Below are 55903 nucleotides of genomic sequence, written 5' to 3' on the forward strand. Positions count from 1 at the left end.
CTGGCTGGCGGTGGCCTTCGTCGACGGCCGCGACCTGAGCGAGGCGGCCGGCGCGGCGGTCTTCGGCGTCTTCGTCGTCGGCATGACCCTCGGGCGCACCGCCGGCACTGTCGCGCTGGACCGGTGGGGTCGCGTGCCGGTGCTCACCGGCACAGTCCTGCTCGCCGCGTTCGGCGCGGGCCTGGCCGTGCTGGCCGGCTCGGGGCCGGTCGCCATCGTCGGCGTCGCGCTCTGGGGGCTCGGCGCCTCACTGGGCTTCCCGGTCGGGATGAGCGCGGCGGCCGACGAGGAGGCGCACGCCCCCGTCCGGGTCAGCGTGGTCGCGGTGATCGGCTACACCGCGTTCCTGGGCGGGCCGCCGCTGCTGGGGTTGCTCGGCGACCGGGTCGGCATCCTGCACGCGCTGCTGGTGGTGCCGCTGCTGCTGGTGCCGACGCTGGCGCTGGTGCCGGTGCTGCGCCCGCCGGGCGCCGCCGGACCGACCCCGCCAGCACAGTAAAACTAACAAGGAACGCCGTCGAGCGGTATCGGGCGCGCGACCGACTGCGCCGCGCGCCCCGGCTGGCTACGGTCACCCGATGCCAACCGACTCGATCACCGCCGCCGCGGCGGGCAGCTGGACCCTGGGCGACCGCACCGTGCACCGGATGGGCTTCGGCTCGATGCGGATCACCGCGAACCCGGACCGCGACCGTGCGATCGCGCTGCTGCGCCGCGCCGTGGAGCTGGGCGTCAACCACATCGACACCGCCGCCTTCTACGTCTCGCCCGGCGGGGCCCTGGGGGTCGGCACCGGCCCGGCGCGCTACGCCACCGAGCTGATCCGGGCCGCGCTCGCCCCGTACCCCGACGATCTGGTGATCAGCACCAAGGTCGGCTTCGGGTACGACCCGGTGAACGGCTTCACCGAAGCGCTCACCCCGGCGCGGCTGCGCGCCCAGGTGGAGGAGAACCTGCGCCGGCTCGGCCTGGACCACCTCGACGTGGTGAACCTGCGGCTCGGCCGGGGGCCCGGCCCGGTGCCGCTGGCCGATCGGTTCGGCGCCCTGGCCGAGCTGCGCGCCGCCGGGCTGATCCGCCACCTCGGGCTCTCCAACGTCCGGCCGGTGCGACTGGACGAGGTGGCGGACATCGCGCCGGTGGTCTGCGTGCAGAACAACTACGGGGTGGACGCCTACCGGGAGCAGGACGAGTTCGTCCGGGTCTGCGGCGAGCGGGGGATCGCGTACGTGCCGTTCTTCGCGCTGGCCGGCACCGGCCGGGAGGCGGGCGCGGGCGCCGAGCAGGGCGAGGCCGTGGAGGCCGTCGCCCGGGCCCACGGCGTCACCCCGCACCAGGTACGCCTGGCCTGGACCCTGCACCAGGGGCCGCACGTGCTGGCCATCCCCGGCACCGGCGACCCGGCGCACCTCACGGCGAACGTAGCCGCCGCCGCTCTCCGCCTGACCCCCGAAGACCTGACCCTCCTCGGCTGACCGCCCTCGGTTGGTCGTGGAGCCAGATCCGGAGGGGGCCCTGTTGGGTGAAGCCCACGGCCAGGGCGGGGGCCAGGTCGGGGCCGGATTCGTAGCCGACAAGTGGTACCCGGGGCATGGTGGCGAGGACGCCGTGCCAGATCTCGCGGGGGTCCACCGTGTGGGCGAACAGGTTGGAGACTCCGTATCCGCTGTCGCCGCTGACCACCGCGCCACCCAGGATCTTGCGCCTGTCGTCGTACCGGGCCAGTACCCGTACCCGGGGGTCGGCCAGCAGGGCCGGCCGGAACAGCGGCCCGCCGCCGTGCGCCGCCGCCCAGGCGGCGAGTTCCGCCGGCGTGGTGACCGGGGTCAGCGGGGCGCCGGCGGGCGGATCCAGCGCTGGTCGGTGGATCCACTGTGCGTCGAAGAGCACCCGGAAGCCGTACCGGGACAGATCGAGTTCGGCGAAGCTGTCCTTCACCGAGGCCCCGGGCCCGGCGTCGATCCGGGCCAGCAGGGCGTCGGCGTCGACGCCGGGGCGCAACGTGACCGCGTCCGGGTACCAGGTTGGGGAGCGGCGGGGGACCGACCAGGCGTCCGCGTCGGTGCGGCCGGCCAGCCCGTGGCTGCCGCACACCACGTCGCACCATTCGGCGTTGTTCCGGGCCGCCGCCTCCCGTACGTCCTTGGGCACGCCCCGCAGCCTAGGGGCGACGTGTCTGGGGCAGCCGGTCGAGGTAGACCAGATCCATCGTGTCGGTGTGCCCGGACCAGCGGAGTTCGAGGTGCCAGCAACCCGCGCGCGGCATGTCGATGATCGACGGCCCCGGACCGCCGGCGACCTCCCGGATCACCCTGGTGTCGGTGCCGTCCAGCGTCGCGGTGATCTCCAGGGGCTTCGGCGACGTCGCCTCGGACAATGTCGGGGCGCGGCGGGAGACCCAGAGGATCTTGTTGTTCGACTTGTCCTGTCTGACCTGCGCGAGGGGGTGCGCGAACAGCACCGCCACGATGTCGCCCTGCGCGCCGAAGACGTGCGGGATCCGGGTGTCCCCTCTGAAACCCGCGTCCGCCCAGTCGGGCAGGGACCCCGTCTCGATCCGCGCGCCGCAACCTGCCGCGGCGGTCGCGGAGGCCGTGCTCGTCGGCGCGTCGACCGGCGTGGCCGCCCCGCCGGCCGTGGTGCACGCCGTCAGCAGGAGCACCGACCCCATAAGCAACCTGCCCCATGCGCCCATCTCGCCCCTTCCGGATACCTGTCGATGCGTCAGAACGTGCGTCGCACAATGAAGACACCGGACGCGGCCGGCAGGTTCCCTCGTCCGAGCTTCCCCGGGAGCCCTAGTCCAGCGATTCGGCGATTTCGATCGCCTCGGCCCTGGTGAGGTCGCCCTCCAGCCGGTAGCTCGCGTCGGCCCCCTGCCAGATCAGGGTCGAGGCGGCGAGCCGGGCGGTCTCCTTGCGTACCTGTCCGGTCCGATCCACATAGGAAAGAATGTGCGGGCCACCGACCCAGACGGCGAAGTCGCCGTCGACCTGGACCCACTCCGCTCCCGGCCGGCTGATCTGCTTGTGGAACGCCAGGTCGAGACGACCATCGAAGGCGTCGACGCGCAACGCGCCCCCACGGTAGAGCAGCGTGGCCACCCGGTAGGCGCCCGTGTCGTCGGGATCGGCGAGCAGCACCTGCTCGGGCGGACCGAGCTTCGCCGGTAGGCGGATCGGGAAGCGCACCGCCCGTTGTGCCTCGTCCAGGGCCGCGGTTCGCTGCGCGGGCAACGGCGACGGGGTGCCGGTGGGCAGCGCCGGTGCGGACGAGGTGACAACTGTGACTCCGGCGAAGCGCAGCAGCCCCGCGACGGCGTCGGCGAGGGCCGCCCGCCCCGGTGGCAGCACCGCCACGAGCAGGGCGACGAGCGCCGCGGCGGCACCGGCTCGCCACCCACGCCACCAGCGCCGCCGGGACGCGGGCTCGGTGAGCCGAGCGCGTACGCGCGCGGTCACGTCGGGCGCGTCGGGTGTCTCCAGCCAGGTGGTGAGGTCGCGCAGTTCCCTCTCGAGGTCATCCACGCCGGACCTCCTCGCGGTCGAGCATGCCGCGGAGCTTCGCCAGCGCCCGGGACGTGCGCGACTTCACAGTGCCCCTGGGCCAGCCCAACGCCGCCACCGTCTCCTCCTCGCTGAGATCGAGGAAGAACCGGCAGACGATCACCTCACGGTCGCGTACCGGCAGTTGGCGGAGCGCCTCCACCAGCGCGGCGCGGCGTTCACCGGCGAGGACCGCGCCGACCGCGTCGTCCTCGGTGATCTCCGACGTCGGGTCCGCCGCCGCGGCACGCAGGACGAGGCCGTCGCGGCGGATGCGCGACCGGTGCAGGTTGCGGGTCTCGTTGGCGACGATCGCCAGCAGCCAGGAGCGGAACGACGACTCCCCCCGATAGCGGGAGAGCTTGCGGTACCCCTTCACGAAGGCCTCCTGGATGACGTCCTCGGAGTCCGAGCCCGCGCCGAGGAGCACCGCCGTCCGGTACGCGGATGCGGTGTGCCGGGCGACCAGGAGGTCGTACGCCTCCAGGTCACCTGCCCGAGCGCGGGTGACGAGCACGTCGTCGTCCAGGGGTACCTCCGTTGGATCACCTTCATGACACCGCTCACCCGCCGCGGGTTCCAGCCGCGGCTCGGTCAGCCCACTCTCACCCGGCGCGCAGCGTATTGCCAGGAATCGGTGGTGCACTGGATGGGCGTCGAGGAGAGGAGTCGGGCATGGGCTGGTTCAGTCGGCGGGCCCGGGGCGCCGAGGCGACCCCGACGAAGCTTGACCGGGAGGCGACCCGGGACGACCTCGCCGCGCTCGAGGCGTTCATCGCGAGCCGGCGGGGGGTGGAGTTCTACCTGGAGCCGGAGACCACCGCCACCGACACCACTGTGGTGGCGATCGCCCACGACGGCGAGTGGATCCGTCGCCGGACCGGCACTCCCCGTGCGGCGGGCGCGATCGCCCGCAAGCACGCGGTGCCGCTGTACGAGGCGGCGCGCACCGGCTACCCGGAACGGATGCGCACCTGGAGCCGGGCCCACCCGGAACGCCACGCCCGCTGATCCTGGCTGACGGGCCGCCAGCCGCCACGCTGCCGGGCGATCGGGGCAGGCCAGGGTGCGTGTGGGCATCCTTTGCTCTGCTTACCCGGGCGCGACGAAAAGGCGCCGTCACTGGTGCGCTGGATGAAGCAGAGCGAAGGGCGCATCGCATTGACCCGGGGCATTCCGATGCCGGCGTCCGAGCCCATCTGCCGCCAGTTGTCGATGCTGAGCATTCGCTCGACGGTGCCGAGGCCGGCGTTGACCGGCGACGGACGGGTGTGGCAGCATTCGCGGCCTGACGGCAGTGAAGGAAGTCGGTGTGATTCCGACGCGGTCCCGCCACTGTCACCGGGGAGCGATCCCCCCTCGTGAGTCACGGCCGTGTGTCTGCGGTTGGAAGGCCGGGGGAGAGCGTCGATCCGGAAGCCAGGATACTTCGGCCGTCGGGACGTACCCCAGGGCGTGGACACCCGAGGAGGACCCGATGACGCACGGCATCTTTTTCATCGACGGACATCGTCATGATCCGCACGGCGGGCGCTCCGCCGCACCCACCGCCGCAGCCGGCCGTACCGCCTGATGCCGCAGGGAACGCCGAGCACGGTGCCCGCGGACGGTCTCACCACCCGACAGCGACGTCACCGGCCGCTGCTGATGGTGCACACCGGGCAGATGAAGGGCAAGTCCACCGCCGCCTTCGGAATGGCGCTGCGGGCGTGGGCGTCCGGCCTGCCGGTCGGGGTGTTCCAGTTCGTCAAGAGCGCCAAGTGGCGGGTGGGGGAGGAGAGCGCCTTCCGGGCCCTCGGCGAGGTGCACGAGCGCACCGGTCAGGGCGCACCCGTGGCGTGGCACAGGATGGGCGCGGGCTGGTCCTGGATCCAGCGCGGCGGCGACGCCGACCACGCCGCCGATGCCCTGGAGGGTTGGCGGCAGATCCAACGCGACCTGGCCGCCGAGCGCTACGGGCTGTACGTGCTGGACGAGTTCACCTACCCGATGACGTGGGGTTGGGTGGACGTCGACGAGGTGGTGGCGACCCTGGCCGATCGTCCCGGCTTCCAGCACGTCGTCATCACCGGCCGGGACGCCGACCCGCGCCTGGTGGCCGCCGCCGACCTGGTGGCCGAGCTGACCAAGGTCAGGCACCCGATGGACGCCGGTCAGAAGGGCCAGAAGGGCATCGAGTGGTGAGCGTCGCCGCCGAGCCGTGGCCGTTGCCCCGGCCGATGGGCGACGACCGCGCCGGCCCGGATGGCCGCGGCGGCCTCGGCTGGCCGGCGGCGGGTCAGCCGGTCAGGGCCCGGGCCAGGGCGTAACCGGCGGCCGCGGCGGCGAGTCCGGCGGTCACGCTGGCCAGCACGTTGGCCAGCGCGAAGAGCCGGTGGCCGGTCCTGGCCAGTCGCAGCGTCTCGTAGCTGAAGGTGGAGTAGGTGGTCAGCGCGCCGCAGAAGCCGGTGCTCAGCAGCGCGCTGACTGCCGGGCCGGCCGGCAGCCCGACGAGTACGCCGAGCAGCAGCGAGCCGAACACGTTGACGGTCAACGTGCCCCACGGGAATGCCGAGTCGTGCCGGGCCTGCACGGCCCGGTCGGTGAGGTAGCGCAGCGGCGCGCCGACGGCCGCCCCGAGCGCGATGAGCAGCACGGTCACCGGGCGGCCCGTCCGCCGTCGCGGCCGAACCGATCGAGCAGTCGAGCGGCGACGGCGTCACCCAGCCACACGGCGACCAGCGCACCGAGCAGCGTCGCGGCCAGGTACGCCAGCGCGGTGGCCGGAGTACCCGCGACCACCGCCTGCTGCACGTCCACGGCGTAGGTGGAGAAGGTGGTGAACCCGCCGAGCACACCGACGCCGAGGAACGGGCGGACCAGTGGACGCCCGCCGCCGACGTGCCCGAGCACCGCCATGAGAACGCCGATCAGCAGGCACCCGTTCAGGTTGATGCCGAAGGTCGCCCACGGGAAACCGGTCGGCTGGTGCGGGACGGCGTGTTGCAGGCCGGCCCGGGCCAGCGCGCCCAGCACCCCGCCGGCCGCGATCGTGGTGAGCACCGCGCCGGGGTGGGCGGTCAGCTCGCCCCGGTCGGCGGGGACGCGCAGATCGACGTCGGGGTCGGTGCGAGGGTCAAGTGGTCCGGACACGATGCCTCCCTACCAGCACGGGTGTCACTGGCAGGGACCGTTGGCGAGTGGCGTCGCGGTTCTCCCGGTGCTTCCCCGGGACGGCGGGCCCCACCGCCGGAAGCCCGACGGCTCCGGCGTCAGCATATCGCCCACGCCGCCGAGCGCCGGGCGGACCGGGTGCTGGCGGACGCGCTGGCCGAGGCGGAGGCCACCACGGAGCTGGCCCCGCTGGTGGCCGCGCTGCACCGGTTGCCGACGCCCGGCTGACCAGGCACGCCCCGGTGGGCGACACGCCCGTGCATCGTTTCGAGGCCGCTGAGCTGGGGCAAGCCCAGACAGAGGTTCGTCGAGAGGGGGTGCGTGATGGCCGAGGCCACCACGTCACATGGCCGGCGCTCGGCCGGCGGCACAACGGCCCACCGCGGCACCGGGCGGGCCGACCGGCCGCCGTTCCGCAAGCCCCGCTGGCCCAAGGCGTACGCCTTCGCCCTGGTCACCGGGGCGCTGTTCGTGTTCTCCTGGCTCGGCCAGTTCGTCTTCCAGTTGGTGGTCGAGAGCGACGAGGCGAGCCAGCACGGGCAGTCCTTCGCCTGGAGCGAGTTCCTACCCCAGTTCTTCGCCTCGACCTTCGAGAACTGGCAGTCGGAGTTCCTCCAGTTGGTCTGGCAGGCGGCCGGGTTGGCCCTGTTCTACTACTGGGGCTCGTCGCAGTCCCGCGAGTCCGACGAGCGGATCGAGGCCAAGCTCGACGCGCTGCTGCGGGAGCGGAACCTGGACCCGGAGAACCCCTGATCAACGGGGGCGTACGTTACCCGGGTCGGCCGGTACGGAACCGGCCGCGCCCGGTGGACAGGAGGCACCCCCCGATGCAGGACCGCACCCCCCGCCCGGAGGAGCTGGAGCCGATCGAGCGAGCCGGCGTCGACGAGCTACGCGACCTGCAACGCGAGCGGCTGCGCTGGTCGTTGCGGCACGCGTACGACAAGGTGCCGCACTACCGTCGGGCGTTCGACGCGGCGGGGGTGCATCCCGACGACTGCCACGACCTCGACGACCTGGCCCGTTTCCCGTTCACCGGCAAGGCGGACCTGCGGGAGAACTACCCGTTCGGCATGTTCGCCGTGCCCCGCGAGCGGGTCGCCCGGCTGCACGCCTCCTCGGGCACCACCGGCCGACCGACAGTGGTCGGCTACACCCGTGACGACCTGCGGACCTGGGCCCGGCTGATGGCCCGGTCGATCCGCGCGTCCGGCGGTCGTCCGGGCGACCGGGTGCACGTGGCGTACGGCTACGGGCTGTTCACCGGCGGGCTCGGCGCGCACTACGGCGCCGAGGAACTGGGCTGCACAGTCATCCCGGTCTCCGGCGGCATGACCGAACGCCAGGTCATGCTGATCCGCGACTTCGAACCCGAGGTCATCATGGTCACACCCAGCTACATGCTGGCCATCGTGGACGAGATGCAGCGCCAGGGCCTCGACCCCCGGGCGACCTCGCTGCGGGTGGGCATCTTCGGCGCGGAACCGTGGACCGAGGACATGCGCCGGGAGATGGAGCACCGGCTGGACATCCACGCGGTCGACATCTACGGACTCTCCGAGGTGATGGGCCCGGGCGTGGCCACCGAGTGCGTCGAGACCAAGGACGGGCTGCACCTCTGGGAGGACCACTTCTATCCGGAGATCATCGACCCGCTCACCGGCGCCGTGCTGCCCGACGGCGAGCAGGGCGAGCTGGTGCTCACCTCGCTGACCAAGGAGGCGATGCCGGTCGTGCGCTACCGGACCCGGGACCTGACCCGGCTGCTGCCCGGCACCGCCCGCCCGATGCGCCGGATCGAGAAGATCACCGGCCGGACGGACGACATGATGATCGTGCGCGGGGTGAACATCTTCCCGACCCAGATCGAGGAGCTGATCCTGCGGACCCCGCAGCTGTCGCCGCACTTCCAGTGCGTCCTCGACCGGCAGGGCCGGCTGGACACCCTGACGGTGCGGGTGGAGCGGCGGGCCGAGGTCGCCGTGGACACCGCCGAGCGCGCCGGCGCGACCCTGGTGGAGCTGGTGAAGAACACAATCGGGGTGAGCGTGGCGGTCGAGGTGCTCGCCCCGGACGGGGTGGAGCGGTCGGTGGGCAAGATGCGGCGCATCGTCGACCAGCGGCGGGCCGGCTGACGTGGCCGAACAGCGCAATCCGGCGTACGACATGTTCGCCGCCGACATGGCCTCGCGCGGCCTCGGCATCGAGCTGGTCGAGGCCGGCGACGGCGCGGCGGTGGCCCGGATGCCGGTGACCGAGGCGATGCTCAACGGCCACGCCATCGCCCACGGCGGCTTCGTCTTCCTGCTCGCCGACACCGCCTTCGCGCTGGCCTGCAACAGCCGGGGCCCGGTCACCGTCGCGGCGGGCGGCGAGATCACCTTCGTCCGGCCGGCCCGCGCCGGTGACCTGCTCACCGCCCGCGCCACCGAACGCACCCGCTACGGCCGCAGCGGCATCTACGACGTCACGGTCACCCGGGACGACGGCGAGGTGGTCGCCGAGTTCCGGGGCCGCAGCCGGACACCGGCGTCACCACCGTCGACATAGGATCCGCCCATGCGTGTCCTGGTGGTCTCCGCGCCGCTCGTCGGCCACGTCTTCCCGCTGGTGCCACTCGCCGTCGCGCTGCGCGACGCCGGCCACGACGTACTGCTGGCGACCGGTGGCGGCGGCCTGGCCGCCGCCGACGCCGGCCTGCCGGTGCACGACGTCGCGCCGGGCTTCGACTTCGGCAGGATCGCGCTGCGCGTGCTGCCGCGCCACCCGCTCGTCGCCCGCGCCGAGCTGTCCGGCACGGCCGGCACCCGGGGCGCCGGTCTGCTCTTCGGTGCGCTCAACGACCAGCTCACCGACCCGGTCGTCGCGCTGGCCACCCGATGGCGTCCGGATCTGGTGCTGCACGAGCCGTTCGCGGTGGCCGGCGCGGTGGCCGCCGCCCGGCTGGGCGTGCCGGCGGTCCGGCAGGAGAACGCCCTCTTCGACGGACGGGACCTGGTCCGCGCCACCACCGCACGGCTCGGCGCCGCGCTGCGCCGGCACGGCCTGACCGAGCTGCCGCCGCCCGCCGCGGCCCTGGCCGTCGCTCCGCCCAGCGTGACCACCCAGGACGGCTGGCCGATGCGGTACACCTCCTACGTCGGCGGCGGCGCGTTGCCGGCCTGGCTGCGGGAGCCGGGTGACCGGCCCCGGATCCTGGTCACCCGCAGCACCCTCACCGGGCCCGGCGACCGGGGGCCGATGCCCGCCGTGGTCGCGGCCGCCGCCCGGGTGGACGCCGAAATCGTGCTGGTCCGGCCGGACCCTCGCTCGGCCCGTGCGCTGCCCGGCAACGTCCGGGTGGTGGACTGGATCCCGCTCGACGAGGCGCTGCCGGCGAGCGCGGCGCTGGTCCACCACGGCGGGGCGGGCAGCGCGTTCGGCGCCCTCGCCGCCGGCCTGCCGCAGCTGGCCACCGTCGGCCCGGGGGACCGGCGGCACAACGCCGAGCTGGTGGCCCGTCGAGGCGCCGGCCTGGCACTACGCCCCCGCGACATCACCCCGTGTTCGCTGACCCGGCTGCTCACCGACGACGGCCTGCGGGCCGCGGCCGCGCAGGTCGGCCGGGAGATCGCCGCGATGCCGCCGCCGTCCGAGCTGGTGGCCCGGCTGGCCGCGCTCGTCTGACGGCCGCCCCGCGTGCCCACATCGCACGGCTCGGCGGCTGGGGCAGGATTACCGGATGCGACACGTCGTGCTGTTCCACTCCGTGTACGGGCTGCGGCCCGCCGTGCGCGCCGCCGCGGACCGACTGCGCGCCGCCGGGCACCGGGTCGTCACGCCCGACCTCTACGGCGTCCAGGCCACCGACACCGTCGAGGAGGGCTTCGCGCTGCTCGACAAGATCGGCCAGGAGGTGGTGCTCGACCGGGCCCGGGCGGCGTTGCGGGACCTGCCCGGGGAGACAGTGCTCGCCGGTTTCTCGATGGGCGCCGGCGTGGCCGGGGCGCTGCTGGCCGAGCGCCCCGACACCGCCGGTCTGCTCCTGCTGCACGGCACCGGTGGCGCGCCGGAAGCCGTCCGCGCCGGTCTGCCGGTGCAGCTGCACCTCGCCGACCCGGACCCGTACGACACGCCGGACGAGGTCGCCGGGTGGGAGCGGGAGATGAGCGACGCCGGCGCCGACCTGACGGTGTTCCGCTACCCGGGCGCGGGGCACCTGTTCACCGACCCGGACCTCGCCGAGTACGCCCCGGACGCCGCCGCGGCGACCTGGCCTCGGGTGCTGGCCTTCCTCGCCACTCCCTGAGCGTGGAAGCCGCCCGGGAGCGGCACCACGGACAGGTCACCGGTCGGGGTTGCCGGCTCAGTGAGCGTCCGCACCGGTCCGCAGGGGCGTGGCGGTGCCGTGGATCCGCGCATCGGTCGTCGGAGGATCACGCGGACGCCGCAAGGCCGTCCAGCGGGTGGATCAACGGCGGGCGGGGTATGGCGCGCCCCACGCCGGGCGCCCCACCGACGACGGTCAGCGCGCCGCGCCGGGGAGTGGGCCGCAGCCCGGACAAGCCTGGTGCGGCGGGCGCCGCACGGACCGGTGCCATCGCGGGGGTGCCGGGATGCCGGCGCGGCCCCGCCGGGTGGGTCGAGGCGGCCGGCCGCGCGGCCAGCGCCGCGAAGACGGCGTCGAGGCGGCGGGCCCGGGACCGGGCGGAGTCAAGCGGCACGATCTCCGCCCGAGCGGTGACCGGGCCGGCGAGTTCCCTGCGGCGGGTGACCGGGCCGGCGGCATCCGTGCGGCGCGTGGCCGAGCCGTCGGCATCCGTACGGTGTGTGTCGCGGCCGGGAGTCCCCGTTCGATGCACGGCGGCGACGGCCAGGGCGGCGACGACGATGGCGGCCCGGTCGATGGCGGCCCGGTCAGTGGCGGAACCGGCGGTCCGCGCGATCGTGTCCGGGTGAGCGACGTCGAGCTGGGCGGCGTCGGCCAGCCGGTTGGCGAAGACGGCCCGCAGTGCGCGGGGCAGCCGCTCGGCGGCGACCCGGTGCAGCGCCGGCGCGGCGAACGCGTACCCGCCGGCGCGGCGGGGGATCAGCAGCCCGACGGCGACGAGCCCGCGCAGCGCCGGCCCGGACCGCCCGGGCGTCCAACCGAGCGCCCGGTCCACCGCCGCGCCGGTGGCCACGCCGCCCAGGGTGGCAGCGGCCATCAGCACCGCTCGTCGCTCGCCGTCGAGCCGGTCCAGCTCCGCGCCGACCGCCCGGCGCACGTCGTCGGGCAGTGGGAGCGCCGCCGGGTCCGCGCCGCCGACGATGGAACGCACGTACGCCGCCGCGTGCCCGGGACGGCCGCCCACCAACGGCAGCAGCCGGTCGACCAGAGCCACCGGTTGCCCGGCCCGGGCCAGCAGGAGGCGCAGCAGTCGCCCGCTCTGGACCGTGGCCAGCGGCCGGATCGACACCCGCCGGGCCGTGCCGGGTCGGGTGTCGGCCCAGTGCGGCTGGTGCAGGGTGATCACGGCGAGCGGCAGCCCGCGCGCCGTTGCGGCGGTGAACAGCGCGTGCAGGAACCGGCTCACCGCGGGTGCGGCCCGGTCCAGGTCGTCCACGGCGACGATCAGCGGCCGCTCGGCGGCCAGGCGCAGCAGGGCGTCCCGGCAGGACGCGGCGCCGGCCAGCGAGGCCGCCGAGCCGTCCGGGGTGGCCAGCAACCGTTCCAGCGCCGGGACCGCCGCGGCGACCCGGGCCGGCGGGAGCAGCGGTGTCAGGGTCGCCGTCAACCGGTCGCGGATCACCGCCGGGCCGTCGCCGTGGCGGATCCCGGTGAGGCCGCGCAGCAGGTCCGCGACCGGCGCGAGCACCTGGTCCGGGTACGGCTGGCAGGTCGCCACGCACCAGCGCACCGCCACCCCGTCCACCGTGGTCAGCGACGTGGTCAGCTCGTGCAGCAGCCGGCTACGACCGCTGCCGGTCGGACCGACCAGGGACACCCAGCGCGGGTTGTGCTCGCGGACCGCCCGGCTCAGCTGGTCCCGCACGGTCGCCAGTTCGCGACGGCGGCCGATCAGCGGGCCGTCGTGCGTGTCGGCACTCGGGCGCACGGGACCGACGGCGTGCCAGACCGGGCCCGGCGGCACCCGCCCGGCGACCGGCACCGGCGCCAGTTGGCGCTGGGCGATCAGGCCGGCCGTGGCCCGGGCGGTGGCCGCGCAGAGCGCGACGGCGCCGGGTGGCGCGTACTCCTGCAGGCGGGCCGCCGTGGTGATCACCGCGCCGCTGGCCACGCCGTGACCGCCGTCGACCGCGCTGTCCAGGTCGACCACCACCTCGCCGGTGGCCACGCCGACGCGCACCCGCAGCGCGATGTCACCGATCATCGGGCGGCGGTCCAGCGCGGCCTGGATCTCCAGCCCGGCGCGGACCGCCCGGTACGCGTCGAAGCCGTCGGAGTGCCGCGCGCCGAACAGGGCCATCACCGCGTCGCCGACGTACTTCTCGACCACCCCGTGCCAGCGGCGCAGCACGCCGGCGACAGTGTCGAAGTAGGCCCGTTGCAGCGCCCGGACGTCCTCCGGGTCCAGCCGGTCCACCAGTGCGGTGGAGCCGACGATGTCGACGAAGAGCACGGTCACCGTGCGTCTCTCCTCCGGCACCGGCCAGTGCGGGGCGATGGTCCGCTGCGTGATGATGGTGGTCATGGGTATCGCACCGGCCTTTCTCCCGTTGCTGGCTGACGACCCTCGGAGATTGGCATTCCTGGGCTGAGTGGGGATCGGCAGAACGACGTATGTCGGCCACCCGCAACCTTTAGTCGCAATGTCGACGCGAGGAGTACCACAAGCGGCAGATGGCCGTAGAACGGTACGGGGCCGTGTGATTAGGCTGCGTGCCATGGCCAGCGATGTGGACACCGCACCGCTCGTGGGCCGGGCCGAGCTGGTGCAGACGGTTCGGTCCGCGCTGCTGGGTGACGTCGCGCACGGGCAGACCGCCGCCGTCTTCCTGACCGGTGAGAGCGGTGTGGGCAAGACGCGGTTGCTCGGCGAGATCGGCGCCCGGTTGCGCGAGCAGGGCGCGCTGGTGCTCACCGGCAGCTGCCTGGACATCGGCGACGCCTCCCCGCTGCACCCGTTGTTGCAGGCGCTCCGACGCTTCGACGCTGACCTGTCCACCTCGCACGCGCGGACCTCCTCGGCGGTGCGCGGGCTGTTGCAGATGTTCGCCGACGAGACCGCCGGCCCGGACGGCGCGGGCGCGCTGCTGGAACGGGTCTCCCGAGGGTTGCACCTGATCGCCGAGGGCCGTCCGCTGGTGCTGATCCTGGACGACCTGCAGTGGGTCGACCGGAGCACCCGCCAGCTGCTGCTCTACCTGCTGGCCGGGCTCGGTGACCTGCAGCTCTCGGTGCTCGCCGCGGTCCGCGCCGAGTCGCTGCAGGGCGCACACCCGTTGCGTCGGGTGCTCACCGAGCTGCGTCGACTGCGCACGGTGCGGGTGCTCGACCTGGCCCCGCTGGACCGGGCCGACACCGAGCGGCTCGCCGCCGCGGTGGTCGGCCGGGAGCTCACCGCCGACGCGGCCGAGCAGGTGTGGCAGCGCAGTGGTGGCAACCCGTTCGTCATCGAGGAGCTGGCCCGCGACGTGCGCGACGGCCGCGACGGGCTGTCCGAGACGCTGCGGGAGATCTTCCTCGCCCGCGTGGACGCGCTGCCCCAGCACGCGCACGCGGTGGTGCACGCGGTGTCCGCCGGCGTCGAGCCGGTGGAGCACTGGCTGCTGGCCGAGGTGCTCCGGCTGCCGGAGGAGGAGCTGATCGAGGCGGCCCGCGCCGCGGTGGCGCACCGGCTGCTGGTCGGCGCCGACGACGGCTACCGGCTGCGGCACCGCCTCGTCGCCGAGGTCCTGGCGCACGAGCTGCTGCCGGCCGAGCGCTCCGGGTTGCACCGGCGCTACGCCGAGGCGCTGACCGCCGCGCCGGCCGAGCTGCACCAGGCCCGACTCGCGCACCACTGGCGGCTGGCCGGCGAGCCGGCGCGGGCGTTGCCGGCGGCGGTGGCCGCCGCGCAGGAGGCCGAGCGGCTGCACGGCTACGCCGAGGCGCACCGGCACTGGTCCGCGGCGTTGCAACTGGCCGGCGACCCCGGCACGCCGGGTGTGGACCGGGTCGAACTGCTCGGGCACGCCGCGGAGGCGGCCCACCACTGTGGGGAGCACGCCCGGGCGCTGGCCCTGCTGGAGGAGTTGGCAGTGGTGCGGGGCGGCGAGCCGAGCTGCGCGCTGCACATCCGCCGGGCCCGCTACCTGGCCGCCGCCGGGCGCTCGGCGCTGGCCGAGGAGGAGTACCAGCGGGCGTTGGACGCGGCCGACTGCTCCCCCGGTGAGCGGGCCACCGCCGCCGCGCACCTGGCCGAGCTGCTGCTGCACCTTGGCCGGTACGCCGACGCCGGCCGGCGGGCCCGGGAGGCGCTGGCGCTGGCCGCCACGGTGGAGGGCTCCACCACCGAGGTGGTGCTGGCCAGCTCGGCGCTCGGCTTCAGCGACGCCTACCTGGAGGACCCGGACGCCGGGCTGGCGGTGATGCGCCAGGCGCTCGACACCGCCGAGCGCGCCGGCCGGCCGGAGGACGTGGCCTGCGCGTACCTGCACCTGGCCGAGCTTCTGACCGGTCCGCTGAACATCCTCGAGGAGGGGGTGGTGGTGGCCCGCCGGGGCGCCGAACGGGTGGCCGAGTTGGGGCTGGGCCGCACCTGGGAGACCCGGCTGCTGGCCATCGCCACCAACGGGCTGTTCCGGGTCGGCCAGTGGGCCGAGGCGGAGAAGGTCGTCGCCGCGGCGCTCCGGCACCGCCCGTCCGGCGCGGACGCCGTCGAGCTGCTGCTGGCCCGGTGCCGGCTCTCGGTGGGCTACGGCGACATCGACGCCGCCGACCGGGACCTCGACGCGGTGGCCACGGTGCTCGCCGGGGGCGGCGCCCGGCACGTCATTCCCCTGCTCACCCTGCGCGCCGGGCTGGCGATGTGGGAGGGCCGGCACGACGTGGCCCGGCAGGCGGTGCAGCGCGGCCTGACCGAGAGCCGCTCGGACGACGTCACCATCCTCTCGGCGCTGGTCTGGCACGGCCTGCGCGCCGAGGCGGAGGCGCACGCCAGCCGCACCGTGGCGGTCGACCCGACGGCGGTGCGCCGGCTGCGGGAGGTCGCCGAGCGGGTGGCGCGCAAGAGCGCCTCCGCGGCCCGTCCGGTGCGATCGGTGGTGGACGGCTTCCTGGCGCTCTGCGCCGCCGAGGTGAGCCGACTCGACGGCAGCGACCCGGAGCTGTGGGCCAATTCGGTCGCCGAGTGGGACCGGCGCAACCACCCCTACCCGGCGGCGTACTCCCGGCTGCGGCAGGCCGAGGCGTTGCTGGCGCGGCGCAGCCGGGTGGCCACCGCGGCCAAGCTGCTGCGCGAGGCGTACCGGGTGGCGCAGGGGTTGGGCGCGGTGCCGCTGACCTCGGAGATCCGCGAGCTGGCCGGGCGGGCCCGGGTGTCCCTGGAGGAGCACGAGGCCACCGACCGCGCGCGGGGCGCGGCCGTGCCCGTCGACGACGAGCTGGCGGCGCTCACCGCGCGGGAGCGGGAGGTGCTCGCCCTGGTCGCCGAGGGACTGACAAACAAGGAGATCGGGCAGCGGCTGTTCATCAGCGAGCGGACCATCGGCGTGCACGTGTCGCACATCTTCGACAAGCTCCAGGTCCGTACCCGTGTCCAGGCCACCGCCATCCAGTTGCGCGGCCGGCGCGGCTGACCGACCGGTCGGTCAGGCGGCGCCCGTGCGCGCCGGGATACGTCGTTCTACTGATCCCGCCGTCGGTGTCGGCTGAAAGGCTGAGCACCGTCGACGGCGGCACGGGGGTGCCGCGGACCACCATGGAGGAGAGATGACCGAACCGGTCTGGGGGCCCGTGCACCGGGACATCGTCGACCTGCTCGCCGACCATCCGGCGGACGTGCCGGCCGTTGTCGATCACCTCACCAAGCTCCAGGATCTGCTGGTGCGGCTGCCCCCGTTGGAGGAGAGCTGCCCGTTGGCCGACTTCAACAAGCTCTACCTGACCATCACCAGCAGCGTCCTCGACGGGCTGTACGACGACCGCTTCGTCGACCCGGTGTTCCTCTCCCGGCTGGACGTCGAGTTCGCGGCGCGGTATTTCGACGCGATGCGACTGTGGACCGACTCCAGCCCGGGCACCCCGAAGGCGTGGTCGTGCCTGTTCGAGCGGATGCGCGGGCCGGACGCCCGGCCGCTGCCGTCGGCGGCGGCCGGGGTGAACGCGCACATCAACTTCGATCTGCCGTTCGCCCTGGTCACCACGTTCGACCACCTGGAATCGGAGCCGGTCGACGGCAGCGACCAGCACCACGACTACCTCGAGATCAACAACATCTTCGCGGACAAGATCCCCGGCCTGCGTCGGGGTTACCTGGAGCGGTGGCAGCTGCTCATCGACATGCTCAACGGCGACATCGACGACTGGTACCAGGGGGAACTGGTCGAGTACACCCGCGATGTCGCCTGGCGCAACGCGCAGAAGATCTGGCGGTGCCGGCACGATCCGGACGCCCGCGAGTGTGAGCGCACGCGGTTGGACGACAACGCCGCGGCGCTCGGCCGGCTGCTGCTCTCGCCCCTGGGGGCGTTCCTGCAGTAGCCGGGACGGGGGGTCCCCGCGCTCCGCCCGATGGGGGGCGGCGGAGCGCGGGGACGCGTCCCGCCCCGCCGTCGGCCGGCCCGGGGGGTGTCGGCCGGCGGTGGGGGGAGCCGGCGGGGAGGGGCCGCGTCGCCGGTGGCGCGAGATCCGACCGGACGGGGGGTGTCGCCGCGCCTGTACGGGGTACGCCCGCGCCATGACCGTCCTGGACCGGCGCCGGCCCGCCGCCCGACCCCGGCCCGCGCGGCCCGGCCCACTGCGGCCGGGTGGCCCGGTGCCGCGACCCACCGTCCGGCCCGGTGCGCCATGACCGGCCCCGCGACCTGTTTCCCGTTCCGCTTCGACCCGGTGTTCCGGCCGGCGTTGGCGCTGCTGGGCGTCCGGCCGGCTACGGCCTGGGTCACCGTCACCGACCGGGACCTTCTGATCCGGTACGGGCCGTGGCGGTTGCACACCGACCGGGACAACGTGACAGGCGTCGAGGTGAGCGGCCCGTACCGCTGGTGGCGGGCGATCGGCCCGCACGTGTCGCTGGCCGATCGTGGCGTGAGCTTCGGCAGCAGCACCGCCGGCGGGGTCTGTCTCCGGTTCGGCGTACCGGTGCCGGCCATCGCGCCCGGGGGACGGCCCCGGCACCCGGCGGTCACCGTGACCATCACCGATCCGCCCGCCCTGGCTCGGCTGATCGCCGGCCCGGACCAGCCCTGAGCAGGCCATCGGCCTGCCCGGTTCCGCCGGCCGCGCCGGGCGGTACCGCCTACCGTCTGAGCAGGACCTGCGAGCGTGGGACGGGCGATGGCTGACGAGCACCGGGGGAAACCGCGACGCGGGAGCGGACGCCGTCATCCGGCCACCGGCCCGGACCCGGCGCTGCGTGCGGCCCGCGACCCGGCCCGTCCGCACCGGGGCGGACAGCAGGGTGTCGTGGTGCCCGAACGGGTGGCCAGCCCGGTCCGGCCGATGCCGCCGGCCAGTCCGCTGCGCCGGTGGCTCTTTCAGCACCGGGTGCAGCCGCCCGGCCCGGAGGCGACCGAGGGGCAGAGCCGGGCGCACGCCTGGTGGCAGGTGATGTGCCTGACCGGCGTGGACTACTTCTCCACCCTGTCGTACCTGCCGGGCATCGCGGCGGTGGCGGCCGGTGCGCTCTCCCCGCTGGCGACGCTGCTGATCGTCGTGCTCACCCTCTTCGGCATGCTCCCGATGTACCGGCGCGTCGCGCGCGAGAGCCCGCACGGGCAGGGCTCGGTGGCGATGCTCGAGCGCCTGCTGCCGTTCTGGCGGGGCAAGATCTTCGTGCTCGTGCTGCTCGGTTTCGTGGCCACCTCCTGGATCATCACGATCACCCTCTCCTCGGCCGACGCCACCGTGCACCTGCTGCAGAACCCGTACCTGCCGGACGCCCTGCACGGCCGCTTCGTCCCGGTGGTGGTCACCGTGGCGCTGCTGCTCATCCTCGGCGGGGTGTTCCTGCTCGGCTTCCGTGAGGCGGTGGTGGTGGCCATCCCGCTGGTTGCGATCTTCCTGCTGCTCAACGCGGTGATCGTGCTGGTCGCGCTGACCCGGATCGCGACCGACCCGGGCGTCCTGTCGGACTGGACCACCGCGGTGACCACGGACGGCGGCGGGCCGGGCGGCGTGCTGCTCACCGCCGCGTTGGCGTTCCCGCTGCTGGTGCTGGGGCTGTCCGGGTTCGAGACCGGGGTCAGCATGATGCCGCTGGTGGCGGCCCGGGGACCGGACCGGCAGGCCCGGCTGGCGGCGCGGATCCGCAACACCCGGCGGCTGCTCACCACCGCCGCGCTGATCATGTCGGTGTACCTGATCTCGACGACCTTCGTGACCACGGCGCTCATTCCGGCCGAGGAGTTCCGGCCGGGTGGCGCCGCGAACGGCCGCGCTCTGGCCTTCCTGGCGCACGCCTACCTGGGTGAGCTCTTCGGCACCGTCTACGACGTGAGCAGCGTGCTCATCCTCTGGTTCGCCGGCGCCTCGGCGATGGCCGGCCTGATAAACATCGTGCCCCGCTACCTGCCCTCGTACGGCATGGCCCCGGAGTGGGCGCGGGCGGTCCGGCCGGTGGTGATCGTCTACACCCTGGTCAGCGTCGTCATCACCATCGCGTTCCGGGCCGACGTCAACGCCCAGGCCGGGGCGTACGCCACCGGCATCCTGGCGATGATGGTCTCCGGCGCGGTGGCGGTGACCATCTCCGCGGCACGCCACCACCAGCGCGCCGCCGCCGTCGGCTTCACCGTGCTGACCCTCGTGCTGCTGTACGCGCTGCTGGAGAACGTCATCGAGCAGCCGGACGGGATCACCATCTCGGCGCTGTTCATCCTCGGCATCATCGGGGTCTCGCTGGTCTCCCGGGTCACCCGGACCACCGAGTTGCGCGCCGAGCGGATCGAGTTCGACGAGCCGGCCCGCCGGTTCATCACCGAGTCGCTGGCCCACGACGGTCAGCTGCACCTGATCGCGAACAAGCGGCAGAGCGGCTCGGTGAAGGAGTACACCGTCAAGGAACGGGCGCAGCGCGGGATGAATCCGGTGCCCGGCGCGGCCGACGTGCTGTTCCTGGAGATCGACGTGGTCGACCCGTCGGAGTTCAGTCAGGTGTTGCGGGTGCACGGGGTCGAGGTGGGTGGCTTCCGGGTGCTGCGTGCCAGCAGTCCGGCCGCGCCCAACGCGATCGCCGCCATCCTGCTGGCCCTGCGCGACGCCACCCGGGTCCGGCCGCACGCGCACTTCGAGTGGTCGGAGGGGAGCCCGATCGCGCACCTGCTGCGGTATCTGATCCTCGGCCGGGGAGACACCCCGCCGGTGGTACGGGAGATCATCCGGCGTACCGAGCCGGATCCGCTGCGCCGGCCCGGCATCCACGTCGGCGGCTGATCGAGGGCGCGCTGTCCGCGCCTTTTGAAGATGAATAGCAGCGTTATTCACGTTCACACCTGACTGTCCGTATTGCGGCTTTATCGTGACCTTTGGTGGTCGGCGGCACGTCGATACCCCCACGCCCGGATCGGCGTGCGGTCACGTTCACGCAGTCAGGAAGGCAGGCATCGTGATGTCCACATACCGAGGAGGAGATCGCCCGGCACGACCCAGACGGCGGTCCCGATGGGTCTTAGCCGGCGGGCTCCTGGCCGGGAGCCTGGTGGTGGGGGCGGCCGGTGTGGCCGGCGTCGCCGCCGCCGCCGACCGCGACATCTCCCTCCCGGGCCTGGGCCGGCTGACCGCCGCCGCCGACGACCGGACCGCGCCGGAGGGCGACGAGGGCCGCGACAGCGCCGAGCGCGCCCGGCCGGACACCCCCGGGACCGGCAAACGGGGCGTGGTGTCGGTGCCCTGCGACGCGGCGAAGCTGGTGGCGGCGCTGGTGGCGGCCAACGCCGAGGGCGGAGCCGAGCTGCGGCTCGCGCCGAAGTGCCGGTACACCCTCACCGAGGCGTTCCACGAGACCGACCAGTACGACGGCGGGATCCGCGACGCCCGGGAGGCGGCGGACGCCGCGGAGACCCCCGGCGACGCCGACGCGCCGCCGCACAACCCGGCCGACGACACCGCGGGCCTGCCGGTGATCTACCAGCCCATCACCATCGACGGTGCCGGTGCCACCATCGCCCGCGACGCCCAGGCCGCAGCGTTCCGCTTCTTCACCGTCCGCGACGGCGGCGAGCTGACCCTGCGCGACCTCGAGCTGCACAACGGCCGCTCGGCCATCGAGGGCGGCAGCGTGCACGTGGTGCACGGCGCCACCGCCGTGGTGGAACGGGTCACCGTCACCCAGAGCACGTCGCTGTCTCCCGAGGGGGGCGGCGGCGGGATCTTCAACGACGGCAACATGGTGGTCACCGACTCCACGTTCATCGGCAACAGCGCGTCCGGCGCCGCGGGCAAGGGCGGGGGCCTGCTCAACGGCGGTGTGCTGACGCTGAAGCGCTCCGAGTTCCACAGCAACAGCGCCAACGGCTACGGCGGCGGGCTCGGCAACTACCGGGGCGCGGCCGAGGTGGAGAGCACCACCTTCGCGCAGAACAGCGCCGGCCAGGGCGGCGGCCTGGCCAGCTTCTCGGCCCGGACCAAGGTCTCCGACACGGAGCTGCTGCACAACACCGCGCAGATCGGCGGTGGCGCCGCGAACTCCGACGCGGTGCTGGTGATGCGCGGAATGACCATCCGCGGCAACACCTCCACCGTCAACGGCGGCGGCATCTCGACGGTGCAGGGCCTGCTGCCGCTCGACGACAGCGTGGTCGACGGCAACACCACCCACGGCCTCGGCGCCGGCATCTACGCCGCCAAGTCGAACCTCCTGGTGCGCGGCAGTGACGTGACCGCCAACGAGGCGGTCGGCGCGACGTCCAAGGGCGGCGGCATCTACGCCACCCAGGGCTCGGCGGCGATCTACACCAGCAAGGTCACCCGGAACGCGGCCACGGTGAAGCCGGGCGGCATCTTCGGTGAGCACGCCCAGGTCAAGATCGACGACGAGAGCGTTGTCGTCGAGAACGAGCCGACCAACTGCGAGGGCAGCGCGGTACCGATCGCGCACTGCTTCCGCTGAGCGGGACCGCGCAGCACCCCGAGCGCGGCCGGCCGCCCGGACGATCGCGATGATCGTCCGGGCGGACGCCTCGGACGTGCAAACCAGCCTCCTAGGACACCGTACGGGGTGTGCCCCGTCCAACGCGATCGACCAGCCGGGGGATCACCGCCGAGGGACACCTCAGCGGTCCGGACAGCGAACGGCCCGCGCCCTGTCGGGGCGCGGGCCGGCGTATTCGTCCTACTTGGACGGCTCGGGCAACTCACAGTCGACCTTGGGGTTCGCGCCGATGTAGTTCAGGGGGCCGGCCACGATGGTGACCAGGATCGTGCCCGCCTCAGCGCAGTTGGTGTCGTCGTTGCCGTAGTAGCCCCGCTGGCCAGCGGCGATCGCGCCGATCACCAACCAGATCACGACGATGACTCCGAGTATCGAGGTGCCGCGCATCGCTGCCTCCTGAGGGAATGTGGTGGATATCGAGGTGCAGGCGTTGTACCCAATCGGGTCGACCGGCTAACTGCTGCCCGCGACGCCCGTGGGGATCGTCCGTCCGGTCGGAACCGACCGCCGTCGGTACGGCCCTGACATCGGCCACCCGCACCGGCTAGGGCGGGTCGGCTATCGGATCGACGACGGACCGGCCGTCGTGCCGGTCGCCCGACGTAGAACTGCCTCACGGCCCCCGCCGAGGAGGACTCATGGACGCCCCGACACCGCCGCTGTACCTGGACCGCCCCGAGGACGTCGCGGTCGCTGCTCGCGCGCTCGCCGGTGGCGCGGTCGTCGCGGCGGCCTTCGCCAACTTCTACGTCATCGTCACCCGTCCGGACGCGGCCACCGTACGACGGGTCAACCTGGCCAAGGGCCGCCCGATCCATCAGGTCGGCAGCATCACCACCGCGGTCGGCCGGATCCCGGCGATGTTCGACTGGTCCCGGATCTCGCCCCGGTTGCCGGTCGGCCGGGTGCGCGCGCTGATGGACGCCCTCTACGGCGCCGGGCCGTTCGGCTTCCGTGGCCCGGCGGCGGACCGGCTGCCGGAGCACCTCACCCAGACCGACCAGGGGCTGCGCACCACACAGGTGATCGCGCCCGGCCTGACCTGCCCGTCGAACGCCTTCTTCGAGCGGGCACTCGCCGAGACCGGCTCGGACCACCTCTACATCACCTCGGCGAACCGGTCCCGGCACCTCACCGGCGCTGTCGAGGAGCCCGCGCACTGGAAGGCCGGCGGCCTCGCCGCCGATTTCGCCCACCTCGACGACCTGGTGGTGCTCGCCCACCGGGACGAGGCGGCGGCCCGTGCCGCCTACCCGGGGTACCTCACCACGTCGGTCACCCTGCTCTCCTTCCACGCCCCCGAGGGCGAGCTGGAGGAACCGCCGGTGCTCACCGTGGACCGGCACGGCTCGCTGCACCTGGACGAGGTGCGCCGGGCCGCCGCGCCGCTCGGCCTCCAGGTGCGTCTCGGTGACGGCGCCCGGCACCGGTTGCAGGTCCGGGGGTACGCCGGGGCGCTGGTGTGAGCGGCTACCGGATCGGCCTCGTGGTGCCCAGCTCGAACACCACAATGGAGACCGAGATCCCGGCGATGCTCCGCCGGCGCGAGACGGTCGACCCGACGGTCCACTTCACCACCCACGCCAGCCGGGTACGGCTGCACCAGGTGACCCCCGACGAGCTGGCCCGGATGAACCGCGCCGCGGTCCGCTGCGTCGCCGAGTTGGCCGACGCCCGTTGCGACGTGCTCGCGTACGCCTGCCTGGTGGCGGTGATGTGCGAGGGTCCCGGCGCGCACGAGCGTGCCGAGCGGCGGTTGGGCCGGGCGGCCGGCCGCGCCGGGCACGGCATGCCGGTGGTGACCAGTGCGGGCGCGCTGGTCAGCGGGCTGCAGGCGCTGGGTGCCCGTCGGGTGGCGTTGATCGCGCCGTACCTGCCGCCGCTGACCGCGACCGTCGCCGGCTACCTCGCCGGGCACGGTGTGCGGGTGACCGAGGCGGTGAGCCTCAGCGAGCCGGACAACGTCGCGGTGGGCCGCATCCCCACCCAGCGACTGGTGGAGCTGGCCGACCGGCTGGACGTGACCGACGTGGACGCCGTGGTCCTCTCCGCCTGTGTGCAGCTGCCGTCGCTGGCCGCGGTACCGCAGGTCGAGGCCCGCGTCGGCCGCCCGGTGCTCACCGCTGCCACCGCCACCGTCCACCAACTGCTCACCGGCCTGGGCGTCGAGCCGTACGTGCCGAACGCCGGCCGGCTGCTGGCCGGGGCGATGCCGCGCTGACCGGAGGCGCCACCATTCGCCCACCGGTTCAGTGCGGCGGGACGGGGGCCTCCGGCGGTTTGCCGCGGCTGCGCCGGAAATCCGCGTACGCCACGCCGGCCAGCACCAGCATGGCGCCCAGGGAGGCGAAGACCGGCGCGAGGAACAACGCCGCTGGCGCGATCGTCAGCAGTGCCAGCAGGCCGCCCGGGCGGGACAGCGACACCCGGCTGAACACCTCGTACTCGAAGGAGGCCCGGCCGGCCAGGAACAGCGCCGGACCGCCGATGATCACCGCCAGCCAGGCCGGCGGCGTGCGCCCGGTCGGCTCGTGCAGCACCAGGTGGAACCCGGAGGCGGTGGTCACCACCCCGGCGACCATCAGCAGGTGGGTGTAGGGGGCGGTGAACAGGAACTTGCTCGGCTCCCTGGACGCCTGGATGGCCACCGGCAGCAGCTCGCCGGACTTGTGCACGTAGATCCGCCAGAGCAGCAGGGTGGTCAGGAACGCCACCCCGAACGCCCCGAGGTTCTCCGCCTCGGAGTGCGCCAGGCTGAACATGGTGCCGATGGTCAGGATGGCGTCGCCGAGAGCGATGATGAAGAACTGCTGGTAACGCTCGGAGAGGTGCTCCGCCGTGACGTTGCGCTGCTGCGTCGGCACGACTCCCAGGCCGGGCACCGGGTACGCGAGCCGGAAACCGCTGTAGTCGATGGCGAGCGCGACGGCCCAGCAGATGATCCGGGCGTTGTCGCTGACGTACCCGCCGATGATCCACGGGATCGCCGACACGGCGAACCAGACGAAGATCCGCGCGGCGCGACGCTGGGTCTGCGGTTCGTGGCGCACGATCGGCATCAGGAACAGTCCACGGCCGAGGTGGATCGCCACGTAGGTGACGGCGAAGACCAGCCCCCGGGCGCCGAACGCCTCCGGGACCGAGGTGGTCATCAGCAGCGCGCCGAACATCACAGCGATGATCAGCAACTTGATCTCGTTGCGTTCCGGGTCGTACATGTCGGTGACCAGGGTGGTGATCGCCCAGGTCCACCAGACGGCGGACAGCAGGATCAGCGCCTCCGCCGCCCGGTGCCAGTCGAGACCGACAACCAGGGCCCGGGAGATGAGCGCGAGCGCGACCACGTACACCAGGTCGAAGAAGAGTTCGAGCAGCGTCACCCGGCGGGGGGCCTCCGGGTCGCGCACCGGGGGGCGGGACCCCGGCTCCGGCGCGGCGAAGTGCACGGGTTGCTCCTGCGGTGCCGTCGACGTGGCGGGCCGTCCGGCCCATCGTGACCGACGGTAGCGAGCAGCCGACGACGCTACCTTCCGGTTGCGCGGTCTTCCCCCGACCGGGGTGATCGACCCGGTGCAGGCCAAACGGCCGGGCCCCGGCCGGCCGCCCTCGCAGGACGGCCAGCCGGGGCCCGGTCTTCCGTCGTCAGCCCTGGGCGTCGCCCGGCAGCACGGCGGCCATCTCGTCACCGGCGCCGGCCAGCACCCGGGCCTGCTGGGGCCAGCTTGCCAGCCCCGGCGCGGCACGCAGGCCGGCGGCCCGGATCAGGTCGCGCAGCGCAGGCTCGTCCAGCTCGCCGAGCTGGCCGTAGGTGCGCACTCCGGCGGCCTGCAGCGCGGCCGCCATCTTCGGCCCGACGCCCTGGATCCGGCGAAAGTCGTCGGCCGGGCCCCCCGGGTCGGTGTCGGCGTCGCTCGGCGCGGTGTCGGCCACCGGGCGGACCGGCGGGGTGGCGGTGGCGGTCGGCCGGACCGGCGGCGTGGCCCGCACCGGCTTCGCGTCGGCGCCCGCCGGCGCGGCGACCACCGGCGCCTCCGCCGACGTCGTGTCGACCACCGCGTCCTCAGCCGGCGTCGGTTCGGCCGGCGTCGTCTCGGCCGGTGTGGCCTCGGCGGCGGTGGCTTCGGTCGGCACGGTGTCAGTGTGCGGTGCGTCGGTGGCGCTGACGTCGTCCCCCGGCTGGCGGGGGGCGATCACCGTGGCCGGGGCCGACTGCTCCGCGACCGCGACCGCGACCGGTTCCGGCTCTGCGGTCGGCTCGGGCCGGAGGTCGGCCGCGTCGGCCCGCTCGGCGGCGGGGCTGGCCGGCGGGGCGTCGGTCAGCGCCATGTCGGCCGGATCGGTGGTGCTCGGGGCATCGGCCGGGGCGGGGCCGTCCGGCGTGGCGTCGGTGCTCACCGCGGCCGGCGCGCTGACCGTGTCCACCGGGGCCGGCTCGTCGGCGACCGCAGCCGGCGCCGGGTCGACGGTCGCCGCCGGCCGGGCATCGTCGATGGTGGCAGCCGGGGCCGGCGCGGCGACCACGGCCAGGCCAGCGACGGGGTCGCCGTCCACGATCGACGGACCCTGCCCGCTGACCCGTACGCCCTGCCGGCCGCGCAGCAACCACCCGGCGGCCAGGCCCAGCAACAGTGCCAGTACCACTATCAGCGAGTGTCCGATAGACCACTCCACGGCGAACCTCCCTCTCACCTCGTCGGAAAAGTCACGAGAAAAACTCGCCGCAGCTTTGCACATGCGCGTTGACGACGACAGGGAGGCTCGGTCGGGGGTGGTGCGGGTGGGACGGTCTCTGCGCCGGGTGCCCGGCGAGTGACACAGTGTCGCGGCGGACACGACGGATCCGGGCCCGGCGTTCCGATGCCGGGCCCGGGGAAATTTGCGATCAGTCCTGGTCGCCCTCGTAGGTGTGGAAGTCGTCGACGAACCGGCGACGCAGCGGTGGTACCCGGCTGGTCACACCGAAGTAGCCGCGCGCGCCGAGCAGCGCCAGCCGACCCACCACCGGCCGGTACATCCGGTCGTCGCCGTTTGTGCCGCTACGGTTCAGCGACTCGCTGACCCGCGCGAAGCCGTACGGCACCATCGCCGCCTCGTAGTCGGCCACCGCCTGCAGCAGCGTCTTGTCGCCGGCGACGGCGCGGGTCAGCTGCTGGCAGAGCAGCCGGGCGTCGCGCAGCGCGGTGTTCGCGCCCACCCCGCGACCCGGTGTCATGGTGTGGATGGCGTCGCCGAGCAGGGTGACAGTGCTGCTCTTCCACGGCGGTACCGGCTCGGACGTCGCGACCTTGATCGGCAGGGCGCTGTCCGGATCACCGCGGGTCAACAGCTCGCGCAGGTGCGGATGCCAGTTCGGAGTGAGATCCAGGGCCACCCGTACCAGGTCCTCGCCGCGGCGCTGCATGACGTCGGCCGGGAACCGGCGGGCGGCGCTCCAGATGATCAGGTTGATGTTGTCGGTGGTGGTGTCGTGGGCGAGGCCCGGCCAGCTCCGCAGCAGCGCGGCGTCGGCGTCGTCGACGCCGGGCTTGATCGCCCGTTCGGCGTCCCACTTGAACTCCATCACGTGCAGTACGCCCATCGTTCCGCCGGCGCCGAAGATCAGCGAGATGCCCTGACGCACCCGCTCCGGTACGAGGTCACGGGTCTGCGCGGTCAGCGGGATCCGGGTGGCGATGTTTATGGTGCCGGCGTCCCGGGTGACCGCGTGCGGCAGGTACTGGCGGCGCACCGCCGAGTGCGTGCCGTCCGCCGCCACCAGCAGGTCGCCGGTGGCGCTGCTCCCGTCGGCGAAGTACGCGGTGACCGTCCCGTCGTCGCGCTGCTCGTACCCGACGAAGGTCTTGTCGAAGTGCACCACGTCGTTCAGGCCGGTCAACAGCACCTGGCGCAGCACCATCCGGGCCACCGAGTGCTCGGTGTGCACCGGATCGGCGTCCGGTCGCAGCTCGAACGAGGCCGTCTGGCGCAGCCGCTGGGTGACCACGTTGAAGTAGCGCGGCGGCCGGGCGCAGGTGGCCAGGAAGGTGGCGAACAGCTCCGGTGGCAGGCACTCCCGCAACGCCCGGCTGCCGGTCGGGCCGATGCCCACCCGGTAGCCGAGCAGTCCCTCGGCGCGGTGGCGGTGTCGCTCGTAGACGGCGACGCTGATCCCGGCGCGGCGCAGCCCGTGTGCCAGGCACAGCCCGCCGGTGCCGGCGCCGATGATCAGAACGTGCGGTGGCGGCGCGGACACGTCGGCCGTCCGCTCAGCCGGCCGGGTGCGCCGCGGGGGCCTCGGCGGCGTCCCAGCGGTAGAAGCAACCGGCGATGGCGTCCCGGGGCGAGCGCCAGGTCGGCAGGTACGGCGAGGTGTGCGCGGAGAGCCGCTCGTTGACCTGCCGGAAGAGCGGGTGGTTCCGGGCGGCCGCGAGGGCGTCCGGGTCGACGTCCGAGGTCTCCATCACGTGGACGTACAGGTCGTGCAGGCAGTACAGGGACCGGTGCGTGACGCCGGTCAGGCCGGGCAGTTCGGTGGCGTCGGACTCGGCGAAGATCTGCGCGACCCGCCCCTCCGCGCCCGGGATGATCCGGCTGACGATCAGTAGACGACTCATGGGACCCCTTCCGCCGGTGGCTTCCCCGACCCTGAGGCCGGCGGCCACTGCTCCTGTCTGTCCACCGTGCCGCAGTGCCTGTCACGTCACCGTCACGTGCGCCGGCCGGCCGGTGACGGGCGGACGGCGCCCTCCCGGCTGGCCTCGCGGATCGGGGCGAGCGTGTCGTCGAGCAGGGCGCTCATCGCGGGGCTGGGCTCCAGGCGCAGCTCCCGGCGCAGCAGGTCGCGGTAGACGTAGAAGGCGTGTACGGCCTCGAAGGCGTTGCCCTCGGCGAGGTGGATGCGCACCACCAGCCGGTGTGGCGTCTCGCGCAGCGGCTCGGCGGCCATCGCCTCCAGCGCGGCTTCCAGCGCCTCACCGTGCCGCCCCGCGGCGAGGTGCTGCCCGGCGACCTGTTCGAGCATGTGCAGGCGCAGTTGGCGCAGCCGTTCCCGGTCCAGCAGCACCCAGTCGTCGTACCAGCCGGGCAGCAGGTCGTGCCGGCCGGCGGCGAGCGCTCCGGCGGCGGTGCGAGGGTCGTCGCCGTCACGGACCCGTGCCGCGGTGCCGACCAGGTCGTCCACGTCAAGTCGGACCTCCGGTCCGAGTCGTACGGTGTCACCGGTCACGGACATCGGGCAGCACGGGTCCTGCCGGAGCCGCCACAGCGCGGTGCGCAGCGAGGACAGCGCCCGCTCCTCCGACGCCTCGGGCCAGAGCAGCCCGGCCAGCTGGCTGCGGGTGGCGCCGGGGCGCAGCCCGATCAGCGCGATCACCCGTTGCAGCCCGCGCGGCACCACGACCGGCGCCGCGCCGCGTAGCAGCCGGAAACCGCCGAGCAGGTGCAGCGAGACGCAGGTCCCGGGAGAATCTCCGGCGGTCGGCACGGACGGATCAGCGGCCACGGCGGCACCCCCTGCGGAACGCTCGTCCCGACTGTCTGCTGTGTCCCGGATCGGCTGCCCGTGACGCCACTGTCGACCCCACCGGCAGGGCACGACCACGGCTGTCGGGCGCGGCCTCCGCCCGCCGGAGTCGCCGGGCTGGCCACTGTGAAGATTATCAATAGCGGTCACGGTGAGTCAACGCCGCCGTGGACCTTCTATCGGTGACGGTCAACCATGAGATCGGTTCTGAACTGCCCAAACCTACGTTTGACCCGATCGCCGCAGGGCCGCTGGGCACATAGCTGATACACGGGTCGCGTCAACGCAGCGTCACCATCGAGCGTCGCTGGCCGACCCGACGCGGTGACGCCGCCGTGACGAGGACTGCCGCATCGTGTCGACAGTCGTCCAGCGCGCCCGGGGCCCACCGGTTGCCGGACCGGACGCTGTGGGGGGAGGCCCAGCCATGGACCGTTCGCTGATCGTCGCGAAGGTCGTCCCGACCGCCGAGGAGCAGGTCGCCGAGATCTTCGCCGAGTCGGACGCGACGGAGCTGCCGCGACTGGTCGGGGTCCGGCACCGCTCGCTGTACCGACTGCACGACCTCTACGTGCACCTGCTCGAGACGGAGCGACCGGCGCAGGGAGCGGTGGAGGCCGCCCGTGGCCACCCGGAGTTCGTCCGGGTCAGCGACCGGCTGCGGCCGTACGTCTCGCCGTACCTGCCGACCTGGCGCTCGCCGCGCGACGCGATGGCTACCTGCTTCTACCGGTTCGACGCCCCGGACGCCGGGCGGCCGTCGTGACCGCCACCGCGCCGCGCGAGGAGCAGCTCTGGTCCCGCTGCGCCGGCTGCGCGAGCCTGCTGTACCGCAAACGACTGCGGCGCAACCTGGACGTCTGCCCGGAGTGCGGCGCGCATACGCGGCTCGGCGCACCGGACCGCCTGCGCCAGCTTGTCGACCCGGGATCGTTGCGCCCGCTGCCCGAGCGACTGCCGGAGGAGGACCCCATCGGCTTCGTCGACGTGCTGCCCTACCCGCACCGGCTCACCGCCGCCCGGGCCAGCACCGGGCTGGCCGAGGCGGTCGTCTGCGGCACCGCCAGCATCGGCGGGCATCCCGTCGTGCTGGCGGTGATGGACTTCCGCTTCCTCGGCGGCAGCCTGGGTTGCGCGGTGGGCGAGCTGATCACCCGGGCCGCCGAACGGGCGCTGGACGACCGCGTCCCGCTCATCCTGGTCACCGCCTCGGGCGGCGCGCGGATGCAGGAGGGCGCGCTGTCGCTGATGCAGATGGCCACGGTCAGCCAGGCGATCGCCGCGCTGCGCGAGGCGGGCCTGCTCACCGTCAGCGTGCTCACCGACCCGACCTACGGCGGGGTGGCGGCGTCGTTCGCCACCAACACCGACCTGGTGCTCGCCGAGAGCGGCGCCCGGATGGGCTTCGCCGGTCCGCGGGTGATCCGCCAGGTCACCGGCCGGGCGTTGCCCGAGGGCTTCCAGACCGCCGACTTCCTGCTCCGGCACGGTCAGGTGGACATGGTGGTACAGCGTCGATCGCTGCGTGGACGGCTGACGGCGCTGCTCGCCGCCACCCAGGCCGGCCGGTCGGCCCGCGCGCCCGTACCCCGGCAGGAGCCGGCGTCGCGTCGCGAGCGCCTGTCCGCCGACGGCCGGGCGCCGGCGCTGTCCGCACCTGCCGACCGGGGCCCGCAGGCTGAGAGTCCGGCCGCCCCGACGTCCGGCGACCGTCCGGGTCGGGTGGCCCGCGACCCGTGGGACACGGTGCGGGTGGCCCGCCATCCCGGTCGACCGACCACTCTGGACTACCTCGACTCCGTGTTCGACGGCTTCGTGGAGCTGCACGGCGACCGGCTCGGCGGTGACTGCCCGGCCGTCGTCGGCGGCATGGCCCGGCTGGAGGGCCGGCACGTCATGGTGATCGGCCACCAGAAGGGGCACACCACCGCCGAGCTGGTCGCCCGCAACTTCGGCATGGCCAGCCCCGCCGGGCACCGCAAGGCGCTGCGGCTGATGCGCCTCGCCGCCCGGCTCGGCCTGCCGGTGGTCACCCTCGTCGACACCCCCGGCGCCGACCCCGGGGTGAGTGCCGAGGAGCAGGGCCAGGCGGCGGCCATCGCGGAGAACATCCTCACCCTCACCGTGCTGCCCACCCCGGTGCTTGCGGTGATCACCGGCGAGGGCGGCAGTGGCGGCGCGCTGGCGCTGGCGGTCGCTGACCGGGTGCTGATGCTGCAGCACGCCGTCTACTCGGTGATCAGTCCGGAGGGCTGCGCCGCGATCCTCTGGCCGGACCGGTCCGCGGCGCCGCAGGCGGCCCGCGCGCTGCGGTTGACCGCACCCGACCTGTGCCGGCTCGGGGTGGTCGACGAGATCGTTCCCGAGCCGGCGGCGGCCGCGCACGACAACCCGGCGGAGACCGCCCGGCGGCTGCGCGCCGCGTTGCTGGCCAACCTGCTGCCACTGCTGGACGTACCGCCCGCGATGCTGGTCCGTCTCCGCCGGCAACGGTTCCGTCGGTTCGGCGCCGCGCGCGCCGGTGCGCGGGCGGGTGCCCGGTGACCGCCGAGCCCGCCGACGACAGTCGACCCACCGGGCACGACGGTGCGTGCCTCGACCCCGGCCAGTCCAACGGCCACGGCGGCGTCCGCCTCGACGCGGACCGCCCGCCGGACGGGAGCCGGCCCGACGACGCCGGTGCGGGCGACGAGGAGGTGCTGGCCGGGCTGCGCCGGCAGGCACGGCAGTTGATCACCGAGCTGACCGGCCCGGTGCGCCGGATCCGGCTGCGCAGCGGGCCGACGGTGCTGGAGGTGGAGTGGCACCCCGGCGAGGCGGTGCGACCGGACGTACCGCCGCGGCCGGACGAGGCGGTGGCCGCACCGCCGGCCGCGCCGGTGCCCGGCCCGCCGGCGCTGATCCGGCCGCCGGTGCCCGGGCACGCCGCGGTGCGGGCGCCGATCGTCGGCACCTTCTACCGGGCCCCGGAACCCGGTGCGGCGCCGTTCGTCGCGGTGGGCGACCTGGTCCGCCCGGGTCAGCCGGTCGCCATCGTCGAGGCGATGAAGCTGATGAACGAGGTGGCCGCCGACCGCGCCGGTCGGGTCGTCGCGATCCTCGTCGAGGACGGCCAGCCGGTGGAGTACGACCAGCCGCTGGTCGAGCTGGATCCGGCGTGACGGCGCGGGTGGGTGAGCGATGTTCGAGACCGTGCTGATCGCCAACCGGGGCGAGATCGCGCTGCGGGTGCTCCGGGCCTGCCGGGAGCTCGGCGTCCGGACGGCGGTGGTCTACTCCGCGGCGGACGCCGACTCGGCGGCGGTCCGCCTCGCCGACCAGGCGGTCCGGATCGGGCCCGCGTCGAGCCGGCGCAGCTACCTCAACGCCGCCGCCATAGTGGAGGCGGCCCGGCAGGTGGGCGCGCAGGCCGTGCACCCCGGCTACGGCTTCCTCTCCGAGGACGCCGACTTCGCCGAGATCTGTGCGGACAACGGGCTGGTCTTCATCGGCCCGCCACCGGCGGTGATGGCCAAGCTGGGCGACAAGTCGTCGGCCCGGGCGCTGATGAGCCGGGCGGGTCTGCCGCTGCCGGCGGGCAGTGTCCAGCCGGTGCCGACGGCCGCGGCGGCGGCCGAGGTGGCCGGAGCGATCGGCTACCCGGTCATCGTGAAGGCCGCCGCCGGGGGTGGTGGCCGGGGGATGACCGTGGTGCGGACCCCGGGCGAGCTGTCCCGGGCGTACGCCCGCACCCGGGCCGCCGCGCAGGCCGCCTTCGGCGACGACCGGGTGTACGTCGAGCGCTACCTGACCGAGGCCCGGCACGTCGAGGTGCAGGTGCTCTGCGACGGGCACGGCAACGGCGTGCACCTGGGCACCCGGGACTGCTCGGTGCAGCGCCGGCACCAGAAGCTGGTCGAGGAGGCGCCCGCGCCGGCTCTGCCCGCCGGCACGCTCGACGCCATCGCGGAGACCGCGTTGCGGGGCGCGCTGGAGGTCGGCTTCGTCGGCGCCGGCACGCTCGAGTTCCTCGTCGACGCGGAGGAACGGTTCCACTTCCTGGAGATCAACTGCCGGATCCAGGTGGAGCATCCGGTCACCGAGATGGTCACCGGGGTGGACCTGGTGCACGAGCAACTGCACATCGCCGCCGGGGTGCCGCTGCGCTGGCGGCAGGAGGAGATCCGCCTGCATGGCGTCGCGGTGGAGTGCCGGGTCAACACCGAGGACCCGGAGCGTGGCTTCGTCCCCACCCCCGGCCGGCTGGAGCGGTTCACCCCGCCCGGCGGCCCGTTCACCCGGGTGGACACCCACGCCCGTGCCGGTTACCTGGTCGGGCCCTGGTACGACTCCCTGCTGGCCAAGGTGGTGGTCTGGGCGCCCGACCGGGAGCTGGCGCTCAACCGGCTGGAGCGCGCTCTGGAGGAGTTCGACGTCGCCGGGCCGGGCGTGCGAACCACCATCCCGTTCGTCCGGCGGGTGCTCGACGACGCCGCATTCCGCAAGGGCCGCTACACCACCGGCCTGGTCGACCGTCTGCTCGCCGCGCCCGACCCGGCGCCCGCGCGGCGGCCGACCCCGACACCGCGCCCCGCGCCCGCCGCGGAGCCCGACGTATCCCACAGGAGGACCCGATGACCGTCACCCATGGTCGCCCGTTGACCGCCGAGATCACCGACATCCTGGTGGCGCACTGCGGGCTGGACGCCGACGCCGCGGCCCGGGCGCCCGCCGCGTCGCTGGAAGAACTGGGCATGGACTCGCTCGCCCTGCTGGAGCTCTCCGCGGTCGTCGCCGACCGGTGGCAGGTGAGCATCCCGGAGCAGTCCGGGCAGCTGAGCATCCCGGCGGTGGCCGACCTGGTCGCCCGCCGCGCCGACCCGCCCGGGCACACCGAGAACGGCGTGCTCATCGACGCGCCGCTGGCACTGGTCTGGGAGATCACCAACGACGTGGCGAACTGGACCGAGCTGTTCACCGAGTACGCAGTGGTGCAGATCCTGCACCACGACGGGCACACCGTGCGGTTCCGGCTCACCATGCACCCCGACGAGAACGGGGTGGCGTGGAGCTGGGTCAGTGAACGCACCGCCGACCCGGTGAGCCGGCAGGTCCGGGCGCACCGGGTGGAGACCGGCCCGTTCGAGTACATGCGGATCCACTGGCGCTACACCGAGGAGGAGGGCGGCACCCGGATGACCTGGGTGCAGGACTTCGCCATGAAGCCGACCGCGCCTGTCGACAACGCCGCGATGACCGAGCGGATCAACACCAACAGCGCGATCCAACTCGGGGTGATCAAGGACCGGGTGGAGCGGATCGCCCGGCAGCGCGCCGAGCAGGGCGGTCCGGCGGCCGGCGACGAGCCGACGGAGGCCGGCGATGAGTGACCTGGGCACCCGACCGATCGCCGCCCGGGACGTACCGGCCGACCGGCGGCGCGGCGGTGAGCTGCGGGTCCTGCTCGGCCCCCGCACCGTCGGCAGCACCTCCGGATTCCTGGGGGTGGCCACGCTCGCGCCGGGGGAGCGGATCGCCGAGCACTACCACCCGTACAGCGAGGAGTTCCTGTACGTGGCCCGCGGCGCGATCACCGTCGACCTGGACGACGAGCCGACGCTGGTGGCCGCCGGCGAGGCGCTGTTCGTGCCGGTGAACGTGCGGCACCGGCTGCGCAACACCGGCGTCGAACCAGCCGAGGTGGTCTTCCACCTGGGCCCGCTGGCCCCCCGCCCCGAGTTGGGGCACGTGGACACGGAACTCGTCGAGCAGCGGGGACCGTCATGAGTGGGCGCCGCACGGTGGTGACCGGCGTCGGGGTGGTCGCCCCCGGCGGCGCCAGCCGGGACCGCTTCTGGAAGACCATCACCGAGGGGCGTACCGCCACCCGGCGGATCAGCTTCTTCGACCCGTCGGCGTTCCGCTCGCAGATCGCCGCCGAGTGCGATTTCGATCCGGTCGCCGCCGGGCTCACCGAGGCTGAGCGGCGCCGGGCCGACCGGTACGTGCAGTTCGCGCTGGCCTGCTCCGCCGAGGCGGTCGCGGACGCCGGCCTGGTCCTCACCGACGCGGAGCGGGACCGGGCCGGGGTGGTGCTCGGCACCGCAGTGGGGGGCACGATGGCCCTGGAGCAGGAGTACGTGACGGTCAGCGACCACGGCCGGAACTGGCTGGTCGACGCGGCGCGCGGCGGCCCGTACCTCTACCAGGCCCTGGTGCCCAGCAGCCTCGCCGCCGACGTGGCCTGCCGGCACGGGCTGCACGGCCCCGCGCAGGTCGTGTCCACCGGCTGCACCTCGGGCATCGACGCCATCGGCTACGCCCACCAGATGATCGTGGACGGTGAGGCCGACGTGGTCCTGGCGGGCGCGGCCGACTCGCCGATCTCGCCGGTCACCGTCGCCTCGTTCGACGCGATCAAGGCGACCAGCCCGGACAACGACGACCCGGCGCACGCCTCGCGCCCGTTCGACGCCGACCGGCACGGGTTCGTGCTGGCCGAGGGTGCGGCGGTGCTGGTGCTGGAGGAGGCCGGGCGGGCCCGGCGGCGTGGCGCGCACGTCTACTGCGAGGTCGCCGGCTACGCGAGCCGCAGCAACGGCTACCACATGACCGGGCTGCGCCCGGACGGGTTGGAGATGGGGCTGGCCGTCACCGACGTGCTCAGGCAGGGGCGGATCGCCCCCGAGCAGGTCTCCTACATCAGCGCGCACGGCTCGGGTACCCGGCAGAACGACCGGCACGAGACGGCCGCGTTCAAGCGGGCGCTGGGTCAGTCCGCGTACCGGGTGCCGATCAGTTCGATCAAGTCGATGGTCGGGCATTCGCTGGGCGCGATCGGCTCGATCGAGATGGCCGCCTGCGCGCTGGCCATCGAGTTCGGCGTGGTGCCGCCGACGGCGAACTGGGCCACCCGGGATCCGGAGTGCGACCTGGACTACGTGCCGAACGAGGCACGGGAGGTCCCGGTGGACGTGGCGCTCTCGGTGGGCAGCGGGTTCGGCGGCTTCCAGTCCGCGATGGTGTTCCGCCGGCTGCCCGGGGCGGTGGCGGCGTGACCGCCCGGGCGGTGGTGACCGGCATCGGCGTCGTCGCCCCCAGCGGTGTCGGCGCGGACGCGCACTGGCGCACAGTGCTGGCCGGCACCCGGCGGACCGGGCCGATCACCCTGTTCGACCCGTCCGGCTACCCGACCCGCTTCGGCGGCGAGGTGCCCGACTTCGCCGCCGACGGGTACGCCGACGGCCGGCAGTTGGTGCAGACCGACAGGTGGACGCATCTCGGCTTCGCCGCCACCCGGTTGGCGCTGGCCGACGCCGGGCTGCCCGAGCGGGCACCCGACCCGTACGGCTACGCGGTGACCCTGGCCAGCTCGTCCGGGGGGAACCTGTTCGGCCAGCGGGAGCTGCAACGGCTCTGGGGCGGTGCGTCGCGCACCGTCGGGGCGTACCAGTCGATCGCCTGGTTCTACGCGGCCAGCGTCGGGCAGCTCTCCATCCACCACCAGTTCAAGGGCCCGAGCGGGGTGCTGGTCGCGGAGACGGCCGGCGGCCTGGACAGCCTGGCGCATGCCGCCCGCGCGGTGCGCCGGGGCACGCCGGTGGTGATCGCCGGGGCCACCGAGTGCCCGTTGAGCCCGTACGCGTTGGCCTGCCAGCTGCGCTCCGGGCTGCTCAGCGACGTCGCCGACCCGGAGCGGGCGTACCGGCCGTTCGACGCCGCGGCCAGCGGCTACCTGCCGGCCGAGGGCGGCGCGGTGTTCGTGGTGGAGGAGCTGGGGCACGCGCTGGCGCGGGGCGCCCGGGTCTACGGCGAGGTGAGCGGCTGGGGCGCCACCCACGACGCCGCGCACACGACGGCGGACAGCGCCGGTGACCCGGCCCAGTACGCCCGGGCGATGCGCCTGGCCCTGGACCGGGCCGGCGTCGCCGCGGCCGGCATCGACGTGGTGCTGCCCGACGCGCTCGGTGTGCCCCGCTACGACCGCAGCGAGGCCGAGGCGCTGCGTGCCGTGTTCGCCGACCGGCCACCCCCGGTGACCACCCAGAAGCCGCTGACCGGGCGGGCGTACCAGGGCGGGTCGGCGCTGGACGTGGCCACCGCGCTGCTCGCCTTCGCGCACGACACGCTGCCCGCCTCGGCCGGCCCGGACGAGGTGGCGGACGGGTGTGAGCTGGACTTCCTCCGTGCGCACCGCCGGCCGCGCAGCCGGCTGGCGCTGGTCTGCGCGCGGGGCTTCGACGGGTTCAACAGCGCGCTGGTCCTGCGCGGGGCCGCGCCGATGAGGGGAGAGGCGCCATGACCGAGCAGCGGGCCCGGGTGGTCTTCCTGGTGCGTGTGCCGGTGCCGCGCACCGAGCAGTTCCTCGCCGCGTACGAGGCGGTCCGGCATCTGGTCGCCGGCGGGGTGCCGGGGCACCTGGTCGACCAGGTCTGTCGGTCGTCGACGGACCCGGAGCAGTGGTTGATCACCAGTGAGTGGGCGAGCCTGGCCGACTTCGAGGACTGGGAGCGCAGCCCGGAGCACCGGGACCTGGTGCGCCCGATGCGGGAGTGCTTCACCGACGCCCGTTCGCTGCGCTTCCACATCCACGCCGAGACCCTCACCCCAGTCCCGGCGCCGCCGGGATGAGGGCTCTCGGTCGGTGGCCGCGATCGGCGTGGCGCGGCCGGACCGGCCAACGAAGTTCCGTTCGTCGGCCACCCGACCGGTCGCTCAGCCGGTCAGGCCGACCTCGGCCAGATAGACGCAGGTCCGCTCCTCGTGGGAGGAGTAGTAGCTGACCCACAGCAGGTCGTCGTGCCAGACCAGGCCGGGGTAGCTGGTGTCGCCGCCGGAGGGCAGCGCGACAAGCTCGGTCAGCTCGCCCCGCTCCGGGTCCACGGCACAGACCGCCGTGCGGACCTCGCCGTCGAGCAGGCGCAGCCCAGCGAGCAGCCGCCCGTCGGGCAGCCGGAGCAGCGTCGGCCCGCCGACCTGGACACCCAGGTCGATCCAGCTCCAGTCCCGGTACGGCGGGCCGGCGCGGCCGAGCTGCGCGGTGGCGGCGTCACCGTCGCGACGCAGCAGGCAGACGGCGGTGCCGTCCGGGTCGAAGACCAGCCCCGACTCGTTGGGGTACCCGCCCTCGAAGAGCGTCGGCACCCAGGGCTGGAGGTCGATGCCGTTCCCGCTGCGGTAGAGCCGGGCGAACCGCGGCTCACGGGTGGCGTAGCCGACGCCGTACATCGCGCCCTCGTGCCAGGCCGCCCGCCACACCCAGACACCCGGCTCGCCGACCGGGACACGATCGCCCCAGGCGTGCCCGTCCGCGGAGAGCCAGGTCATCGTCTGGAACTCCTTGGTGGTCTCGCCGGTGGCCGCCACCGCCAGCAGCTGTAGCCGTCCGTCCGGCCGCAGGACGAAGCGCGGGTCGCGCAGGTCGACCCCGGGCTGGCGGACGACCGTCGCCGATGTCCACGACCGCCCGTCGGTGGAGGTCAGCACCCGGACCACGCCGTCCCCGGAGAGGTGGGTCCGGGCCTCCCGGAAGACGCAGAACCAGCTCCCGGCGTACCGGACCAGGTCGGTGAAGGCGCTGTGCGGCGCGCTGTCGCCGATCCGATGGACGGCGGTGACCTCGGCGGTGGTGCGGCGGGTGGGTGACGACGTCTCGCGCGGCGGCCTCCTGGCGGTGGGGGACGACGGCCGACGCTAACCGCCCCAGCCGACGCCCGCACCGCCACGAGACGAACGCGCGACGAACTCCCCGTCCGGGTGTGGCTCGTACTGTCGGATTGATGTCGCCCGTGCGGCGGCGTCGGCGCGCTGGGGCGGGTTGATGGCGCTGGCCGGTCACGATTGCGGCGGCCTGCCGGTCGTCGCGCGGGCCGGTTGCGTCGGTTGGGGGTGGCGTCGGTGCTCAGCTCGTTCCTCCAGACCATGGCGACCAGGATGGTCGAGGAGATCCTCAAGCGACTGGTCGAATGGCTCGCACCGAAGGCGCTGCGGTCCGTGCCGCACCGCGCCGCGCCGAACTGCCCGCGCTGCGGCGGGTACGGCGTGGCCCGCTGGGCGCCTGGCGGGGTGCGGGCGGTCTTCGTGCTGTCCCTGCTGGCCTTCACGTGGGGCTTCGCGGGCGTCCTGCTCGGCGTGCCGGCGGTGGTGTTGGCAGTGGTCGGTGGAATCTTGTCCGACGGTCTCGGCGCGATGCTGCCCGCCCTGCTCGTGCTGCTGGGCCTGCCGGTTTCGGCCACCGTGATGATCGCGGGAGCGCTCGGGCTGGCGTATTACCAGAGCTACCCGCCGAAACGGTGCAACCGCTGCCGTGGCAGCTGGCCACGGCGAGAGCGCGACGAGTACCTGCGGGCGGCCCGGCCGGTGTTCACCTGTGGTTGCGGTCAGCGGCTACGGGTGCCCGGGCCCGCCGGGGCCCGGCTGCGCTGCCCGCGCTGCGGCACCGAACACGCCACCCCGGCCGCGGCCGGACGCTGACCTGGACGCGATCAGCGTGCCGTCCAGGTCGAAGACGATCCGGTGTATCTGCCGCACCCCGCCGAGCTAGCCGCCGGCCGGCTCCTGCTGGGCGCGGTGTGCGGCGGCGACCCGCTTCGGGGCGCGGGCGGCCAGGTCGACCCGCCGCAGCGGCCTCTCGGTGTGCTCGGCGAGCAGTTGGCCGAGCACGTGCCGGGCTTCGGCCGCCTTGGCCGGCTCCGGATTGTCCAGGCTGATCAGCGCCTTCCACAGCGCCCAGCCGCGCCCGCGCGCCCAGGTGGCCGAGTCGACGTCGAGCGCGTCGTGGAAGGCGGCCCTGCTCGGGCCGTGCAGCAGCGTCCAGGCGATCACGGTGTCGCAGGCGGGATCGCCGACACCACAGCAGCCGAAGTCGATGACGGCGGCCAACCGGCCGCCGCGGACCAGCAGGTTGCCGGCCGCGACGTCGCCGTGGAACCAGACCGGCGGCCCCGCCCAGTTGGCGTCGAGCGCGGCCTGCCACATGGCGGTGACCGCGTCGACGGGCAGCCGGTCGCGGTGCGCCCCGATCGCCGCACGCGTCTCGGCGTCGTAGGTGGCCAGCGGGCCGCCCCGCCACGCGCTGTGTGGGCCGGCCGCCGGGCCCCCGGTGGCGTCGACGCCCCGCAGCGCGCGCAGGAAACCGGCGAGGTCGGTGGCGAACCGGGTCAGGTCGTCGATCCGCTCGGGCCGCGCGGTCCGTCCGCCGATCCACCGGTAGACCGACCACGGGTACGGGTAGCCGGCGCCCGCCCGACCGTGGGCCAGCGGGGTGGGCACCTCCCGCGGCAGCCGTTCGCCGAGCACCGGCAGCCAGCGCTGTTCCTTGGCGACCTGGATTGCGTACCCCGCGCCGCTGGGCAGCCGCACGGTCATCGCGTCGCCCAGGTGGAAGGTGCGGTTGTCCCAGCCGCCGACCTCCACCGCGCGTACCGGCAGCTCGGCCCAGTGCGGGAACTGGTCGGCGACCAGGCGGCGGACCAGTGCCTCGTCGATCCGGCCGGCCACCGCCTCATCGGTGTCGGGTACGTCGGGGAGGTCCTGTGCGTCCATCCGCCCGAGCCTGCGGGGACCGGGTCAGGTCCGCAAACGGCTTTTACGCCGGACGCTGGGGTCGGTGGCGTGCTGAGCGCGACCACGGTCCGCTCGGCGTGCTGACCCACCGCGTTCACCGGATGGCAATGCGCGACGACCCGACTGCCGACGTCCTGCGTGGACGGTCATAATGGGCCGCATGGTTGCCTGGGAGTACGCCCTGCTCGTCCGCCGCTATCAGGGGCAGGGCCGCAATTTTCACGTCTCGTTCGTCTGGTACGCGCCGGACGGTTCCCGTAGGGACATCACCGCCTTCGGTGACACCGCCATCGCGCACCTCAATCGGGTCGGCCGGGAGGGCTGGGAACTGGTCTCCGCCGCGGAGGACGTGAACAACGTCCAGGGCAGCACCGAGGTCCACCGCTACCACCTCAAGCGCCCCCTGGCCTGAAACGCGCCCGCCGCGTACCTCCCGCCACCCCCACCCCCGCCCCCGCGCCCCGCCCCCGCCCCCGCGCCGCGCCCCGCGCCGCCCCGCGCGTCGATCTAGGGAGAATCGCCGCTGGTTGATCTCCAGCCGCAGCCATTTTCCCTAGATCGACGCGGTGGGCGGTCGGCGCGGCGCGGCGGCCGGCGGTCGGCGGGACGAGTCAGGTCAGGTCGACGGTGGGGTAGAGGGGGAACGGGGCCAGCAGGTCGGTGGCCTGGCGGGCGATCTTGTCGGCGAGGGCCGGGTCGAGGGTGTACTTGGCCTTCGAGGGGGTGCCGTCGGCGTTGGCGCCGGCCGTGGTCTGGGTGAGCACGGTGTGCATCAGCTCCGCCGTCTGGTCCATCTCCGCGGTGCCCAGGCCGCGGGTCGTCAGCGCCGGCGTGCCGATCCGGATGCCGGAGGTGTACCAGGCGCCGTTCGGGTCCTGCGGGACCGAGTTGCGGTTGGTGACGATGCCCGAGTCCAGCAGCGCCTGCTCGGCCTGCCGGCCGGTGAGCCCGTACCCGGACACGTCGATCAGCACCAGGTGGTTGTCGGTGCCGCCGGTGACCAGCTTCGCGCCCCGGCTCAGCAGCCCCTCCGCGAGGGCCTGCGCGTTGTCGACGATCCGCTGGGCGTAGTCGGCGAAGTCGGGGCGGCGGGCCTCGGCCAGGGCGACCGCCTTGGCGGCCATCACGTGCGGCAGCGGACCGCCGAGCACCATGGGGCAGCCCCGGTCCACCTGGTCGGCCAGCTCGGGCTGGCAGAGCACCATGCCGCCGCGCGGGCCGCGCAACGACTTGTGCGTGGTGGTGGTGACGATGTGCGCGTGCGGCACCGGGTCGAAGTCGCCGGTGAACACCTTGCCCGCCACCAGGCCCGCGAAGTGCGCCATGTCCACCATGAAGGTGGCGCCGACCGAGTCGGCGATCTCCCGCAGGATCCGGAAGTTCACCTTCCGGGGGTACGCCGAGTAGCCGCCGACCAGGATCAGCGGCTTGAACTCGCGGGCCACCTCGGCCACCCGGTCGTAGTCGATGAGGCCGGTCGCCGGGTCGGTGCCGTAGCTGCGCTGGTCGAACATCTTGCCGGAGATGTTCGGCCGGAAGCCGTGCGTGAGGTGGCCGCCGGCGTCCAGCGACATGCCGAGCATCCGCTGGTTGCCCAGCTCGCGGCGCAGCGCGAACCAGTCGGCCTCGGTGAGGTCGTTGACCTGGCGCACCTGCGCCTTCTTCAGCGCGGGGGACTCCACCCGGTCGGCCAGCACCGCCCAGAACGCGACCAGGTTGGCGTCGATGCCCGAGTGCGGCTGCACGTAGGCGTGCGCCGCGCCGAACAGCTCGCGGGCGTGCTCGGCGGCGAGCGCCTCGACGGTGTCGACGTTCTGGCAACCGGCGTAGAAGCGGCGCCCGACGGTGCCCTCGGCGTACTTGTCGCTGAACCAGTTGCCCATCGCGAGCAGGGTCGCCGGGGAGGCGTAGTTCTCGCTGGCGATGAGCTTGAGAGACTCCCGCTGATCGGTCAGCTCGGCGCCGATGGCGTCGGCCACCCGCGGCTCGACAGCCCGGATCACCTCGAGGGCACTCCGGAAAGCGGTGGACTCGGCGTTGCGCGACATGCGACCTCCTACAGACGTGCGGAAGGCCCAGGCGCTCGGCAAACGTCCTCGTGACGGGGCCGCTCCCCGATGGTTCTCCATCCCCACGCGCCAGTAACGGCCCGGGCCGATCCTACCGGCCCGGTCCGGGCCCGCCCGGCCGACCTCCGGACACGACCCGCCGAGGTGGTTGGGCCGGCCGTGGCAGGGCAATCGGTAGGGGTCTGCCGCGCCGGTGCGGGTGCGGCCGCCGTCCGCACGAGAGGAGTCGACACCATGACCACACCGACCACCGAGCGTCCGCTCGCCGTGGTGACCGGGGCGTCCAGCGGGATCGGGTACGAGTTGGCCGCGCAGTTCGCCGAGCACGGCTTCGACCTGGTCATCGCCGCCGAGGACGACGGCATCACGACGGTGGCGGAGAAGCTGCGGCGCGACGGCGGCCCGCAGGTCCAGCCGGTACGTGTCGACCTGGCCCGCGAGCAGGGTGTGCAGGAGTTGGTGGCGGCCGTCGCCGCGACCGGGCGCCCGCTGGACGCGCTGGCACTCAACGCCGGCCGGGGCGCCGGCGGCGCCTTCGTCGGCGGCACCGACCTGCGTGACGAGCTCGAGATCGTCGACCTGAACGTGCGCTCGACTGTGCACCTGGCCAAGCGGCTGCTGCCGGGAATGGTCGAGCGGGGCGCGGGCCGGGTGCTGTTCACCTCCTCGATCGCCTCCACCATGCCCGGGCCGTTCCAGGCGGTCTACAACGCGTCGAAGTCGTTCGTGCAGTCCTTCGCCGAGGCGCTGCGCAACGAGCTGAAGGACAGCGGCGTCACGGTGACCTCACTGATGCCCGGTCCGACCGACACCGGGTTCTTCGACCGGGCCGACATGGAGGACACCCGGGTGGGCTCGGGGAAGAAGGACGACCCGGCGAAGGTCGCCGCGCAGGGCTTCGCCGCGTTGATGAAGGGCGATCAGACGGTCACCACGGGTTCGCTGATGAACAAGGTGCAGACCGCGGTCGGCAAGGTCGTCCCGGACAAGCTCAAGTCCGAGCAGCACCGCCGGATGGCCGAGCCGGGCTCGGGCGACTGAGCGCGGCACCGCCCCGACCGGGGTGGCGCACGACGAAGGGCCCGGCGGTGCCGGGCCCTTCGTCGTACACGGTGGTTCAGGCGGTCACCGCGTCGATCGCCTTCTTGATCGCCTTCGGCTCGCCGGGGGTACGCGGCGCGTCCGCGCGCAGCGCGATCATCTTCTCGCCGATCTCCTGGAGCTGCTTGCGACCCAGTGCCTCGCGCACCTTGGGGAACCACTCCTGCTCCTCCTCCTCGACGTGGTGCGTGACGTTCTCGATCAGCACCGTCGTCTTGGCGTTGAAGCGCTCGTCCTCGGCGTCCATGCTGGCCAGCTCGAAGCAGAGCAGGTCGGCCACGTGGTGCTCCTCGTACGACTCGAGGATGTCGTCCTCCAGGTCGGGCAGGAGCCGGCGGACCTCCGGGTACATCACCTCGTTCTCCAGGTAGGTGTGCACGGTCAGGGCCTCCAGGATCTGGCCCACCAGCTTCTGTCGCTGACTCGCCGGCCCCTCCTCGGCATCCTGGAAAGCCTTGAACAGGCGGCGCATCTCCTTGTGGTCCTCTTTGAGCAGGACGATGGCATCGGTCGACACCGGCATGACCTCCCTGGATCTCGTCTGGTGTCGATCCCGTACCCGGGGGGTGAACTGCGGAAACTGGGTTACCTCGAACGGGTGGGGCCCGGTGCCGAAGCGCCGGGCCCCACCCTTGCCGCACAGTTGGTCAGCGGACCACGTCGTACGCGCTCACCATGCCCGCCCCGTAGAAGCCGTTCCGCGCCCCGCCGGAGCAGGTCGCGTCGTAGGCGGCACCCAGCAGCGGGACCGGGTTGTAGACACCCGCGGGGCAGCTCTGCGCCTGGGCGGTGCGCTCCAGGAACGACGCCAGCTGGCCCGGGGACATGCCCGGGTGGGCCGAGGCCGCCAGCGCCGCGACGCCGGCGACGTGCGGGCCGGACATGGAGGTGCCCTGCTTGTAGCCCCAGCCGTTGGTCCGTGTCGCCGTGTTGAAGGTGGTGGACAGGATGCCGTCGGTCAGCGTCGACTGGGCACCCTGGGTGCGGAACCGGGTGTCACCACCCGGAGCGGTGACGTCCACGACACCCTGGCCGTACGAGGAGTAGTAGCTCTTCTCCCCGGTCGGGCCCACCGCCGAGACGGTCACCACGCCTGCCGCCTCGGCCGGTAGGTCGAGGCAGGCGCTGTTGATGTCGCGCACCTCGGGCGTCCCGTTGTTCGGGCTGCCCACGTCGACCGTCTTGTGCGCCAGGTCGACGTTGGAGTTGCCCGCGGACGCGACGTTGAGCACGCCCTTGCTGTGCGAGTAGCGGATGGCACGCTGCACGGCCTGCCACACCGGGCGCTGGCGCGCGTCGTTGCGGCAGTTGAACTCCCACGGGTCGATGTAGTAGCTGTTGTTCGTGACCTTCATGCCGTGCTCGGCGGCCCAGAGGAAGCCGCAGACCGCCGCCTCGGGGTAGATGAATCCGTCGTTGTTGACCACCTTGACGGCGGCCACCTTGACGCCCGGCGCGACGCCGGTGACGCCGACGCCGTTGATGGCGGCGGCGATGGTGCCCGCCACGTGGGTGCCGTGGTCGGAGGTGGTCGGGTTCCAGGCCGCCTCGGTGGTGTCGACGACGCCGCCAAGACAGGACGTGCTCTTGTCCTTGGCGATCTGGCTGGCCAGGTCGGGGTGACTGGAGGAGATGCCGCTGTCCAGCACGCCCACCACCACGTCGGCGCTTCCGGTGGTGACGGCGTGGGCCTGCGGAACGCCGATCATCGGCATGTCCCACTGCTGGCCGAACAGGGGCTCGGCGGTCGGGTCACCGGTGGCGCCGGCGAGGTCGGCGGCGGAGACCTCCACGGTCTCGCCCTCGTCGAGAGCGGTGCCGAGCCCGGTGGTCGCGGCGACCGACTCGACTCCGGCTCCCGCCACCTCGGTGGCGAAGTCGGGGTTGCTGGAGCGGGCGACGAGCACACCAATCTGCTGGTAGCTGGCCATCACGGTGCCCTTGGCGGCGGCCACCCGGGCAGCGGCCCTGTCGTTGGCCGCGCCCTGCGGGGCGAGGACCAGGAACGTCGTGTCCGGGCCGACGGCCGCGGCCGGTGATGGTGCGCCGGTGACGGCGAGACCGACCCCGAGGGTCACCGCGGACGCGGCGGCCAGTGTCTTGTTGCGGAGGTTCTTCACGCGGACTCCCAGGAGCGGGGATCGACCGGTGCGCTCCCGGGCGGGGAGCGAGCGGCCGAGGGCGGGCGGGATGCCCGTCTCTGGTAGTCGAGCGCAGACGGCGGGTGTGGCGTTACACACACCCCGGCGAGCGGGACGAAAGGTGTCAGACCGTGGCCAGGGTGCGGGGGATCTCGTCGAGCAGTTCCCGGGCCAGGAAGCCGATCCGGCCATGCCGGGGGATCAGCCGCTGGCCGCTCACCGCGTGCGCGAACGCCGCCCAGCAGGCGGCCTGCGCCGGCTCGGCTCCCCGGGAGAGCAGCCCGGCCAGCAGCCCGGCGAGCACGTCCCCGCTGCCCGAGGTGCCCAGCCCGGCGTCGCCGCTCTCCTCGCGCCAGCGCCGCCCGTCCGGGGTGGCCAGGTGCCCGTGGAGCGAGACGACCGCCTCGTACCGGACGGCCAGCTCGGCGGCCTCGGCGTCCAGGTCGTCGCCCGGGTCCCGGCCGAGCAGGTGCCCGGCCTCGGTGACGTTCGGGGTCAGCACCACGGGTCGCCCCGAGCCGACCAGCAGTTCCGGCTCGTGGCTGAGCGCACCCAGGGCGTACGCGTCGAGCACCAGCGGGGTGCGCGGTCCCGCCGCGTCCAGGACCAGGCGCAGCAGCTCCCGCGTCTCGTCGATCCCCTTCAGCCCCGGCCCGAGAGCCACCACGTCGGCATGACCGATCAACTCGCCGAGCTGGCCGTCCCCGTCGGCGGCGACCGCGCCGGTCCGGGTCTCCGGCAGCCCGATCACCAGCGCCTCGGGCACCTGGACGCTCAGCGTGGCAGCGGTGGACTCGGCGGCGGTGAGCTGGAGCACCCCGGCGCCGGCGCGCAACGCGGCGACCCCGGCGAGCAGTACCGCGCCGGGGGTGAAACGGGAGCCGCCGACCACCAGCACGGTGCCCCGGCTCTCCTTGCCGCCGGTCGGGACCGGCAGCTCCCAGTTCCGCAGCAGCCCCGGCGTGATCACCTGCACGTCAGACGGGCTCGGCATGGACCTCGTCCTCCCTGGTCGACTGTGCGCCGTGCCGGCGCAGGTGGCCGACCTCGTTGAACCCGCCCGGCGTCAGCCGGCCCTCGTCGTCGGCCGACCAGTCGGTGATCGAGCAGTTGGCGATCACGTGTTCGCGGGTCAGCGCCATCAGTTCCGCCTCGGTCAGCCCCTCCACCAGGTAGCGCAGCAGGAACACCAGCGCGTCGTGACCGAAGAGCAGCACCCGCTGGCCGGCGTGGTCCCGGCGCAGGTCCCCGAGGAGCGCCCGTAGCCGCAGCGCCACGTCGGTCCAGGACTCCCCGCCGGGCGGCCGGTAGTAGAACTTGCCCAGCCGGGTCCGGCGTTCGGCCTCGTCCGGGAACCGCCGGCGCACCCCGTGCCCGGTCAGCCCGTCGAGGACGCCCAGCTCCCGGTCGCGCAGCCGCTCGTCCCGGCTGACCGGCACCCCGGTCCCGTGCAGTGCCAGCTCGGCGGTGGAGACCGCCCGCAGGTACGGCGAGACCACCGCCACGTCCGGGCGCCGGTCCACGGGCAGCCCGGCCAGCCACCGGCCGGTGGCCCGGGCCTGCTCCTCGCCGGTGGGGGAGAGCGGCACGTCGGCGTCCCGGTGGGTCAGCCCGATCAGGTCCGCACCGTTGGACTCGGCCTCGGTTGCCGCCACGTTCGCGGTGCTCTCGCCATGCCGGATGATCCACAGGGTTGCCAGTTCGGCCATGCGGCACCCCCTACCCGGCCGGGCTGACCCGTAACCGCCGGACCGGCGCCAGGCAGGGCGGGGCGTGAACGCGACCCGGCCGGGTAAGCGTGCGCTTCACCGCGAGCCGACAAAGGGGAGGTGCGCCGTGGCGACGATGGTCAAGGAGCAGATGAGCCCGGTCAAGGACAAGAACTACGACCTGATTCGGGCGTTGCAGATGTCGCTGGAGAACGTGTACCGGATGGACACGTACATCGCCGACGCCGAGCAGCGTGGCGACAGTGAACTGGCCAACTGGTTCCGCATGATCCAGGACAACAGCCGTAAGGCGGGCGACCAGGGCAAGCAGATGCTGATGTCCCGGATGCAGCAGGAGAAGCGCTGACCGCCGGGAACGTCGTCGGTGCCGAGGCGGATGCCGGTCGATGACCGGCGTCCGCCGCGCTGAACTCCCGCCACCGCCCCGCGTCCCCACGACGCCCTCGATGCACGCGTGTCCCGGTCAGATTCGGGACAGCGCCGCGAGGGGTCGATGGGGAACAATCTCCGTCCGGGGCGGGCCGCGCCGCCCCGAGACGAAGGGGTGGGTCGGCGATGACGGTCGTCCGGGGTCTGCGGGAAGCGCTGCTGCTGTTCCTGATCGCCGCTGTTCTGATCGTGGCCGCCGCGGCGGTCTGGGTGGCGATCGACGGGGGTGACTTCACCGGCCGACTGGGAATCGCGCTGATGGTGGTGGGCGCACTGTTCGGGGTGACCGGCGACCTGACGCTCAGCCGCATCGGCATGCTGGGCCCGCGCGCCACCTTCGGGCTCGCGCCGGAGCGCGAGGAGGCCGGCGGCGGGCGGGTGCTCACCGGCGTCGGCATCTTCCTGTTCGTCGGGTTGCCGCTGATCCTGGTCGGCGTCCTCCTGGTCACCTGACCCGGCGGCATCAACCTCGGGGTAGCCCACGCCGCGCGCCGCGCCCTTCTCGTCTCCGTCCGATGACCGCGAGGAGCCCACCGGCGTCGTACCCTCGTGGGCGTGGCCACGGCGGCGGAGGAAATCCTGGTGGGGGAGCGGCTGGTCCGCGTCTCCAGCCCCGACAAGCCGTACTTTCCCGAGCGCGGGCTGACCAAGCTGGACGTGGTCCGCTACTTCCTCGCGGTGGGCGACGGCATCCTGCGGGCGCTGCGGGACCGGCCGACCATGCTGGAACGCTGGCCGCGTGGCGTCTTCGAGGGCGCGACGATCGCCACCCGGCAGACCAACCGGGGCGACGCGTTCTACCAGAAGCGGCTGCCGGCGGGGGCGCCCGAGTGGGTGCGGACCGCGCACATCACCTTTCCCAGCGGCCGCACCGCCGACGAGGTCGCGCCGAGCGAGTTGGCCGTGGTCATCTGGGCGGCCAACCTGGGCACGCTCCGCTTCCACCCGTGGCCGGTCACCGCCGCCGACGTGGAGCGCCCCGACCAGCTGCGCATCGACCTCGACCCGGCACCCGGCGTGGACTTCGCGCAGGTGGTGCCGGTCGCCCGGGAGGTGCGGGCGTTCCTCGCCGAGCTGGGCCTGACCGGTTACCCGAAGACCACCGGTGGCCGGGGGCTGCACATCTACCTGTCGATCGAGCCGCGGTGGAGCTTCGGCGACTGCCGCCGCGCGGTGCTCGCGCTGGGCCGGGAGATGCAGCGCCGGCTGCCGGAGCTGGTCACCACCACCTGGTGGCGCGAGCAGCGGGACAAGCCGGTCTTCGTCGACTACAACCAGATGGCCCGGGACCACACGGTGACGTCGGCGTACTCGATCCGGCCGACGCCTGCCGCGTTGGTCTCCGCGCCGCTGGACTGGTCGGAGCTGGACCAGGTCCGCCCGGAGGACTTCGACGTGCTCTCCGTGCCGGCCCGGTTCGCCGAGCGCGGCGACCCGCACGCCGGCCTGGACGGCGACCGGCACTCGCTGGAGCCGCTGCTGGAGCTGGCCGACCGGGAGGGGCTGGAGGCCCCACCGGAGCGCTGAGCGGCCGGGCGGTCACGCCCAGGGGCTGCCCGCCCCGTCGAACTCCTCGAAAACCAGCCAGGTGCGGGTGGACAGCACCCCCGGGATGCTCTGCACCCGGCCCAGCACGACGTCCCGCAGTGCGGCGTTGTCCGGTGCGCGGACCAGCGCGAGCACGTCGTGGTCGCCGCCGAGCAGCGCGGCGTGCTCGATGTAGCGCACCCGGGCCAGCTCCGCGGAAACCTCCCGCCAGGTGTTCTGCTCGATCGTCAGGGCGATGTACGCCGAGGTGCCCAGGCCGGCCGCCACGGGCGCCACCTGGGCCCGGAACCCGGTGATCACCCCGTCGCGCAGCAGCCGCTCCACCCGGGCGTACGCGTTGGTGCGGGAGATGTGGATCCGCTCGGCGAGGGTGCGCACCGAGGTGCGCCCGTCACGGACCAGCTCGTCGAGGATCCGCCGGTCCACCTCGTCCAGGGGTCGGGCCGATCGTCCCGATCCGGTCGTCCGGCTCCCCCCGTCGGTGGCCTCCTGGCTCACTGATGCGCCCTTCGCATGCCAACCGTCCCGCCTTCCACCTGGATCTTGAGTCAATCATCCGACAGGCGGAAGCATAGGCCCACCACACGTCCCAGGAGGTTCCGCCGTGACGACCACTCCCCAGGCGGTCCGCAGGGCATCCCCGCGCACCCGTCGGGCGGCCACCCCGCCCGACCCGGCGCGCCCGCTGCTGCCCGACGCCGAGCCCGTCCGCCTGCTCGACCCGAGCGGCGCGCCGCTGCCCGCCCGCACCGACTACCCGGAGCCGCCCGTCGAGGCGCTGCGCGAGCTGTACCGCCGGATGGTGCTCGGCCGCCGGTTCGACACCCAGGCGACGGCCCTGACCAAGCAGGGCCGGCTCGCCGTCTACCCGTCCTCGCGGGGACAGGAGGCGTGCCAGGTCGCCGCGGTGCTCGCGGTCCGGGACACCGACTGGGTGTTCCCCACCTACCGCGAGTCGATGGCGCTGGTTGCCCGGGGCATCGATCCGGTCGAGGTGCTCACCCTGCTGCGCGGCGACTGGCACTGCGGCTACGACCCGACAGCGGTCCGGACCGCGCCGCAGTGCACGCCCCTCGCCACCCAGTGCGTGCACGCCGCCGGGTTGGCGCACGGCGAGGCGTACCAGGGGCGCGACACAGTGGCGCTGGCCTTCATCGGCGACGGCGCGACAAGCGAGGGCGACTTCCACGAGGGGATCAACTTCGCCGCCGTGTTCAAGGCGCCGGTGGTCTACTTCGTGCAGAACAACCGGTACGCGATCAGCGTCCCGCTGTCGCGCCAGACCGCCGCGCCGTCGCTGGCCTACAAGGGGGTCGGCTACGGCGTGCCCAGCGAGCAGGTCGACGGCAACGACCCGGTCGCGGTGCTCGCCGTACTGACCCGCGCCGTCGCCCACGCACGGGCCGGTAACGGACCGTTCCTGGTGGAGGCGCACACCTACCGGATGGAGCCGCACACCAACGCCGACGACGCGACCCGCTACCGCGACGGCGCCGAGGTCGACGCCTGGCGGGACCGGGACCCGGTCACCCGGCTGGAGACGTACCTGCGGGCGCGCGGTGTGCTCGACGACGCGGCGGTCGCGGAGATCGCCGAGCAGGCCGAGGCGTACGCGGCGGACCTGCGGACCCGGATGAACGAGGGGCCCACTGTCGACCCGTTGAGCCTCTTCGACCACGTCTACGCCGAGCCCACGCCGCAGCTGGTGGAGCAGCGCGAGCAGGTCCGCGCCGAGCTCGCCGCCGCGCACGACGAGGAGGGTGACGCCTGATGGCCACCACCATGGCGAAGGCGCTCAACACCGCGCTCGCCGACGCGCTCGCCGCCGACGACCGGGTCGTCGTCTTCGGTGAGGACGTCGGCGCGCTCGGCGGCGTCTTCCGGATCACCGACGGCCTGCAGGCCCGCTTCGGCGAGAAGCGCTGCTTCGACACCCCGCTCGCCGAGGCCGGCATCGTCGGCTTCGCCGTCGGCCTGGCCATGTCCGGGTTGCGGCCGGTGGTCGAGATGCAGTTCGACGCGTTCGCGTACCCGGCCTTCGAGCAGATCGCCTCGCACGTGGCGAAGCTGCGCAACCGCACCAGGGGCGCGCTGAGCGTGCCGATCGTCATCCGGGTGCCGTACGCGGGCGGGATCGGCGGGGTGGAGCACCACTGCGACTCGTCCGAGGCGTACTACGCGCACACCCCGGGGCTGAAGGTGGTCACCCCCGCGACGGTGGCCGACGCGTACTCGCTGTTGCGGGAGGCGATCGAGGACCCGGACCCGGTGGTCTTCATGGAGCCCAAGAAGCTCTACTTCGCCAGCGCCGACGCGGAGCTGCCGGCGCGTACCGAGCCGTTCGGCCGGGCGGTCGTGCGCCGGCCCGGGCGCGACGCCACCCTGGTGGCGTACGGGCCGGCGGTGCCCGTCGCGCTGGAGGCCGCCGAGGCCGCCCGCGAGGAGGGCTGGGACCTGGAGGTGGTGGACGTGCGCACCATCGTGCCGTTCGACGACGCCACCATCACCGCCTCCGTCCGGCGAACCGGCCGGTGCGTGGTGATCCAGGAGGCGCCCGGATTCGCCGGCGTCGGCGCGGAGATCGCCGCCCGGGTGCAGGAGCGCTGCTTCCACGCCCTGCACGCCCCGGTGCTGCGGGTCGCCGGGCTGGACATCCCGTACCCGGCGCCGATGCTGGAGCACACCCACCTTCCCGGGGTGGACCGGGTGCTCGACGCGGTGGCCCGGTTGCAGTGGGACGACCAGCCGGACCCGCGCTGGTCCACGCAGGGCAGCGCGGCATGACCACGGCCGAGCGGACGCAGGTCTTCCTCCTGCCCGACCTGGGCGAGGGGCTGAGCGAGGCGGAGATCGTCGAGTGGCGGGTCGCGGTCGGCGACGTGGTCACGGTCGACCAGAGCGTGGTGGAGGTGGAGACCGCCAAGGCGGTCGTCGACGTGCCCTGCCCGTACGCCGGGCGGGTGGTCACCCTGCACGGCGCGGCGGGTGAGGTCCGGCCGGTCGGTCAGCCGTTGATCACCATCGCCCCGCTGAACGGCGGTGACGAGCCGGCCGGGCACGCCACCTACCGCGAGGAGGAGCGCGCGGGCTCCGGCAACGTGCTGATCGGGTACGGCACCGGGCACGGCGGGACGACCCGACGCCGACGCCGGCCCCGCCTGGCACTGGCCCCCGAGCCCACCGACGTCGCGTCCGGCGGCGTCTCCGCCCCGGCCGCCGCGAGCAGCCCGGGGGGCGGCACCGAGGCAAACGCCGGTGGCGCCCCGGCCGCCCTGGTCATCTCGCCGATCGTCCGGCGGCTGGCCCGCGAGCACGGCGTCGACCTGGGCACTGTGCGGGGCACCGGTCCCGGCGGGGTGATCCGTCGCGCCGACGTGGAGGCGGCGCTGACCGCGCTCGCCCCCCGGCTGGCGGCCGTGCCGGACCCGCTCGCGACGGCGACACCGGGCAGCGACGGCGATGTGATCGTCCCGCTCACCGGCGTCCGCAAGGTGATCGCCGACAAGCTCTCCCGCAGCCGGCGGGAGATCCCCGAGGTGACCATCTGGGTCGACGTGGACGCCACCGGACTGCTGGAGACCCGGGCGGCGATCAACGCGGCGACGCCAGACGCGCCGGTGAGCATCCTGGCCCTGCTGGCCCGGATCTGTCTCTCCGGTCTGCGCAGGTTCCCGCAGCTCAACGCCCGGGTCGACACCGAAGCCCAGCGGATCGTCCAGTCCGCCGGGGTGCACCTGGGCATCGCCGCGCAGACCGACCGGGGCCTGCTGGTGCCGGTGCTGCGCGACGCCCAGCGGCTCACCACCGCCGAGCTGGCCGCGGAACTGGCGGCCACCACCGCCGCGGCGCGTGCGGGCACCCTGGCGCCGGCCCGACTGACCGGCGGCACCTTCACCCTGAACAACTACGGGGTGTTCGGCGTGGACGGCTCCACACCGATCATCAACCATCCCGAGGCGGCGCTGCTCGGCGTGGGGCGGATCGTGGACAAGCCGTGGGTGGTGGACGGGCAGCTCGCCGTGCGCAAGGTGACCCAGCTCAGCCTCACCTTCGACCACCGGGTCTGCGACGGTGGCGTGGCCGGTGGATTCCTGCGGCACGTCGCCGACTGCGTGGAACGGCCGGCGCTGCTGATCGCCGCCGTCTGACCCGACGTACCCCGGCCCCGGTGCTGCCCGTGCGGCGCCGGGGCCGGCGCACGCCCGGGGTTTCCCTGATGCGTGATCGGGAAGTCGGCCCCGCGGAGTGCACCGCCGCGTCGAAGGGAGCCGGCTCGTGGCGTACCAGGTGCCCAACGCGTTCCGGGAGCGCCGGCCCGCCTCGGCGGGCGCGCCGCTCTACTGCGACGCGCGGGAGTACGGGTTGTGCGGCGACGGCCGGACCAACGACCAGCCGGCGCTGGCCGCTCTCGTGGACCGGCTCGGCGACGGGTACGCGGCGGACGGGCGTGCCCGCGTCATCTACTGCCCACCGGGCATCTACTCGATCCGGGACGCCGGCACGGCGTGGCGCAGCGGTGTCTCGCTGGTCGGGGCCGGGTCGGCGGCGACCCGGTTCCTGCTCAGCAACGAGGGCAACCGGGTCGACCCGACCCCGTTGGCGTACTGGACCGTCCTGCAGCACGGCGCCGGCCGGGACCGGCACATCGCCGACTGCACCTTCGCCGACTTCGAGATCGACGGCGCCGGCGTGGCGATGGCCGAGTACAACTACCTGGCCAAGGGCCTCGGCCTCCAGTACGTGGTGCGCGGCGTGTTCCGCAACCTCTACATCCACCACACCGCGGCCACCGGGCTGGGTTGCGACTTCCTACAGGACAGCCTGATCGACGGTGTGGTGGTGGTCGGCTGTGGCCGGCTGGACAACGGCGAGCAGATCGGCGGCGCGGGAATCGGGGTCGGCATCGGCGGCTGGGGCGGCGTGGAAAGGCTGACCATCGCCAACTGCACCACGCTGGCCAACGGCACCAACGGGATCTTCCTGGAACTCCAGAAGGACTACTGGGCCCGACCCCGGGGCTACCGCATCGTCGGCTGCCACAGCCAGGGCAACCGGTTCGGCATCTCCGACTGGGGCGCGGACGGGCTGATCGTCTCCGCCTGCACGATGGCCGACAACCTGGAGGCCGGCTTCGACGTCTCGGCCGAGGGCACCGCCGGCGTGGCCGGCCGGGGTGGGCTGCTCACCGACTGCGTCATCGACGGCAACATCAGGAACGGGATCAGCATCGGCAACACCCCTGGCCCCTACACCGTTCGGGGCAACCGGATCAGCGGCAATGGCCGGTACGGCTACCACGGGCATGACCTCGGGCACGGTTACCGGGGACCGGCACGGGACGTGGTGATGGAGAGCAACGAGTTCTGGGGCAATGGACTGGACGCGGTCCGGGTCGACCATCCGATGGTCGACGCGGTACTGCTCAACAACCGGATCCGCAACAATGGCCGGCAGTTCGCCGAGGCGGCCGGCGGTGCCGGCGAGACGGTCCGCTACAGCGAGCGGTCCCTGGTGGACCGGGCGGCCGACTGGCCGCACGACGGGCACCGGGGCAAGGTGCTGCGGGTCGGGCGATCCGTGGCGCTGGTCGCCTCGAACACCGGCGACGAACTCACCCTCGCCCCGGTTCGCCCCGACGCCTTGAGCGCGTGGAGCGGGGACATCCCGCCGCCGGGCAGCCGGTACGAGCTGTCCCCGGCGCCCGCGCGGCGGGCCGGCATCACCATCGACGCGGCGTTCGACTCGGCGACGATCCGGGGCAACCGGATCTGGGACAGCCAGGAGACCCGAACCCAGACCGACGGGCTGTGGATCACCGAGCGGGGCAGCTGCGTCGACTGCCGGGTCGAGGGGAACGACCTCGGCGG

57 protein-coding genes and 2 riboswitches (2 of these 59 only partly in view) are annotated in these 55903 nt (G+C 73.8%); of the genes, 36 read left to right on the forward strand and 21 right to left on the reverse strand.

The annotated features are described in order from the left end of the window. Together GA0070607_RS27390 and GA0070607_RS27395 are read left to right on the forward strand one after the other, a co-directional pair. On the forward strand, positions 1-499 hold the final stretch of the coding sequence (locus GA0070607_RS27390) for an MFS transporter (RefSeq protein ID WP_089020765.1). 761 nt of this gene lie to the left of the window's left edge; only the last 499 of its 1260 coding nucleotides appear in the window; its start codon lies beyond the left edge, outside the window; its stop codon occupies positions 497-499. Between the two features lie 79 nt (positions 500-578). Next, a complete protein-coding gene (locus tag GA0070607_RS27395; protein ID WP_089020766.1) occupies positions 579-1475 on the forward strand; it encodes an aldo/keto reductase in 897 nt (298 codons plus the stop codon). Here GA0070607_RS27395 and GA0070607_RS27400 read toward each other — a convergent pair. The 4 genes from GA0070607_RS27400 to GA0070607_RS27415 form a co-directional block, all read right to left on the reverse strand. After that, positions 1411-2151, reverse strand: a complete 741-nt coding sequence (locus GA0070607_RS27400; protein WP_197701179.1) for a hypothetical protein — start codon at positions 2149-2151, stop codon at positions 1411-1413. The genes GA0070607_RS27395 and GA0070607_RS27400 overlap by 65 nt on opposite strands. Before the next feature lie 10 nt (positions 2152-2161). Continuing rightward, positions 2162-2671, reverse strand: a complete 510-nt coding sequence (locus GA0070607_RS27405) for a hypothetical protein (protein WP_231930419.1) — start codon at positions 2669-2671, stop codon at positions 2162-2164. 127 nt (positions 2672-2798) lie between these two features. After that, the gene (locus tag GA0070607_RS27410; RefSeq protein WP_089020768.1) at positions 2799-3527 is read right to left on the reverse strand and encodes a hypothetical protein; all 729 of its coding nucleotides are present in this window, start codon (positions 3525-3527) and stop codon (positions 2799-2801) included. Next, positions 3520-4062 carry an RNA polymerase sigma factor gene (locus tag GA0070607_RS27415; RefSeq protein WP_231930421.1) on the reverse strand — a complete coding sequence of 181 codons (543 nt, stop codon included), beginning with the start codon at positions 4060-4062 and terminating at the stop codon, positions 3520-3522. The genes GA0070607_RS27410 and GA0070607_RS27415 overlap by 8 nt, the downstream gene beginning before the upstream one ends. A gap of 158 nt (positions 4063-4220) precedes the next feature. Here GA0070607_RS27415 and GA0070607_RS27420 point away from each other — a divergent pair, with 158 nt between their 5' ends. After that, positions 4221-4556: a hypothetical protein gene (locus GA0070607_RS27420; RefSeq protein ID WP_074310459.1), complete on the forward strand. Its 336-nt coding sequence runs from the start codon at positions 4221-4223 to the stop codon at positions 4554-4556. A 264-nt stretch (positions 4557-4820) separates the two neighbouring features. Then, a riboswitch (cobalamin riboswitch) is annotated at positions 4821-4997 on the forward strand. A gap of 120 nt (positions 4998-5117) precedes the next feature. Next, a complete protein-coding gene (cobO, locus tag GA0070607_RS27425; protein WP_089020769.1) occupies positions 5118-5729 on the forward strand; it encodes a cob(I)yrinic acid a,c-diamide adenosyltransferase in 612 nt (203 codons plus the stop codon). 94 nt (positions 5730-5823) lie between these two features. Here cobO and crcB read toward each other — a convergent pair whose 3' ends face one another. Both crcB and GA0070607_RS27435 read right to left on the reverse strand, forming a co-directional pair. Then, entirely contained in the window at positions 5824-6186 is a 363-nt protein-coding gene (crcB, locus tag GA0070607_RS27430; protein ID WP_089020770.1) for a fluoride efflux transporter CrcB, read from the reverse strand. Continuing rightward, positions 6183-6677, reverse strand: coding sequence for a fluoride efflux transporter FluC (locus tag GA0070607_RS27435; protein WP_089020771.1), 495 nt, complete (start codon positions 6675-6677; stop codon positions 6183-6185). The genes crcB and GA0070607_RS27435 overlap by 4 nt, the downstream gene beginning before the upstream one ends. 345 nt (positions 6678-7022) lie before the next feature. Between GA0070607_RS27435 and GA0070607_RS27440 the strand changes: the two genes are divergently transcribed. The 5 genes from GA0070607_RS27440 to GA0070607_RS27460 all read left to right on the forward strand — a co-directional run bounded on the left by GA0070607_RS27440 (position 7023) and on the right by GA0070607_RS27460 (position 10986). Further along, positions 7023-7451, forward strand: a complete 429-nt coding sequence (locus GA0070607_RS27440) for a DUF6766 family protein (protein ID WP_089020772.1) — start codon at positions 7023-7025, stop codon at positions 7449-7451. A gap of 74 nt (positions 7452-7525) precedes the next feature. Next, entirely contained in the window at positions 7526-8833 is a 1308-nt protein-coding gene (gene paaK / locus GA0070607_RS27445) for a phenylacetate--CoA ligase PaaK (protein WP_089020773.1), read from the forward strand. Positions 8834-8864: 31 nt separating this feature from the next. Further along, a complete protein-coding gene (gene paaI, locus GA0070607_RS27450) occupies positions 8865-9248 on the forward strand; it encodes a hydroxyphenylacetyl-CoA thioesterase PaaI (RefSeq protein WP_089022141.1) in 384 nt (127 codons plus the stop codon). A gap of 9 nt (positions 9249-9257) precedes the next feature. Further along, positions 9258-10364 (forward strand): nucleotide disphospho-sugar-binding domain-containing protein, encoded by a 1107-nt coding sequence (locus GA0070607_RS27455; protein ID WP_089020774.1) that lies wholly within the window; start codon positions 9258-9260, stop codon positions 10362-10364. Between the two features lie 55 nt (positions 10365-10419). Beyond that, positions 10420-10986, forward strand: coding sequence for a dienelactone hydrolase family protein (locus GA0070607_RS27460; protein WP_089020775.1), 567 nt, complete (start codon positions 10420-10422; stop codon positions 10984-10986). Between the two features lie 127 nt (positions 10987-11113). Here GA0070607_RS27460 and GA0070607_RS27465 read toward each other — a convergent pair whose 3' ends face one another. After that, the gene (locus GA0070607_RS27465) at positions 11114-13372 is read right to left on the reverse strand and encodes an adenylate/guanylate cyclase domain-containing protein (protein ID WP_089020776.1); all 2259 of its coding nucleotides are present in this window, start codon (positions 13370-13372) and stop codon (positions 11114-11116) included. 193 nt (positions 13373-13565) lie between these two features. On the opposite strand from GA0070607_RS27465, the gene GA0070607_RS27470 reads away from it, so the two are divergent. From GA0070607_RS27470 to GA0070607_RS27490, 5 genes are all read left to right on the forward strand, one after another. Further along, positions 13566-16460 (forward strand): helix-turn-helix transcriptional regulator, encoded by a 2895-nt coding sequence (locus tag GA0070607_RS27470; protein ID WP_089020777.1) that lies wholly within the window; start codon positions 13566-13568, stop codon positions 16458-16460. A gap of 133 nt (positions 16461-16593) precedes the next feature. Then, positions 16594-17364, forward strand: a complete 771-nt coding sequence (locus tag GA0070607_RS27475) for a DUF5995 family protein (RefSeq protein WP_089020778.1) — start codon at positions 16594-16596, stop codon at positions 17362-17364. A gap of 306 nt (positions 17365-17670) precedes the next feature. Further along, positions 17671-18072, forward strand: a complete 402-nt coding sequence (locus GA0070607_RS27480; RefSeq protein WP_089020779.1) for a hypothetical protein — start codon at positions 17671-17673, stop codon at positions 18070-18072. An 87-nt stretch (positions 18073-18159) separates the two neighbouring features. Beyond that, positions 18160-20256 carry an APC family permease gene (locus GA0070607_RS27485; protein ID WP_197701180.1) on the forward strand — a complete coding sequence of 699 codons (2097 nt, stop codon included), beginning with the start codon at positions 18160-18162 and terminating at the stop codon, positions 20254-20256. A gap of 175 nt (positions 20257-20431) precedes the next feature. Then, entirely contained in the window at positions 20432-21931 is a 1500-nt protein-coding gene (locus tag GA0070607_RS27490; RefSeq protein WP_089020780.1) for a hypothetical protein, read from the forward strand. Positions 21932-22153: 222 nt separating this feature from the next. On the opposite strand, the gene GA0070607_RS27495 is transcribed toward GA0070607_RS27490, so the two are convergent. After that, positions 22154-22360, reverse strand: coding sequence for a hypothetical protein (locus GA0070607_RS27495; RefSeq protein WP_074310398.1), 207 nt, complete (start codon positions 22358-22360; stop codon positions 22154-22156). A 251-nt stretch (positions 22361-22611) separates the two neighbouring features. On the opposite strand from GA0070607_RS27495, the gene GA0070607_RS27500 reads away from it, so the two are divergent. Together GA0070607_RS27500 and GA0070607_RS27505 are read left to right on the forward strand one after the other, a co-directional pair. Beyond that, positions 22612-23439 (forward strand): hypothetical protein, encoded by an 828-nt coding sequence (locus tag GA0070607_RS27500; RefSeq protein WP_089020781.1) that lies wholly within the window; start codon positions 22612-22614, stop codon positions 23437-23439. Beyond that, positions 23436-24194, forward strand: coding sequence for a maleate cis-trans isomerase family protein (locus GA0070607_RS27505; protein WP_089020782.1), 759 nt, complete (start codon positions 23436-23438; stop codon positions 24192-24194). Before GA0070607_RS27500 ends, GA0070607_RS27505 begins: the two co-directional genes overlap by 4 nt. 28 nt (positions 24195-24222) lie before the next feature. On the opposite strand, the gene GA0070607_RS27510 is transcribed toward GA0070607_RS27505, so the two are convergent. From GA0070607_RS27510 to GA0070607_RS27530, 5 genes are all read right to left on the reverse strand, one after another. Then, the gene (locus GA0070607_RS27510; protein ID WP_089020783.1) at positions 24223-25419 is read right to left on the reverse strand and encodes a low temperature requirement protein A; all 1197 of its coding nucleotides are present in this window, start codon (positions 25417-25419) and stop codon (positions 24223-24225) included. A 196-nt stretch (positions 25420-25615) separates the two neighbouring features. Further along, on the reverse strand, positions 25616-26614 hold the full coding sequence (locus GA0070607_RS27515) for a hypothetical protein (RefSeq protein WP_231930423.1): 999 nt from the start codon (positions 26612-26614) through the stop codon (positions 25616-25618). A gap of 241 nt (positions 26615-26855) precedes the next feature. Beyond that, on the reverse strand, positions 26856-28205 hold the full coding sequence (locus GA0070607_RS27520) for an FAD-dependent oxidoreductase (RefSeq protein WP_089020784.1): 1350 nt from the start codon (positions 28203-28205) through the stop codon (positions 26856-26858). 13 nt (positions 28206-28218) lie between these two features. Then, positions 28219-28566, reverse strand: a complete 348-nt coding sequence (locus GA0070607_RS27525) for a TcmI family type II polyketide cyclase (RefSeq protein WP_089020785.1) — start codon at positions 28564-28566, stop codon at positions 28219-28221. A gap of 92 nt (positions 28567-28658) precedes the next feature. After that, positions 28659-29453, reverse strand: coding sequence for an AfsR/SARP family transcriptional regulator (locus tag GA0070607_RS27530; protein WP_089020786.1), 795 nt, complete (start codon positions 29451-29453; stop codon positions 28659-28661). Between the two features lie 448 nt (positions 29454-29901). Between GA0070607_RS27530 and GA0070607_RS27535 the strand changes: the two genes are divergently transcribed. From GA0070607_RS27535 to GA0070607_RS27575, 9 genes are all read left to right on the forward strand, one after another. Further along, positions 29902-30240: a TcmI family type II polyketide cyclase gene (locus GA0070607_RS27535; protein WP_089020787.1), complete on the forward strand. Its 339-nt coding sequence runs from the start codon at positions 29902-29904 to the stop codon at positions 30238-30240. Then, the gene (locus GA0070607_RS27540) at positions 30237-32018 is read left to right on the forward strand and encodes an acetyl-CoA carboxylase carboxyltransferase subunit alpha (RefSeq protein ID WP_089020788.1); all 1782 of its coding nucleotides are present in this window, start codon (positions 30237-30239) and stop codon (positions 32016-32018) included. Before GA0070607_RS27535 ends, GA0070607_RS27540 begins: the two co-directional genes overlap by 4 nt. A gap of 152 nt (positions 32019-32170) precedes the next feature. Continuing rightward, a complete protein-coding gene (accB, locus tag GA0070607_RS27545; protein ID WP_231931213.1) occupies positions 32171-32635 on the forward strand; it encodes an acetyl-CoA carboxylase biotin carboxyl carrier protein in 465 nt (154 codons plus the stop codon). A 19-nt stretch (positions 32636-32654) separates the two neighbouring features. Then, complete coding sequence (locus GA0070607_RS27550; protein ID WP_089020790.1) at positions 32655-34091, forward strand: acetyl-CoA carboxylase biotin carboxylase subunit; 1437 nt, start codon at positions 32655-32657, stop codon at positions 34089-34091. Then, positions 34088-34843 carry an SRPBCC family protein gene (locus tag GA0070607_RS27555; RefSeq protein WP_089020791.1) on the forward strand — a complete coding sequence of 252 codons (756 nt, stop codon included), beginning with the start codon at positions 34088-34090 and terminating at the stop codon, positions 34841-34843. Before GA0070607_RS27550 ends, GA0070607_RS27555 begins: the two co-directional genes overlap by 4 nt. Next, entirely contained in the window at positions 34836-35240 is a 405-nt protein-coding gene (locus tag GA0070607_RS27560) for a cupin domain-containing protein (RefSeq protein ID WP_089020792.1), read from the forward strand. Before GA0070607_RS27555 ends, GA0070607_RS27560 begins: the two co-directional genes overlap by 8 nt. Next, positions 35237-36511 (forward strand): beta-ketoacyl-[acyl-carrier-protein] synthase family protein, encoded by a 1275-nt coding sequence (locus tag GA0070607_RS27565; RefSeq protein WP_089020793.1) that lies wholly within the window; start codon positions 35237-35239, stop codon positions 36509-36511. Before GA0070607_RS27560 ends, GA0070607_RS27565 begins: the two co-directional genes overlap by 4 nt. Continuing rightward, positions 36508-37755 (forward strand): beta-ketoacyl synthase N-terminal-like domain-containing protein, encoded by a 1248-nt coding sequence (locus GA0070607_RS27570; protein ID WP_089020794.1) that lies wholly within the window; start codon positions 36508-36510, stop codon positions 37753-37755. Before GA0070607_RS27565 ends, GA0070607_RS27570 begins: the two co-directional genes overlap by 4 nt. Further along, positions 37752-38084, forward strand: a complete 333-nt coding sequence (locus GA0070607_RS27575) for an antibiotic biosynthesis monooxygenase family protein (protein ID WP_089020795.1) — start codon at positions 37752-37754, stop codon at positions 38082-38084. Before GA0070607_RS27570 ends, GA0070607_RS27575 begins: the two co-directional genes overlap by 4 nt. Positions 38085-38168: 84 nt before the next feature. On the opposite strand, the gene GA0070607_RS27580 is transcribed toward GA0070607_RS27575, so the two are convergent. Continuing rightward, positions 38169-38939: an exo-alpha-sialidase gene (locus GA0070607_RS27580; protein WP_231930425.1), complete on the reverse strand. Its 771-nt coding sequence runs from the start codon at positions 38937-38939 to the stop codon at positions 38169-38171. Between GA0070607_RS27580 and GA0070607_RS33660 the strand changes: the two genes are divergently transcribed. Continuing rightward, complete coding sequence (locus tag GA0070607_RS33660) at positions 38926-39150, forward strand: hypothetical protein (RefSeq protein WP_231930427.1); 225 nt, start codon at positions 38926-38928, stop codon at positions 39148-39150. The two genes, GA0070607_RS27580 and GA0070607_RS33660, sit on opposite strands and share 14 nt — an antisense overlap. A 200-nt stretch (positions 39151-39350) precedes the next feature. Continuing rightward, entirely contained in the window at positions 39351-39926 is a 576-nt protein-coding gene (locus GA0070607_RS27585; RefSeq protein ID WP_157743285.1) for a hypothetical protein, read from the forward strand. Positions 39927-39992: 66 nt separating this feature from the next. Here the strand turns inward: GA0070607_RS27585 and GA0070607_RS27590 are convergent, their stop codons facing one another. Next, on the reverse strand, positions 39993-40997 hold the full coding sequence (locus tag GA0070607_RS27590; RefSeq protein WP_089020798.1) for an aminoglycoside phosphotransferase family protein: 1005 nt from the start codon (positions 40995-40997) through the stop codon (positions 39993-39995). Positions 40998-41169: 172 nt separating this feature from the next. On the opposite strand from GA0070607_RS27590, the gene GA0070607_RS27595 reads away from it, so the two are divergent. After that, a complete protein-coding gene (locus GA0070607_RS27595) occupies positions 41170-41430 on the forward strand; it encodes a hypothetical protein (protein ID WP_089020799.1) in 261 nt (86 codons plus the stop codon). Positions 41431-41629: 199 nt separating this feature from the next. Here GA0070607_RS27595 and GA0070607_RS27605 read toward each other — a convergent pair whose 3' ends face one another. Beyond that, positions 41630-43066: a glycine hydroxymethyltransferase gene (locus tag GA0070607_RS27605; RefSeq protein ID WP_089020800.1), complete on the reverse strand. Its 1437-nt coding sequence runs from the start codon at positions 43064-43066 to the stop codon at positions 41630-41632. 18 nt (positions 43067-43084) lie between these two features. Beyond that, positions 43085-43174: riboswitch (ZMP/ZTP riboswitch) on the reverse strand. Between the two features lie 147 nt (positions 43175-43321). Here GA0070607_RS27605 and GA0070607_RS27610 point away from each other — a divergent pair. After that, positions 43322-44128: an SDR family NAD(P)-dependent oxidoreductase gene (locus tag GA0070607_RS27610; RefSeq protein WP_089020801.1), complete on the forward strand. Its 807-nt coding sequence runs from the start codon at positions 43322-43324 to the stop codon at positions 44126-44128. Between the two features lie 76 nt (positions 44129-44204). On the opposite strand, the gene GA0070607_RS27615 is transcribed toward GA0070607_RS27610, so the two are convergent. The 4 genes from GA0070607_RS27615 to GA0070607_RS27630 all read right to left on the reverse strand — a co-directional run bounded on the left by GA0070607_RS27615 (position 44205) and on the right by GA0070607_RS27630 (position 48038). Next, positions 44205-44705, reverse strand: coding sequence for a hemerythrin domain-containing protein (locus GA0070607_RS27615; protein WP_089022144.1), 501 nt, complete (start codon positions 44703-44705; stop codon positions 44205-44207). A 130-nt stretch (positions 44706-44835) separates the two neighbouring features. After that, entirely contained in the window at positions 44836-46308 is a 1473-nt protein-coding gene (locus GA0070607_RS27620; RefSeq protein WP_089020802.1) for a S8 family peptidase, read from the reverse strand. A gap of 145 nt (positions 46309-46453) precedes the next feature. Beyond that, positions 46454-47323 (reverse strand): NAD(P)H-hydrate dehydratase, encoded by an 870-nt coding sequence (locus GA0070607_RS27625; protein WP_089020803.1) that lies wholly within the window; start codon positions 47321-47323, stop codon positions 46454-46456. Beyond that, complete coding sequence (locus tag GA0070607_RS27630; RefSeq protein ID WP_089020804.1) at positions 47307-48038, reverse strand: histidine phosphatase family protein; 732 nt, start codon at positions 48036-48038, stop codon at positions 47307-47309. The genes GA0070607_RS27625 and GA0070607_RS27630 overlap by 17 nt, the downstream gene beginning before the upstream one ends. 136 nt (positions 48039-48174) lie before the next feature. Here GA0070607_RS27630 and GA0070607_RS27635 point away from each other — a divergent pair, with 136 nt between their 5' ends. The 3 genes from GA0070607_RS27635 (at position 48175) to GA0070607_RS27645 (ending at position 50015) form a co-directional block, all read left to right on the forward strand. After that, positions 48175-48405 (forward strand): hypothetical protein, encoded by a 231-nt coding sequence (locus GA0070607_RS27635; protein ID WP_089022145.1) that lies wholly within the window; start codon positions 48175-48177, stop codon positions 48403-48405. 209 nt (positions 48406-48614) lie between these two features. After that, complete coding sequence (locus tag GA0070607_RS27640; protein WP_089020805.1) at positions 48615-48941, forward strand: hypothetical protein; 327 nt, start codon at positions 48615-48617, stop codon at positions 48939-48941. Between the two features lie 102 nt (positions 48942-49043). Next, positions 49044-50015 carry a DNA polymerase domain-containing protein gene (locus GA0070607_RS27645; protein WP_089022146.1) on the forward strand — a complete coding sequence of 324 codons (972 nt, stop codon included), beginning with the start codon at positions 49044-49046 and terminating at the stop codon, positions 50013-50015. Between the two features lie 12 nt (positions 50016-50027). Here the strand turns inward: GA0070607_RS27645 and GA0070607_RS27650 are convergent, their stop codons facing one another. Continuing rightward, positions 50028-50534: an Lrp/AsnC family transcriptional regulator gene (locus GA0070607_RS27650; RefSeq protein ID WP_089020806.1), complete on the reverse strand. Its 507-nt coding sequence runs from the start codon at positions 50532-50534 to the stop codon at positions 50028-50030. Positions 50535-50640: 106 nt separating this feature from the next. Between GA0070607_RS27650 and pdhA the strand changes: the two genes are divergently transcribed. The 4 genes from pdhA to GA0070607_RS27670 form a co-directional block, all read left to right on the forward strand. Continuing rightward, entirely contained in the window at positions 50641-51807 is a 1167-nt protein-coding gene (gene pdhA / locus GA0070607_RS27655; protein ID WP_089020807.1) for a pyruvate dehydrogenase (acetyl-transferring) E1 component subunit alpha, read from the forward strand. Next, positions 51804-52820, forward strand: a complete 1017-nt coding sequence (locus tag GA0070607_RS27660) for an alpha-ketoacid dehydrogenase subunit beta (protein WP_172899230.1) — start codon at positions 51804-51806, stop codon at positions 52818-52820. The genes pdhA and GA0070607_RS27660 overlap by 4 nt, the downstream gene beginning before the upstream one ends. Next, positions 52817-54184: a dihydrolipoamide acetyltransferase family protein gene (locus GA0070607_RS27665; RefSeq protein WP_089020809.1), complete on the forward strand. Its 1368-nt coding sequence runs from the start codon at positions 52817-52819 to the stop codon at positions 54182-54184. Before GA0070607_RS27660 ends, GA0070607_RS27665 begins: the two co-directional genes overlap by 4 nt. Before the next feature lie 127 nt (positions 54185-54311). Further along, positions 54312-55903, forward strand: partial view of a right-handed parallel beta-helix repeat-containing protein gene (locus GA0070607_RS27670; RefSeq protein ID WP_089020810.1) — the 5' portion only. The gene runs 85 nt beyond the window's last position; 1592 of the gene's 1677 nt are visible here — the first part of the coding sequence; it begins with the start codon at positions 54312-54314; its stop codon lies off the right edge, out of view.

The sequence above is a fragment of the Micromonospora coriariae genome, from assembly GCF_900091455.1.
GTDB classification, from domain to species: Bacteria; Actinomycetota; Actinomycetes; order Mycobacteriales; family Micromonosporaceae; genus Micromonospora; species Micromonospora coriariae.

Coding starts and splice junctions, on each gene's coding strand:
- GA0070607_RS27395 (WP_089020766.1), top strand. CDS start 579: ATGCCAACCGACTCGATCACCGCCGCCGCGGCGGGCAGCTGGACCCTG.
- GA0070607_RS27405 (WP_231930419.1), bottom strand. CDS start 2,671: ATGGGGTCGGTGCTCCTGCTGACGGCGTGCACCACGGCCGGCGGGGCG.
- GA0070607_RS27420 (WP_074310459.1), top strand. CDS start 4,221: ATGGGCTGGTTCAGTCGGCGGGCCCGGGGCGCCGAGGCGACCCCGACG.
- cobO (WP_089020769.1), top strand. CDS start 5,118: ATGCCGCAGGGAACGCCGAGCACGGTGCCCGCGGACGGTCTCACCACC.
- GA0070607_RS27440 (WP_089020772.1), top strand. CDS start 7,023: ATGGCCGAGGCCACCACGTCACATGGCCGGCGCTCGGCCGGCGGCACA.
- paaK (WP_089020773.1), top strand. CDS start 7,526: ATGCAGGACCGCACCCCCCGCCCGGAGGAGCTGGAGCCGATCGAGCGA.
- paaI (WP_089022141.1), top strand. CDS start 8,865: ATGTTCGCCGCCGACATGGCCTCGCGCGGCCTCGGCATCGAGCTGGTC.
- GA0070607_RS27455 (WP_089020774.1), top strand. CDS start 9,258: ATGCGTGTCCTGGTGGTCTCCGCGCCGCTCGTCGGCCACGTCTTCCCG.
- GA0070607_RS27460 (WP_089020775.1), top strand. CDS start 10,420: ATGCGACACGTCGTGCTGTTCCACTCCGTGTACGGGCTGCGGCCCGCC.
- GA0070607_RS27465 (WP_089020776.1), bottom strand. CDS start 13,372: ATGACCACCATCATCACGCAGCGGACCATCGCCCCGCACTGGCCGGTG.
- GA0070607_RS27470 (WP_089020777.1), top strand. CDS start 13,566: ATGGCCAGCGATGTGGACACCGCACCGCTCGTGGGCCGGGCCGAGCTG.
- GA0070607_RS27475 (WP_089020778.1), top strand. CDS start 16,594: ATGACCGAACCGGTCTGGGGGCCCGTGCACCGGGACATCGTCGACCTG.
- GA0070607_RS27480 (WP_089020779.1), top strand. CDS start 17,671: ATGACCGGCCCCGCGACCTGTTTCCCGTTCCGCTTCGACCCGGTGTTC.
- GA0070607_RS27485 (WP_197701180.1), top strand. CDS start 18,160: ATGGCTGACGAGCACCGGGGGAAACCGCGACGCGGGAGCGGACGCCGT.
- GA0070607_RS27490 (WP_089020780.1), top strand. CDS start 20,432: ATGTCCACATACCGAGGAGGAGATCGCCCGGCACGACCCAGACGGCGG.
- GA0070607_RS27495 (WP_074310398.1), bottom strand. CDS start 22,360: ATGCGCGGCACCTCGATACTCGGAGTCATCGTCGTGATCTGGTTGGTG.
- GA0070607_RS27500 (WP_089020781.1), top strand. CDS start 22,612: ATGGACGCCCCGACACCGCCGCTGTACCTGGACCGCCCCGAGGACGTC.
- GA0070607_RS27525 (WP_089020785.1), bottom strand. CDS start 28,566: ATGAGTCGTCTACTGATCGTCAGCCGGATCATCCCGGGCGCGGAGGGG.
- GA0070607_RS27535 (WP_089020787.1), top strand. CDS start 29,902: ATGGACCGTTCGCTGATCGTCGCGAAGGTCGTCCCGACCGCCGAGGAG.
- GA0070607_RS27550 (WP_089020790.1), top strand. CDS start 32,655: ATGTTCGAGACCGTGCTGATCGCCAACCGGGGCGAGATCGCGCTGCGG.
- GA0070607_RS27555 (WP_089020791.1), top strand. CDS start 34,088: ATGACCGTCACCCATGGTCGCCCGTTGACCGCCGAGATCACCGACATC.
- GA0070607_RS27560 (WP_089020792.1), top strand. CDS start 34,836: ATGAGTGACCTGGGCACCCGACCGATCGCCGCCCGGGACGTACCGGCC.
- GA0070607_RS27565 (WP_089020793.1), top strand. CDS start 35,237: ATGAGTGGGCGCCGCACGGTGGTGACCGGCGTCGGGGTGGTCGCCCCC.
- GA0070607_RS27575 (WP_089020795.1), top strand. CDS start 37,752: ATGACCGAGCAGCGGGCCCGGGTGGTCTTCCTGGTGCGTGTGCCGGTG.
- GA0070607_RS27590 (WP_089020798.1), bottom strand. CDS start 40,997: ATGGACGCACAGGACCTCCCCGACGTACCCGACACCGATGAGGCGGTG.
- GA0070607_RS27595 (WP_089020799.1), top strand. CDS start 41,170: ATGGGCCGCATGGTTGCCTGGGAGTACGCCCTGCTCGTCCGCCGCTAT.
- GA0070607_RS27605 (WP_089020800.1), bottom strand. CDS start 43,066: ATGTCGCGCAACGCCGAGTCCACCGCTTTCCGGAGTGCCCTCGAGGTG.
- GA0070607_RS27610 (WP_089020801.1), top strand. CDS start 43,322: ATGACCACACCGACCACCGAGCGTCCGCTCGCCGTGGTGACCGGGGCG.
- GA0070607_RS27625 (WP_089020803.1), bottom strand. CDS start 47,323: ATGCCGAGCCCGTCTGACGTGCAGGTGATCACGCCGGGGCTGCTGCGG.
- GA0070607_RS27630 (WP_089020804.1), bottom strand. CDS start 48,038: ATGGCCGAACTGGCAACCCTGTGGATCATCCGGCATGGCGAGAGCACC.
- GA0070607_RS27635 (WP_089022145.1), top strand. CDS start 48,175: ATGGTCAAGGAGCAGATGAGCCCGGTCAAGGACAAGAACTACGACCTG.
- GA0070607_RS27640 (WP_089020805.1), top strand. CDS start 48,615: ATGACGGTCGTCCGGGGTCTGCGGGAAGCGCTGCTGCTGTTCCTGATC.
- GA0070607_RS27665 (WP_089020809.1), top strand. CDS start 52,817: ATGACCACGGCCGAGCGGACGCAGGTCTTCCTCCTGCCCGACCTGGGC.